General features: G+C 69.9%; 55 protein-coding genes (2 of these 55 only partly in view). 35 read left to right on the forward strand and 20 right to left on the reverse strand.

Annotation, left to right across the window (positions count from 1 at the left end; all coding sequences use genetic code 11):
• The 3 genes from FKO37_RS21045 to FKO37_RS21055 all read left to right on the forward strand — a co-directional run.
• On the forward strand, nt 1–1009 hold the 3' portion of the coding sequence (locus FKO37_RS21045) for a class I adenylate-forming enzyme family protein (protein ID WP_238605510.1). 599 nt of this gene lie to the left of the window's left edge; the window shows 1009 of its 1608 coding nt (coding positions 600–1608); its start codon lies off the left edge, out of view; its stop codon occupies nt 1007–1009.
• 100 nt (nt 1010–1109) lie between these two features.
• Entirely contained in the window at nt 1110–2294 is a 1185-nt protein-coding gene (locus tag FKO37_RS21050) for an acyl-CoA dehydrogenase family protein (protein WP_238605511.1), read from the forward strand.
• Nucleotides 2295–2323: 29 nt separating this feature from the next.
• The gene (locus FKO37_RS21055; protein WP_238605512.1) at nt 2324–3244 is read left to right on the forward strand and encodes a VOC family protein; all 921 of its coding nucleotides are present in this window, start codon (nt 2324–2326) and stop codon (nt 3242–3244) included.
• A gap of 53 nt (nt 3245–3297) precedes the next feature.
• Here FKO37_RS21055 and FKO37_RS21060 read toward each other — a convergent pair whose 3' ends face one another.
• From FKO37_RS21060 to FKO37_RS21075, 4 genes are all read right to left on the reverse strand, one after another.
• A complete protein-coding gene (locus FKO37_RS21060; protein WP_238605513.1) occupies nt 3298–4311 on the reverse strand; it encodes an alpha/beta fold hydrolase in 1014 nt (337 codons plus the stop codon).
• Nucleotides 4311–4661, reverse strand: a complete 351-nt coding sequence (locus tag FKO37_RS21065) for a hypothetical protein (protein WP_043835659.1) — start codon at nt 4659–4661, stop codon at nt 4311–4313. Before FKO37_RS21065 ends, FKO37_RS21060 begins: the two co-directional genes overlap by 1 nt.
• Before the next feature lie 12 nt (nt 4662–4673).
• The gene (locus FKO37_RS21070) at nt 4674–5174 is read right to left on the reverse strand and encodes a TetR/AcrR family transcriptional regulator (protein ID WP_037812265.1); all 501 of its coding nucleotides are present in this window, start codon (nt 5172–5174) and stop codon (nt 4674–4676) included.
• A 69-nt stretch (nt 5175–5243) separates the two neighbouring features.
• A complete protein-coding gene (locus FKO37_RS21075; RefSeq protein ID WP_238605514.1) occupies nt 5244–6737 on the reverse strand; it encodes an FAD-dependent oxidoreductase in 1494 nt (497 codons plus the stop codon).
• A 142-nt stretch (nt 6738–6879) separates the two neighbouring features.
• Here FKO37_RS21075 and FKO37_RS21080 point away from each other — a divergent pair, with 142 nt between their 5' ends.
• From FKO37_RS21080 to FKO37_RS21100, 5 genes are read left to right on the forward strand one after another with little or no spacing between them, the layout of a single operon-like run.
• Nucleotides 6880–7524 (forward strand): TetR/AcrR family transcriptional regulator, encoded by a 645-nt coding sequence (locus FKO37_RS21080; RefSeq protein WP_051728922.1) that lies wholly within the window; start codon nt 6880–6882, stop codon nt 7522–7524.
• 50 nt (nt 7525–7574) lie between these two features.
• Entirely contained in the window at nt 7575–8348 is a 774-nt protein-coding gene (locus FKO37_RS21085; RefSeq protein ID WP_238605515.1) for an SDR family oxidoreductase, read from the forward strand.
• The gene (locus FKO37_RS21090) at nt 8348–8992 is read left to right on the forward strand and encodes a PaaI family thioesterase (RefSeq protein WP_238605516.1); all 645 of its coding nucleotides are present in this window, start codon (nt 8348–8350) and stop codon (nt 8990–8992) included. The genes FKO37_RS21085 and FKO37_RS21090 overlap by 1 nt, the downstream gene beginning before the upstream one ends.
• Nucleotides 8989–9750, forward strand: coding sequence for an SDR family NAD(P)-dependent oxidoreductase (locus FKO37_RS21095; protein WP_238605517.1), 762 nt, complete (start codon nt 8989–8991; stop codon nt 9748–9750). The genes FKO37_RS21090 and FKO37_RS21095 overlap by 4 nt, the downstream gene beginning before the upstream one ends.
• 22 nt (nt 9751–9772) lie before the next feature.
• Nucleotides 9773–11167 (forward strand): amidase, encoded by a 1395-nt coding sequence (locus FKO37_RS21100; RefSeq protein WP_238605518.1) that lies wholly within the window; start codon nt 9773–9775, stop codon nt 11165–11167.
• On the opposite strand, the gene FKO37_RS21105 is transcribed toward FKO37_RS21100, so the two are convergent.
• Entirely contained in the window at nt 11161–11436 is a 276-nt protein-coding gene (locus FKO37_RS21105; protein ID WP_238605519.1) for a hypothetical protein, read from the reverse strand. The two genes, FKO37_RS21100 and FKO37_RS21105, sit on opposite strands and share 7 nt — an antisense overlap.
• A 124-nt stretch (nt 11437–11560) precedes the next feature.
• Here FKO37_RS21105 and FKO37_RS21110 point away from each other — a divergent pair, with 124 nt between their 5' ends.
• Nucleotides 11561–12793 carry an NADH:flavin oxidoreductase gene (locus FKO37_RS21110; protein WP_238605520.1) on the forward strand — a complete coding sequence of 411 codons (1233 nt, stop codon included), beginning with the start codon at nt 11561–11563 and terminating at the stop codon, nt 12791–12793.
• Nucleotides 12794–13311: 518 nt separating this feature from the next.
• On the opposite strand, the gene FKO37_RS21115 is transcribed toward FKO37_RS21110, so the two are convergent.
• Nucleotides 13312–14136: an SDR family NAD(P)-dependent oxidoreductase gene (locus FKO37_RS21115; RefSeq protein WP_238605521.1), complete on the reverse strand. Its 825-nt coding sequence runs from the start codon at nt 14134–14136 to the stop codon at nt 13312–13314.
• 69 nt (nt 14137–14205) lie between these two features.
• Between FKO37_RS21115 and FKO37_RS21120 the strand changes: the two genes are divergently transcribed.
• Genes FKO37_RS21120 through FKO37_RS21130 form a run of 3 tightly spaced genes read left to right on the forward strand, consistent with a single transcriptional unit; the run spans nt 14206 to nt 16872 of the window.
• On the forward strand, nt 14206–14976 hold the full coding sequence (locus FKO37_RS21120) for an SDR family oxidoreductase (RefSeq protein WP_238605522.1): 771 nt from the start codon (nt 14206–14208) through the stop codon (nt 14974–14976).
• A gap of 13 nt (nt 14977–14989) precedes the next feature.
• A complete protein-coding gene (locus FKO37_RS21125) occupies nt 14990–16195 on the forward strand; it encodes an acetyl-CoA C-acetyltransferase (RefSeq protein ID WP_238605523.1) in 1206 nt (401 codons plus the stop codon).
• Between the two features lie 53 nt (nt 16196–16248).
• Nucleotides 16249–16872, forward strand: a complete 624-nt coding sequence (locus FKO37_RS21130; RefSeq protein ID WP_238605524.1) for a flavin reductase family protein — start codon at nt 16249–16251, stop codon at nt 16870–16872.
• A gap of 10 nt (nt 16873–16882) precedes the next feature.
• Here FKO37_RS21130 and FKO37_RS21135 read toward each other — a convergent pair whose 3' ends face one another.
• Nucleotides 16883–18445: an AMP-binding protein gene (locus FKO37_RS21135; RefSeq protein WP_308196538.1), complete on the reverse strand. Its 1563-nt coding sequence runs from the start codon at nt 18443–18445 to the stop codon at nt 16883–16885.
• Nucleotides 18446–18518: 73 nt separating this feature from the next.
• Here FKO37_RS21135 and FKO37_RS21140 point away from each other — a divergent pair, with 73 nt between their 5' ends.
• A complete protein-coding gene (locus FKO37_RS21140) occupies nt 18519–19130 on the forward strand; it encodes a TetR/AcrR family transcriptional regulator (RefSeq protein WP_081685000.1) in 612 nt (203 codons plus the stop codon).
• Between the two features lie 5 nt (nt 19131–19135).
• Here the strand turns inward: FKO37_RS21140 and FKO37_RS21145 are convergent, their stop codons facing one another.
• From FKO37_RS21145 to FKO37_RS21175, 7 genes are read right to left on the reverse strand one after another with little or no spacing between them, the layout of a single operon-like run.
• On the reverse strand, nt 19136–19906 hold the full coding sequence (locus FKO37_RS21145; RefSeq protein ID WP_134667761.1) for a CoA-transferase subunit beta: 771 nt from the start codon (nt 19904–19906) through the stop codon (nt 19136–19138).
• Nucleotides 19903–20775, reverse strand: coding sequence for a CoA transferase subunit A (locus FKO37_RS21150; RefSeq protein WP_134667762.1), 873 nt, complete (start codon nt 20773–20775; stop codon nt 19903–19905). The genes FKO37_RS21145 and FKO37_RS21150 overlap by 4 nt, the downstream gene beginning before the upstream one ends.
• A 26-nt stretch (nt 20776–20801) precedes the next feature.
• Nucleotides 20802–21233, reverse strand: a complete 432-nt coding sequence (locus tag FKO37_RS21155; protein ID WP_134667763.1) for a VOC family protein — start codon at nt 21231–21233, stop codon at nt 20802–20804.
• A complete protein-coding gene (locus FKO37_RS21160; protein ID WP_238605525.1) occupies nt 21230–22288 on the reverse strand; it encodes an acyl-CoA dehydrogenase family protein in 1059 nt (352 codons plus the stop codon). Before FKO37_RS21160 ends, FKO37_RS21155 begins: the two co-directional genes overlap by 4 nt.
• On the reverse strand, nt 22288–23241 hold the full coding sequence (locus tag FKO37_RS21165) for an acyl-CoA dehydrogenase family protein (RefSeq protein ID WP_238605526.1): 954 nt from the start codon (nt 23239–23241) through the stop codon (nt 22288–22290). Before FKO37_RS21165 ends, FKO37_RS21160 begins: the two co-directional genes overlap by 1 nt.
• Nucleotides 23238–24392 (reverse strand): acyl-CoA dehydrogenase family protein, encoded by a 1155-nt coding sequence (locus tag FKO37_RS21170; protein WP_238605527.1) that lies wholly within the window; start codon nt 24390–24392, stop codon nt 23238–23240. The genes FKO37_RS21165 and FKO37_RS21170 overlap by 4 nt, the downstream gene beginning before the upstream one ends.
• On the reverse strand, nt 24389–25267 hold the full coding sequence (locus tag FKO37_RS21175) for an enoyl-CoA hydratase (RefSeq protein WP_037812239.1): 879 nt from the start codon (nt 25265–25267) through the stop codon (nt 24389–24391). The genes FKO37_RS21170 and FKO37_RS21175 overlap by 4 nt, the downstream gene beginning before the upstream one ends.
• Nucleotides 25268–25363: 96 nt before the next feature.
• Between FKO37_RS21175 and FKO37_RS21180 the strand changes: the two genes are divergently transcribed.
• From FKO37_RS21180 to FKO37_RS21190, 3 genes are read left to right on the forward strand one after another with little or no spacing between them, the layout of a single operon-like run.
• Nucleotides 25364–26542: an acyl-CoA dehydrogenase family protein gene (locus tag FKO37_RS21180; RefSeq protein ID WP_238605528.1), complete on the forward strand. Its 1179-nt coding sequence runs from the start codon at nt 25364–25366 to the stop codon at nt 26540–26542.
• Complete coding sequence (locus FKO37_RS21185) at nt 26539–27339, forward strand: SDR family oxidoreductase (protein WP_238605529.1); 801 nt, start codon at nt 26539–26541, stop codon at nt 27337–27339. Before FKO37_RS21180 ends, FKO37_RS21185 begins: the two co-directional genes overlap by 4 nt.
• A gap of 13 nt (nt 27340–27352) precedes the next feature.
• Complete coding sequence (locus FKO37_RS21190) at nt 27353–28504, forward strand: acetyl-CoA C-acetyltransferase (protein ID WP_238605530.1); 1152 nt, start codon at nt 27353–27355, stop codon at nt 28502–28504.
• 506 nt (nt 28505–29010) lie between these two features.
• Here the strand turns inward: FKO37_RS21190 and FKO37_RS21195 are convergent.
• Both FKO37_RS21195 and FKO37_RS21200 read right to left on the reverse strand, forming a co-directional pair.
• Nucleotides 29011–30069, reverse strand: a complete 1059-nt coding sequence (locus tag FKO37_RS21195; RefSeq protein WP_238605531.1) for a nitronate monooxygenase family protein — start codon at nt 30067–30069, stop codon at nt 29011–29013.
• 16 nt (nt 30070–30085) lie between these two features.
• Nucleotides 30086–30844: an enoyl-CoA hydratase family protein gene (locus FKO37_RS21200; RefSeq protein ID WP_238605532.1), complete on the reverse strand. Its 759-nt coding sequence runs from the start codon at nt 30842–30844 to the stop codon at nt 30086–30088.
• A 93-nt stretch (nt 30845–30937) separates the two neighbouring features.
• Between FKO37_RS21200 and FKO37_RS21205 the strand changes: the two genes are divergently transcribed.
• Genes FKO37_RS21205 through FKO37_RS21215 form a run of 3 tightly spaced genes read left to right on the forward strand, consistent with a single transcriptional unit; the run spans nt 30938 to nt 33541 of the window.
• Nucleotides 30938–31846 carry an SDR family oxidoreductase gene (locus FKO37_RS21205; protein WP_238605533.1) on the forward strand — a complete coding sequence of 303 codons (909 nt, stop codon included), beginning with the start codon at nt 30938–30940 and terminating at the stop codon, nt 31844–31846.
• The gene (locus tag FKO37_RS47565) at nt 31843–32628 is read left to right on the forward strand and encodes a MaoC/PaaZ C-terminal domain-containing protein (RefSeq protein WP_238605534.1); all 786 of its coding nucleotides are present in this window, start codon (nt 31843–31845) and stop codon (nt 32626–32628) included. The genes FKO37_RS21205 and FKO37_RS47565 overlap by 4 nt, the downstream gene beginning before the upstream one ends.
• Nucleotides 32629–32638: 10 nt before the next feature.
• On the forward strand, nt 32639–33541 hold the full coding sequence (locus FKO37_RS21215; protein WP_238605535.1) for an NAD(P)-dependent oxidoreductase: 903 nt from the start codon (nt 32639–32641) through the stop codon (nt 33539–33541).
• A gap of 11 nt (nt 33542–33552) precedes the next feature.
• On the opposite strand, the gene FKO37_RS21220 is transcribed toward FKO37_RS21215, so the two are convergent.
• Complete coding sequence (locus FKO37_RS21220) at nt 33553–34479, reverse strand: 3-oxoacyl-ACP reductase (protein ID WP_238605536.1); 927 nt, start codon at nt 34477–34479, stop codon at nt 33553–33555.
• Nucleotides 34480–34913: 434 nt separating this feature from the next.
• Between FKO37_RS21220 and FKO37_RS21225 the strand changes: the two genes are divergently transcribed.
• From FKO37_RS21225 to FKO37_RS21285, 13 genes are all read left to right on the forward strand, one after another.
• On the forward strand, nt 34914–36050 hold the full coding sequence (locus tag FKO37_RS21225) for a steroid 3-ketoacyl-CoA thiolase (RefSeq protein ID WP_238605537.1): 1137 nt from the start codon (nt 34914–34916) through the stop codon (nt 36048–36050).
• 3 nt (nt 36051–36053) lie between these two features.
• Entirely contained in the window at nt 36054–38138 is a 2085-nt protein-coding gene (locus FKO37_RS21230) for an acyl-CoA dehydrogenase (protein ID WP_238605538.1), read from the forward strand.
• A 22-nt stretch (nt 38139–38160) separates the two neighbouring features.
• The gene (locus FKO37_RS21235; protein WP_037812215.1) at nt 38161–39360 is read left to right on the forward strand and encodes an acyl-CoA dehydrogenase family protein; all 1200 of its coding nucleotides are present in this window, start codon (nt 38161–38163) and stop codon (nt 39358–39360) included.
• 1 nt (nt 39361) lies between these two features.
• Entirely contained in the window at nt 39362–40465 is a 1104-nt protein-coding gene (locus tag FKO37_RS21240; protein ID WP_134728662.1) for an acyl-CoA dehydrogenase family protein, read from the forward strand.
• 9 nt (nt 40466–40474) lie between these two features.
• A complete protein-coding gene (locus FKO37_RS47570) occupies nt 40475–41329 on the forward strand; it encodes a MaoC family dehydratase (RefSeq protein WP_238605539.1) in 855 nt (284 codons plus the stop codon).
• On the forward strand, nt 41329–42450 hold the full coding sequence (locus tag FKO37_RS21250) for a steroid 3-ketoacyl-CoA thiolase (RefSeq protein ID WP_037812209.1): 1122 nt from the start codon (nt 41329–41331) through the stop codon (nt 42448–42450). The genes FKO37_RS47570 and FKO37_RS21250 overlap by 1 nt, the downstream gene beginning before the upstream one ends.
• A 1-nt stretch (nt 42451) precedes the next feature.
• Entirely contained in the window at nt 42452–43273 is an 822-nt protein-coding gene (locus FKO37_RS21255; protein WP_134667782.1) for an SDR family NAD(P)-dependent oxidoreductase, read from the forward strand.
• A gap of 19 nt (nt 43274–43292) precedes the next feature.
• Nucleotides 43293–44909 carry a class I adenylate-forming enzyme family protein gene (locus tag FKO37_RS21260; RefSeq protein ID WP_238605540.1) on the forward strand — a complete coding sequence of 539 codons (1617 nt, stop codon included), beginning with the start codon at nt 43293–43295 and terminating at the stop codon, nt 44907–44909.
• A gap of 271 nt (nt 44910–45180) precedes the next feature.
• Nucleotides 45181–45729, forward strand: a complete 549-nt coding sequence (locus FKO37_RS21265) for a MaoC family dehydratase N-terminal domain-containing protein (RefSeq protein WP_238605541.1) — start codon at nt 45181–45183, stop codon at nt 45727–45729.
• A complete protein-coding gene (locus tag FKO37_RS21270) occupies nt 45729–46154 on the forward strand; it encodes a Zn-ribbon domain-containing OB-fold protein (RefSeq protein WP_238605542.1) in 426 nt (141 codons plus the stop codon). The genes FKO37_RS21265 and FKO37_RS21270 overlap by 1 nt, the downstream gene beginning before the upstream one ends.
• Nucleotides 46151–46534 carry a MaoC/PaaZ C-terminal domain-containing protein gene (locus tag FKO37_RS21275; RefSeq protein ID WP_134667786.1) on the forward strand — a complete coding sequence of 128 codons (384 nt, stop codon included), beginning with the start codon at nt 46151–46153 and terminating at the stop codon, nt 46532–46534. Before FKO37_RS21270 ends, FKO37_RS21275 begins: the two co-directional genes overlap by 4 nt.
• The gene (locus tag FKO37_RS21280) at nt 46531–47709 is read left to right on the forward strand and encodes a lipid-transfer protein (RefSeq protein WP_238605543.1); all 1179 of its coding nucleotides are present in this window, start codon (nt 46531–46533) and stop codon (nt 47707–47709) included. The genes FKO37_RS21275 and FKO37_RS21280 overlap by 4 nt, the downstream gene beginning before the upstream one ends.
• Nucleotides 47709–49379: an AMP-binding protein gene (locus FKO37_RS21285; protein WP_238605544.1), complete on the forward strand. Its 1671-nt coding sequence runs from the start codon at nt 47709–47711 to the stop codon at nt 49377–49379. Before FKO37_RS21280 ends, FKO37_RS21285 begins: the two co-directional genes overlap by 1 nt.
• On the opposite strand, the gene FKO37_RS21290 is transcribed toward FKO37_RS21285, so the two are convergent.
• From FKO37_RS21290 to FKO37_RS21300, 3 genes are all read right to left on the reverse strand, one after another.
• Nucleotides 49380–49985, reverse strand: a complete 606-nt coding sequence (locus tag FKO37_RS21290; protein WP_037812723.1) for a TetR/AcrR family transcriptional regulator — start codon at nt 49983–49985, stop codon at nt 49380–49382.
• 335 nt (nt 49986–50320) lie between these two features.
• Nucleotides 50321–51175 (reverse strand): alpha/beta fold hydrolase, encoded by an 855-nt coding sequence (locus FKO37_RS21295; protein WP_238605545.1) that lies wholly within the window; start codon nt 51173–51175, stop codon nt 50321–50323.
• Nucleotides 51176–51257: 82 nt separating this feature from the next.
• Nucleotides 51258–51590, reverse strand: a complete 333-nt coding sequence (locus FKO37_RS21300; protein WP_238605546.1) for a VOC family protein — start codon at nt 51588–51590, stop codon at nt 51258–51260.
• Between the two features lie 287 nt (nt 51591–51877).
• Here FKO37_RS21300 and FKO37_RS21305 point away from each other — a divergent pair, with 287 nt between their 5' ends.
• The 3 genes from FKO37_RS21305 to FKO37_RS21315 all read left to right on the forward strand — a co-directional run.
• Nucleotides 51878–53464, forward strand: a complete 1587-nt coding sequence (locus tag FKO37_RS21305; protein ID WP_238608309.1) for an alkaline phosphatase family protein — start codon at nt 51878–51880, stop codon at nt 53462–53464.
• Nucleotides 53465–53998: 534 nt separating this feature from the next.
• On the forward strand, nt 53999–54193 hold the full coding sequence (locus FKO37_RS21310; RefSeq protein WP_238605547.1) for a hypothetical protein: 195 nt from the start codon (nt 53999–54001) through the stop codon (nt 54191–54193).
• A gap of 314 nt (nt 54194–54507) precedes the next feature.
• Nucleotides 54508–55488 carry the 5' portion of a Re/Si-specific NAD(P)(+) transhydrogenase subunit alpha gene (locus tag FKO37_RS21315; RefSeq protein ID WP_238605548.1) on the forward strand. Its footprint extends 540 nt past the window's final position, so 981 of the gene's 1521 nt are visible here — the first part of the coding sequence; the start codon lies at nt 54508–54510; its stop codon lies off the right edge, out of view.

Here is a 55488-nt window from a genome sequence, read left to right on the forward strand (position 1 = left end):
GCACCGGAACCTGACGTCGGTGATCGAGTTCCACCGCCTGAACAGCGAAATCGCCCGTGCGCTCGGCGATCCGGCGGAGCCGTCCGCGCGGCGGTACCTGCTCGGGGTGCCGCTGTTCCACATCGCCGGACTGCACAACCTGGTGGTGCCTCGGCTCGCCGACGGCAGCGCCGTTGTGGTGCACCAGGGCGGTTTCGACGCGGAGCGGGTGCTGCGATTGGTCGAGGCTGAGCGGGTGACGAACTGGGGCGTCGTGCCGACCATGGCGCACCGGCTGCTGGAACACGGCGACCTCGCGCGGTATGACCTTTCTTCGCTGACTGCGTTCACGCTCGGCGCTGCGCCTTCTTCGCCGGCCTTTCAACAACGGCTGCGTGCGGAACTCCCGATAGCGGCACAGGGATTAGTCGACAGTTACGGGCTGACGGAATCGTCCACGGCTATTTCCGTTGCCAATGCGGATGATCTGGCCGCTTTCCCCGGCACTGTCGGGCGTCCCATCGCGACGGTGGAACTGGAGATCCGGGACGCGTACGGCGAGGTGATGCCGGACGGCAGCGCGGGGGAGATCTGCGTCCGCAGTCCGTTCACGATGCTCGGCTATTGGGAAGACCCCGAGGCCACCGCGGCCGCTGTCGACGCCGATCGGTGGCTGCACACCGGCGACATCGGGGTTCTCTCCGAGGGACAGCTCCGGCTCACCGCACGGCGTTCGGATTTGATCCTGCACGGCGGGGAGAACGTTTATCCGGCCGAGGTGGAGAACGTGCTCGCGGAACATCCGGCGGTGCGGGAATGCATTGTGCTGGGCGTGCCGCATGTCGACCTGGGGCAGGAAGTGGCTGCGGTCGTGGTGGTCTCGGCACCGGTCGACGCGGCGGAGTTGCGGGCGTTTGCGGCCGAGCGGCTGGCGTATTACAAGGTCCCGTCGCGGTGGCGGATCGGAACGGAACCGTTGCCGCGCAACGTGACCGGCAAGGTCGTGCGGAACCAGGTGCCGCGGCCCTGATCCCGTTGACCGGGAGCGCACCCACGCGCTCGCGGGTTCCGCTGGGAGGCTCAGGGCAGCCGGGACCGCACCGTATCCGGACCGGAGAAAGGGAAGCGCCATGACCCATCCCGCTCTTGCCGCCGTCGAGGAACGGTCCGAAGAGATCGCCGCGCTCGGACCGGAAAACGAGCGGCTCGGCCGGCTCGCCGACGAAGCGGCGAAGGTGCTCCGGGAAACCGGCGCGATCAAAATGCTCCAGCCCGCCGATTACGGCGGCGCGGAAGCGCATCCGCGCGAATTCGCGGAAACGGTGATGCGGCTGGCTTCGCTCGACGGTTCGACGGGCTGGGTCGCCGGGATCATCGGCGTGCACCCGTGGGAAATGGCGCTCTGCGACCGTCGCGTGCAGGAAGAAATCTGGGGTGCGGACAACGACACCTGGATCGCTTCGCCGTACGCGCCTATGGGCGTGCTGAAACCGGTCGACGGCGGGTATGTCTTCAATGGACGGTGGCAGTTCTCGTCCGGCACCGATCATTGCGACTGGATTTTCCTCGGCGGTTTTCTCGGCGACGCGGACGGCAATGTGCTGCAGCCGCCCCGGAACTACCACGTGATCCTGCCGCGCGCGGACTACGAAATCGTCGAGGATACCTGGGACGTCGTCGGCCTGCGCGGCACCGGAAGCAAGGACATCGTCGTCAAGGACGCGTTCGTCCCGGAGTACCGTGCGGTGCCGTTCAGCCGGATGACCGACGGAAGCGCGCTGCGGGAATCCGGCCGCACCAACCCGACGTACGGCGTCCCGTTCACGACGATTTTCCCGCTCGGCATCACGTCCGCGGTGATCGGCATCGCGGAAGGTGCGTTGGCGGCGCATCTGGCATATCAACGCACGCGCGTGCAAATCACCGGGACCCGGGTGAAGGACGATCCGTACGTGCTGTACGCGATCAGCGCCGCCGCGGAGGAGATCAAAGCGTCGCGAATCGCCATGCTGGACAACGTTTCCCGGTTCTACGACAAGGCCGCCGCGGGCGAGCCGGTGACGCTCGCCGACCGTGCCGCGTCGCGCCGCACCCAGGTCGCTGCGGCGTGGCGGGCGGTGCGCGCGATGGACGAGGTGGTCGCCCGCAGCGGCGGCAACGGCCTGCGGATGGACAACCCGATCCAGCGGTTCTGGCGGGACGGCCACATGGGCCTGGCGCACGCGATCCACGTGCCCGGTTCGGTGTTCCACGCGTCCGCGCTGACCGACCTCGACGTCGAGCCGCCGCCCGGCCCGATGCTGTCCATGATCTGATTTTTTCCCACCCCGCAAGGAGTTTCGCCATGACCGAGATCCGAGGGCTCGGATACCTCCGAGTCCAGAGCCGGGACGTGCCGCGCTGGCGCGAGCTGACCGTGGAGGCGCTGGGCTTCGCCGAGACGGCCGGCCCGGTCGCCGACGGCCTGTACCTCCGGATGGACGAACGCGAGGCACGGCTGATCGTGCTGCCCGGCGAGGACGACCGGGTGCTCGCGGTCGGCTGGGAGGTGCGCGACCAGTTCGCGCTGGCCGCCGTCGGGCGCGCGGTGGAGGCGTCCGGCACCGCGGTGAAAGTGTTGTCGGAACAGCAATGCCGCGAACGCCGCGTCGATTCGGCGCTCACCTTCGACGACCCGTCCGGCACCCCGGTCGAGGTGTTCTTCGGCCCGGTCCTCGACCACGACCCGGTGCGGACGAAGTGGACGCAGCAGTTCGTGACCGGCGCGCAGGGCATGGGCCACGTCGTGCTGCCGACGACGAGCTTCGCCGAGGTCGAGACGTTCTACACCGAGGTGCTCGGCTTCCTCCCGCGCGGCGCGGTCGCGATGGGCGGCGCGGCCCCGGACCAGAAACCCCGCCGGGTGCGGTTCATGGGCGTCAACCAGCGCCACCACAGCCTGGCGATCTGCCCGGCCCCGCACGGCGAACCGCCCGGCCTGGTGCACCTGATGGTCGAGGTCGACTCCCTCGACGCGGTCGGCCGAGCCCTGGACGAGGTCGGCAAACGCGGATTCTCGGTGTCCTCGACGCTGGGGCGGCACACGAACGACAAGATGGTCTCGTTCTACGTCCGGGCGCCTGGCGGGTGGGACCTGGAGTACGGGACCGAGGGAATGCTGGTGGACGAGCGGTTCTATACGGCGGAGGAGATCACGCGGGACAGTTATTGGGGGCACGACTGGTCCGGGTCGGAGCAGTTGGCGGCGTTCACTTCGCCGCAGTGAGGGTGGGTGTAGTGGCGATCCCGGTTAGCACCGCGATCGCCACTCACGACCCCTCAGCGCCCCGCAAATCGATGCAGGGCGTCGAGCACAGCAGGCGCGGGCGTATCCGGATGGCCGGCGTCGTGCAGCAGGTGGTCCACTCCGGGCAGCCGCACCCGGCCCGGTCCGCCGACGTGCGCGCGGCGCAGGGCGACGGTCAGCGCATCCGTTGTAGCGCAAGGAACTTGCGCGTCATTCGTGCCACAGGTAAGCAGCACCCTGGTCCCCGGCCGCAGCGCCGCGGCGGTGGCAGGCGGGTAGACGGCGTCGTCGCTGTCCACGAACCGGCCGTTCTGCCCTTGGAAGCCCTGGAACAGCTGCGCGACGGCGGGCGGCAGGCCGGTGGCGTCGACCGGCCGGTGTTCGCGCAGGGCGGTGACGGCGGCGTCGATCGCCGCGTCGACAGTCCGCTGCTGCTCCGGATCGAGCTGGCCTTGGCGGGCCGCCTCGGCGATCTGGGCGTGCAGCTGGAGCGCGACCAGGTCCAGCAAGCGGATAGCTTGGGGTTGCAGCAGTACCAGGCTGGCCGGACGGGGACGGACTGAGCCACCGAGCAGCAGCGCGGTCATCGCGCCTTCGCTGTGCCCGACGACAGTCAGCGCGTGCGGTGCTGTCTCCGGCTGTTCGCGCAACGTCTCGTAGGCGGCTTTCGCCTGACGGACGAACGCCGGATAGTCGAGCGTTTCGGGATGGTCGCGGTAGGCGCCGAGCCCAGTGGCGCCGGTTCCGTACTTGTCGAACCGCAGCGTGACGACCCGGTCGCGGTCGAGCGCATCAGCTACCTGCGCCAGGGTGTTCGGGGACATGCGCGGCTGGTTGCCGTCGCGATCGGTGGGGCCGCTGCCGGGCAGCAGGAGCGCGGCGCGCAAACGTTGGCCGGCTCGGTGCGCGGGAACGTGCAGGGTGCCGTACGTCGGCGTCCCCTCGACGGTGAAGACGATTTCGCGGTCGGCAGCGGGCACGAGATCGGGCACCGCCGCGACGGGGGCGGCCGTGGTCAGTGCGACTGCTGCGAGGTGGGAGAGCATCAGCGCAGCGCCTTCTCGACCAGTGCGACGGTCGCGCGCGGGTCGTCGACTTGGAGGACGAGGCGGGCGTAGCGCTCGTCGGCGAGTTCGAGCACGACGGCCTTCGCCGGATCCTTGACGTCCCAGAAGACCTTTTCGCCGTCGAGGTGGAACGTGCCCGCCGTGATCACGCCGGGCACGTGGGCTCCGGGCGCGCGGATCCCCTTGGGGTCGGCGGCGATGCCGGGGTCCGCGGTCGCGCCGCGGACGTTGGCCAGCGGGATGGTCAGGCTGCTCTTGAAGGCCCACAGCTTGTCGAGACCTTCGATCACGACGACGAGGTTGCCGCCGTCGATGGTGACCAATGCCATGTCTTTTCCTTGTCAGTTAAGGGGATCGAGCAGTTGGGCCAGCGCGGTGCCCGGGTCGCCGGGGTCGCCGCGCAAGCGGAGGCCCAGTGCGGCGGACGTGAGGGCGGCGGCCAGTGCGGTGGAAATGCCGAGCGCGTCGGCAATCGCCTGATCGAGCGTGGCCAGCGCCTCGGCGACCTCGGCAGCCGCCTCCTCGTCGGCCGGCGCCCGTTCGACCGCCGCGAGCAGCAGCATGCCGAGGTCAGCCGACGCGACGAGCCGGAGCGCCGTCGCGGCGTCCGGCGCCGCGGCGAGCGCTTCGGCCAGGGGACGGACGTCGTCGGCGAGATGGCGGCGCAGCGCGGCCAGATAGAGGCCGCGCTTGCTGCCGAACGTCTTGTACAAGCTGTTGCGGTGCACGCCGAGGTGCGTGACGAGGTCGTCGACGGACACTCCGTCGTACGCGCGGCCGCCGAACAACCCCACGGCGGCGCGCACCACCTCGTCCTCGTCGAATGCCCTTCGCCTGCCCATGTCCTGACGGTAGCCTTTTGAGGAACGATCAGTCAAGAACGATCGTTCCTTAAAAATTGCGGCTCCGGATCAGCTTCCGGCCCGCGCCACCAGATCGTCGACCGCCCGGGCAGCGAAAGCCATCGCGGTGCCCAACGGAATACCCGGCCCCGGGTAGTAACCGCCGGTCATGGAAGCCGCTGAATTCCCGACCGCGTAAAGGCCTTCCACCGCCGAACCGTCCTCGCGCAGCACCCGGGCGTCCGGATCGGTCACCAGGCCGCCCTTCGTGCCCAGGTCCGACAGCACCAGCCGGGCAGCGCGGAACGGCGGGCGATCTACCGGCACCAGTACCGGATTCGCGAAGTGCCGCGCGTATTCGTCCTCACCCCGGCCGAAATCCGCGTCGTGCCCAGCCTCGGCGAAAGAATTGAAGCGGGCGACCGTCTCCGGCAGCTCCGGAGCATCGATCAGCTTCGCCAGCTCCGCGAGCGTGTCCGCTTCTACCCAGGTGCCGGCCGCCAGATGGTCGTCCGGCCGTCCGCCCGGCAACGCGATCGCGGGCAGCCGTCCGCCCTCGCGGCTGTCGAACACGATGTGCGACGGGATCCGCCGCGCCGGGTCCGCTGCCATCTCACGACCCATCTGGTCGTATGGCAGCGATTCGTTCGCATACCGCCGCCCGTCGCGGTCGACGACGAGTCCGCCGCGGAAGCCGAGCGTGAACGACGCGCCGCCGTCCGGCATCGCGATTCCCGGGCACCACCAGCCCTCGTCCATCAGGTCGACGGCCGCGCCCAGTGCGATCGCCGCCGCCAGGACCTGGCCGCGGTTCGTTTCCGCGGGTGCCATCGACCACGCCGCCGAGCCGGGCACGCCGGACTGTTCCCGCAGGTCCGCGTTCCGCTCGAACCCGCCGGCGCCGATGAGCACGCCGTAGGTCGCCCCGATCCGCCGCGGTCCGACGCCGACGACCCGCCCGTTCTCGACCACCAGCTCGTCGACCGGCGTACTGGTGAAGACGGTGCCGTTGCCGGTCGCGTCGAAGGCCAGCAGCAGCCGGCCGATCAGCGCGCGGCCGCTGTCCAACGGGGCGTCGCGGTGCCCGCGGCCGGCGCGGTCGCGGTCTACCGGCGGACGCACCAGCTCGGCCCGTTCGCCCAGCTCGGACAGCGGCAGGTCGACCGGGACGAACGAGCGTCCGCCAGGGACGCGGCCGGGCCGGTCGAAATAGTCCGGGAACGCCCGCCATTCGAACTCGAGCGCCGGATCCGCCTCCAGCGCCGCGACCAGCTCCGGCGCCTTCGCCAGGAACGCCTCCTGCCGCCCGGTCCGGTCCTCGCCGAGCAGCGCGCGCAGGTACTCGCGCGCGGCGGCGGTGGAATCCGCGACCCCGAACCGCTCCTGGACCTGCGTGCCGGGCAGCCAGCAGGCCGCGCCGGAGTACGCGGAAGTCCCGCCGAGCCGGTCCGCGGCCTCGACCACCGCGGTGCGCAACCCGGCCCGGGCAGCGAGGTACGCGCCGGTCAGCGCGCCCGCGCCGGACCCGACCACCACCACGTCGAACTGGTCGTCGAAAGCCATGAGTCCTCCAAGTCGTCGCGACCCGGCGAGCCAACCGCATCCGCGGCGCGCCGGGGCGCGGTCATCCCACTCACCGGTAGCGGCGGCGCCCGGTGGGAGGATCGTGCGCGAGAATGGCCTGATCACGAGCGGAGGAGTCGCGGTGCCGAGAGTCGCCGAAAACCGGGCGCCGGCCACGCCGAGTTCGCCCGCGCAGCAGGAGCGCTACCGCCGCATCCTGCGAGCGGCCGCGGACCACGGCGCCGAGCACGGCCTCGACCGGATCCAGATGCTCGACGTCGCCCGCGACGCCGGCGTCGCCATCGCCACGCTCTACCGGTACTTCCCGTCCAAGACGGTCCTGTTCACCGCGCTGCTGCACAGCCAGGTCGAGCAGCTGGACCGCAACAGCGTCCCGGTCGAACCCGGCCAGGAACCGGCCGAGGCGGTCGCGCGCGTGCTGGTCGACGCCGCCCGCCGCCTGCTGGAACGGCCGCGGCTCGCGCAGGCGATGCTGCAGTCGAACAACGCGACCGTCGCGGGGGAGTCGCCGAACATGGCCGCGACGGTGGAGTTCGCCGACCTGATCCTGCGCGTCGCCGGGGTGGCCGAGGCGAGCGAGCACGACCGCCGTCTGGTCCGGCTGATCGAGCAGACCTGGTACGGCGTGCTGACGTCCCAGCTGAACGGGCACATCACCGCCGAGGAAGCGGAAGCGGACACGGTGCTGGCTTGCCGGTTGCTGCTGGCGGGGCTGGGCGGGCCGGGTTCTCCCGGTGACCGGGATGGGACCGCCGCGCCGGGCTGAGTCCTCGTAGCGTCGGGGCCGTTCCCGGAACCCCACCTCAGGAGGCCCTCATGCCGCGCACCGTCGTCGTCACCGGAGCGAGTTCGGGGATCGGGGCGGCGCTCAGCGGTCTCCTCGCCGAACGCGGCGACCAGGTCCTCGGCGTCGACCTCGCGGGCAGCGACGTGGACGCGGACCTCTCGACCCCGCACGGCCGCGCCGCTGCCGCCGAGGAGGTCGGCAAGCGCACCGGACAGGTCGACGCCGTGGTGACCTGTGCCGGCACGTCGAACCCCGGCGAAGCCATGGTCACGGTGAACTACTTCGGCAGCACCGAGTTCATCGAAGCCCTGCAGCCGCTCCTCGCGAAATCCGAGGCGCCGCGGGTCGTGCTGGTCGGCTCGATCTCCGGCACCCAGCCGAACGACCCCGCCGTGGTCGACGCCTGCCTGCGCGGCGACGAGCAAGCCGCGCTGACCGCCGCCCGCGCGGCGATCGCGGACAATCGCGCGCTCCAGCTGTACCCGTCCTCGAAGTCCGCGATCGCGCAATGGGCGCGCCGGACGTCGGTTTCGCCAGGCTGGGCCGACGCGGGAATCGCGGTCAACGTGGTCGCGCCCGGCGTGGTCCGGACGCCGATGACCGACGGGCTTTTCGCCGACCCGCAGATGAAAGCCGTGATGGACAAAGCAGTCCCGATGCCGCTGCACGGTTATGCAGCTGCGGAGGATGTCGCGCGCGTCCTCGCGTACTTCGCCGACGCCGCGACCACGCACATCACCGGCCAGGTCGTCTACGTCGACGGCGGCGCCGAGGCGACCCTCCGCCCGGCGGCGCACTACTGATGACGACTTACGCCGAGAACGTCCCGTTGTCGCCCGTTCCGAACGACGACGGCATCGACGCTGCCGTCGCGGCCGCCCGCCGGGTGGTCAGCGCGCTCCTGCACGCGGGTGCGGACAGCGCCGCGCCGATGACCGAGATCGCCCGCGAACTCGACCGGATCGCCGACCAGCTCGAAGAACACGCGCCGGAGCGGCACGACCGGTTCGTCGGAATGTGGGCCGGGCGACCGCGCCACGATCCCGTCACCGGCCCGGAAAACGCGCTCGCGCCGCCGCTGCACCTGCACGGTTTGCCCGACGGCTCGGTCACCGGAACCGTGACGCTCGGCCTGCCATATCAGGGTCCGCCGGGCTGCGTGCACGGCGGGATTTCCGCGCTGTTGCTGGATCACGCGCTCGGCGTCGCCAACAGCTGGGGGCCCGGGCCGGACGGGATGACCGGCACGCTCAGCGTCCGCTACCACCGGACGACCCCGCTGTTCGAGGAACTGACGATTCGCGCGCGGCAGCAATCCAGCGAGGGCCGCCGGATCCACACCACCGGCGAAATTCTCGCCGGCGGCCAGGTTTGCGTTTCCGCCGACGGCATTTTCGTGGCGAAACACGTCGCGCGACCGGTTGCCCCAGACGAAGGAGGCCGATGAACACGCTCGCGGGCCGGGTGGCCCTGGTGACGGGTGCCGGACAAGGCGTCGGGCAAGGAATCGCGCTGGCGCTGGCAGGGGAGGGGGCGTCGGTCGCGGTTCTCGGGCGTACGCGCGGCAAACTCGACGAGACCTGTCGCCTCGTGCGTGAGCGGGGAGGTTCCGCGGAGCCGTTCGAGTGCGATGTCGCGGATACTACGGCTATTCCCGGCGTTGTCGACGAGGTTGTTTCGCGGTTCGGCCGGCTGGACATTCTGGTCAACAATGCGTACTCCGGAGCTTTCGGCCCGTTGCTGAAAATGAGCGACGAGGATTTCGCGCGCGGTTTCGAGACTGGCCCGTTCGCCGCTTTCGCGTTCATGAAAGCTGCCCACCCGCATTTGAAGGCGACCTGTGACGGTTCGATCGTCAACCTGGTCACGTCAGCGATGGTGCGTTGGGATCCCACCACCTACGGTGCTTACGCCGCAGCGAAACAAGCCTTGCGCTCGCTGTCGCGCACTGCCGCGGTGGAGTGGGCGCGCGACGGGATCCGGGTCAACGCGATCGCGCCGCACGCGTTGTCGCCCGGTTTGAAATGGTGGACCGAGCACAATCCCGAAGAGGCCGCCGAATTCGTCGCGACCATTCCGATGGGCCGGATCGGGGAATGCGAAGAGGACATCGGCCGCGCGGTCGTCGCGCTGGTCGGTTCCGATCTGCGCTACCTGACCGGAGCCACCGTGCCGCTCGACGGCGGCCAAGCCTTCTTCGGCTGAGCCCTTCTGAGGAGACCTCGCTGTGTCCACCCTTTCAGCCCTCTACACCGCCGCCGCTATCCGCCGCGGCGACCTGTCCGCCCGGGAAGCCGCCGAACAAGCGATCGCCCGCATCGAGGAAGCGAATCCGCAGCTCAACGCCGTCGTCGGCCGCCGCTCCGAAGCCGCGCTCGCGGAAATCGACGCCGGTCTCCCGAACGGCCCGCTCACCGGAGTCCCGTTCCTGGTCAAGGACCTCGGCACCGAAATCGCCGGTCTCCCCGCGACCCAGGGCAGTGCGCTCTTCGCCGCCGCAGTGTCCACAGTGGACAGCGAACTGATCCGCCGCTACAAACGCGCCGGTCTGGTCATCCTCGGCACCACCAACACCCCGGAATTCGGCCTCAACGCCAGCACCGAACCGCAACTGCACGGCCCCACCCGAAACCCGCACGACCCGTCCCGCTCACCCGGCGGCTCCAGCGGCGGTTCCGCGGCCGCCGTCGCCGCGGGCTTGGTCCCCGCCGCCCACGCAACCGACGGCGGCGGCTCGATCCGCATCCCGTCGGCCATGTGCGGTTTGGTCGGCCTGAAACCGAGTCGCGGCCGCACCACCGGCGCCCCCGACTCCGGCACCCTCGCCGCCCCAGTCTCCGTCGCCCACGCGGTGACCACGACTGTCCGTGACAGCGCCGCCCTGCTGGACGCGATCGCCGGACCACTCCCGGGTGAAGCCTTCGCCGCCCCGACGTCTCCCGGCACCTTCCTCGACGCGACCCGCCGCACCCCCGGCCGCCTCCGCATCGGCCTCGCCACCCAAGCCCGAACCGGCGTCGACCCGCATCCGGTGTGCCTTGCCGCTGTGCAGCAGACGGCGAAACTGTGCGAGGAACTAGGCCATCACGTCGAGGAAACCGTGGCCCCGTTCGATTTCCCGGACGTCCGCACGACCGGCGGAGTGCTGATGGGCGCGGACCTGGTGGTGATCGTCGAAGACCGGCTGGCCGCCCTGGGCCGCGAACTGCGGCCGGGCGATGTCGAGCCGTTCACCGAGCTGCTGCTGGACCACTACCGGGGCCTGACCGCCAACCAACTCCACCGCGCCCTGCGGCGGGCCCAGGAGATCGGGTGGGAGGTCGGGCAGGTCTTCACCTCCTACGACGTGCTGCTCACGCCGACCCTGCCACTCCCGACTCCGCCGCTGGGCTTGCTGGACACGACGGATCCCGCGTCGATTTATGAGCACGCGGCTGGGTTCTCGGCGTGGACGAGCGTTTTCAACGTGACCGGGATGCCTGCGATCTCACTCCCGCTCGGGAGCGACGATGACGGCTTGCCGTTGGGGGTGCAGTTCGCGGCGGACCTGGGGCAGGAGGGGCTGTTGTTGTCGTTGGCAGCGCAGTTGGAAGAAGCGGCTCCCTGGCCGGTCCCTCAGTAGCGGTATGCGGGCGACGCGCTGCTCAGCAGCTGGGCCATGATGACGATGATCCCGATCGAGGTCAGGATCGCCCACATCACGACAATGGTGGCGATGACCAGCGCGTGCCGTCGGATCGCCGCGAGCTGGCCCAGGATCTCCAGGTTGATCCGGTTCGCGTAGTCCGTCGGCCCGTCCGTTTCGGACGCTTCCTTGAGCCGCTCGGCGATCGCGACGGGTCCGGTGAACGCGTCGGGGTGATAGCGGGGGCGCGGCTTGAAATCGGTCATGGGCGGTTTCTCCTCCGCTGAGGCATGAAGCGGCCGCGGCGTTACCGCTCTCAAGAGCCCGCCGCTCTCCCGGTCACCGAGATCGCCGGAGCAGGCCGCACCCTCCGTTTCCTACCGTGACAAGGTGACTTCCACGACCCCCACCCCGCCCGATCCGCTGGCTCCTGCCCGGCTCGGGCCGGTGCAGTTGCGCAATCGCGTTGTCAAGGCGGCGACCTACGAGGGGCTCAGCCATCACGGCCGGGTCACTCGGGATCTGGTCGATTTCCACGTCGGCTACGCGAAGGGCGGCGTCGGGATGACGACGGTCGCCTACTGCGCGGTCGCCAAGGAAGGCCGCACCGACCGGCATCAGATTTACTGGACCGACGAATCGCTGCCCGGGCTGCGCGTGCTCACCGACGCGGTGCACGCCGAGGGCGCGGCGGTTTCGGCACAGATCGGGCACGGCGGGCCGGTCGCGAATCCGAAAGGGAACGGGCTGCCCGCGCTCGCGCCGAGCCGGTACTTCCACAAGACGACGCTCAGTTTCGCCCAGGAAATCGACCACGCCGGCATCGAACGCGTCAAACGCGCCCACGCCGACGCGGCCCTGCGCGCCATCGAGTGCGGCTTCGACGCGATCGAGGTCCACTTAGGACACAACTACCTGATCAGTTCCTTCTTGAGCCCGAAACTCAACCATCGCACCGACGAATACGGCGGCTCGCTGGAAAACCGCGCCCGGCTCGCGCGCGACACAATGCGTGCGGTGCGCGACGCCGTCGGCGACCGGATCGCGGTGATCGTGAAAATGAACATGGACGACGGCGCACCCGGCGGCTTCTGGCTCGACGAAGCCATCCCGGTAACGCAATGGCTCGAAGCCGACGGCACCTGCGACGCGCTCGAAATGACCGCCGGATCGTCGCTGCTCAACCCGATGTACCTCTTCAAAGGGGACGCGCCGGTCCGCGAGTTCGCGGCGGTGATGCCGCAGCCGCTGAAATTGGGCGTGCAGGCGGTCGGGAAGCATTTCATTCGCGAATATCCTTACCGGGACGCGTTTCTGCTCGAGGACGCGCGGCAGATCCGAGCCGCGGTGAAGCTGCCGATGGTGCTGCTCGGCGGGATCACCGACCGCGCGGCGATGGATTTGGCGATGCGGGAAGGGTTCCAGTACGTCGCGATGGGGCGGGCGTTGCTGCGCGAGCCGGATCTGGTGAATCGCATCGCGGCGGAGCCGGAGACGCCGTCGTTGTGCATCCACTGCAACAAGTGCATGCCGACGAACTTCACCGGGACGCGATGCGTGCTGGTGGACCGGACTACGACCCGGGGTGCGGACTGGGGAAAGCCTGCGGGGTACGTGGGCTGAGCGGTTCGTGAGTGTTCATACCGGTTCTAACCGGTATGAACACTCACGAGGCACCGTTCGGGTTGCCGCCCGGCTGGTCGGCTGCGCGTGGGCCGGGCGGGGGTTGGCGGCTCGTGGGAGGGGCCGTGGTGGTGCGCGGGCTGGGCGAGTGTTGGTGGGCGGGCGGAGTCGCGATGCGGCCAAGACGGGGCCGTGGCGGCGCGACGGCAGGGCCGAGGCGGGGCGAGGGACGGATCAGTGGTGCGGCGAGGGCGGGGCTGTGGCGGGGTGAGGACGGCCTGTGACGGGGCGACGGCGGGGCTGTGGCGGGGTGAGGACGGGGCTGTGGGGGAGTGAGGACGGGGCTGTGGGGGAGTGAAGACGGGGCTGTGGGGGAGTGAAGACGGGGCTGTAGTGGGCGAGGACGGGTCGCGGTGAGGTGAAGGCGGGGCCGTGACGGGCCGAGGACGGGCAGCAGTGAGGCGAGGACGGGGCCGTGGGTGGCGTGAGCCGAAGGGAGCCGAACCCGCCTCACCGCCTCACGTTTCCCGTGGAAAGTTCGTGAACCCCTTCCGGTTCGTCCGCAAATACCATCCCGACGCCGCGAGCGTCCCGCCGTCCACCGGGATCGTGTGGCCGGTTACGTAGGAAGCCGCGTCCGTCGTCAGGAACTCGATCACCTTCGCGTACTCGTCCACGTGCCCGAACCGGCCCAGCGGCACCCAGGTTTCGATCGCCGCCGGGTCGTTGTCGCGCAGCATCGCGGCGGCGGGAGTCTGCTGGCTGTCCGCGAGATCCGGCGCGATCGCGTTCACCCGCACGCCATGCCGCCCCACTTCGACGGCCAGGCTCTTCGTGAACGCCGAAACCCCGGCGTTGTAAGCGGAATACACCGCGTGTCCGGGGATGCCGCGAAACGCTTCCACCGTCGAATTGTTCACGATCACGCCGGAGCCCTGCGAGATCATGTGCGGCAGCACCCGGTGCGTGAGCTTGAAGACGTGCAGCAGGTTCAGTTCATGCAAGCGCGCCCACTGGTCCGGCGTGCTGTGCAGGAAATCCCGGGAAGCGGGACGGAAATCGCCGACATTGTTGACCAGGACGTCGATCCGTCCGTCGCCCAGGCGCAGGGCCGCGGCGGTGACGGCCTCGACCACCTCGTCCGTCACGATGTCGCCGATGACCGTTTCGCACTCGCCGCCGGTTTCCTCGATCTCGGCGCGCGCGGCGGCAGCGGCGGGGGCGTCGATGTCGTTCAGCACGACCAGGTCCCCGCGCGCGGCGAGGCGGCGGCTGGTCGCCCCGCCGATCCCCAGCGCGCCCCCGGTGACGATGCTGACTCGCCGGATTGCTTCCTGTGGCATGGAAAACCTCCTCGTCCTCAACCTAGCATTTGTTTGGTAAGCTGAGCGCTCCCGGCGAGAAGGAGCAGCATGCCAGTCAGCTTCGACCTGACCGATCGCGTCGTCCTCGTCACCGGCGGAGCGCGCGGAGTCGGCGACGGCATCGTGGCGACGTTCCTCGAAGCGGGCGCCAAGGTCGAGATCTGCGGACGCACGGAACCCGGGGAGCTGCGCGAGGCGGACGGCCGCAAGCCGCGGTTCACGCAGGTCGATGTGCGGGAGCCGGAGCAGGTCGAGAAGTGGCTGGAGGAGATCGGCGAGCGGCACGGACGGCTCGACGTCGTGGTCAACAACGCGGGCGGCGCGCCGTTCGCGCAGTTCGCCGAGGCGTCGCCGCGGTTTCACCGCAAGATCAACGAGCTCAACTTCCTGTCCGCCGCGTACGTCCTCCAGGCGGCGCATCCGATCCTGCGCGAGACGCCCGGGGCGTCGGCGGTGAACATCACGTCGATTTCGGCACGGCGGCCCAGCCCGGGCACCGCGGTGTACGGCGCGGCGAAGGCGGCGCTGGAAAGTCTCACGACCAGCTTGGCGGTCGAGTGGGCTCCGCGGGTGCGGGTCAACGCGGTCAGCTGCGGATTGGTCGAGACGCCGGGTTCCGAGGACCACTACGGCGATCCGGCGCAGCGCGACGCGGTCGCCCGGACGATCCCGCGCGGACAGTTCGCGTCGCCGGCCGAGGTCGGCCAAGCCTGTTTGCTGCTCGCGTCGCCGCTCGCGAGCCATGTCAGCGGAGCGGTGCTCAATGTGGACGGAGGCGGCGAATGGCCCGCCTTCCTCCAGCACACCCCGAACGCCTGAGGAGGACCTCGCTGTGCCCGAAGCCGTGATCGTCTCCGCCGCCCGCTCGCCGATCGGGCGGGCGTACAAGGGCTCGCTCAAGGACCTGCGGCCGGACGACCTCGCCGCGCAGATGGTCGAAGCCGCGCTGGCCGCGGTCCCGGAGGTCGGCCGGATCGACGACCTGATGCTCGGCTGCGCGCAACCGGCCGGGGAACAGGCGTACAACCTCGGCCGGATGGTCGCGTTGCGGCTCGGCCTCGACGCGGTGCCCGGCACGACTGTGCATCGCTATTGCGCGTCCTCGCTGCAGACCACGCGGATGGCGATGCACGCGATCCGCGCCGGCGAGGGCGACGTGTTCGTGTCGGCGGGCGTCGAGTGCGTTTCGCGGTTCTCCCAAGGGAAAGCCGACGGCATGCCGGACACGAAGAACCCGCGGTACGCCGACGCGATGGCTGTGACGGAGAAGCGGGCCGCCGGCGGTCTGCAATGGACAGACCCGCGGAAAGACGGTGCGCTGCCGGACGTCTACATCGCGATGGGCGAGACCGCGGAGAACGTCGCTGACCATTGTGGAGTGTCCCGGGAGGACCAAGACGCCTTCGCGGTGCGCAGCCAGAATCTCGCCGAGGCGGCGGGGGAGTTCTGGCAGAAGGACATCACGCCGGTGACCTTGCCGGACGGCACTGTGGTGTCCACAGACGACGGTCCGCGCGCGGGCGTGACGCTGGAGAAGGTATCTCAACTGAAGCCGGTGTTCCGTCCAGACGGGACGGTTACCGCGGCGAACTGCTGCCCGCTCAACGACGGGGCCGCCGCGCTCGTGGTGATGAGCGACGTCCGGGCGCGCGAACTGGGGATTCAGCCGCTGGCGCGGATCGTCGCCACCGGGGTGTCGGCGTTGAGCCCGGAGATCATGGGGCTGGGTCCGGTCGAGGCGAGCCAGCAGGCGTTGGGCCGGGCCGGACTGTCCGTTAAGGACGTTGACCTGGTCGAGATGAACGAAGCCTTCGCCGCGCAGGTGCTGCCGTGCGTGGACCAGCTGGGCCTGGACCTCGACCGCGTCAACGTGCACGGCGGGGCCATCGCCCTGGGGCACCCGTTCGGCTCAACCGGCGCGCGGATGGCGACGACGCTGCTGCACGGCCTCCAGGCGAAAGACGCGACGTTCGGTCTGGAGACGATGTGCGCGGCGGGCGGCCAGGGCATGGCGATGGTGCTGGAGCGGCTCGCCTGATCGCGCGGGACGGTTCGGTGCCCGCCGAACCGTCCCGCCGCCAGGATGCGGTCATGGATTCCGTCGTGATCGACCCGCCGGTGCTCTACCCCGGCACGCCCGTCGTGCTGCTGTCCAGTGCGAACGCCGACGGGACGACCAACCTGGCCCCGATGTCGTCGGCCTGGGTGCTCGGCCGCACCGCCGTGCTCGGCTTCGGCAGCACCGGACACACCTTCGCCAACCTGCGCGAGCGGCCGGACTGCGTGCTGAACTACCCGAGCGCCGAACTGTGGCCCGCCGTCGAACGCTTGGCCGGGCTGACCGGCGCTCCCGTGGTGCCGGAGCACAAGGCAGGCCAGTTCCGGACCGAACGCGACAAATTCGGCGCCGCCCGTCTGACCCCGGTCCCGGCCGACCTCGTCGCGGTCGACCGGGCCGCGGAATGCCCGCTCCAGGTCGAATGCCAGGTGACGGCCGTGCGGCATCCCGGCGACCCAGGTCTCGGCATCGTCGAGGCCGAGGTGCTGCGAGTGCACGTCCATCCGGCACTTGCGGAACCGGATCTCCGGCACATTCGCGTGGCTGCTTGGGAGCCGTTGTTTTACGTGTTTCGCCACTACGTCGGCCGGGGGCCAGAGCTGGGGCGGACTTTCCGGGCCACTACGTCGGAGCCCGCTCCGCTGAGTTCCCGGTGAGCCGCGACCGTCAGGCCAGTTCCCGCTTCACGATCTTCCCGCTCGCGTTCCGCGGCAGCTCCGCGATCGCCACGAACTCGCGTGGCACCTTGAAATTCGCCAGCCGCTCCCGGCAGTACTCGCGCAGCCCCTCCGCATCCAGTTCGACCCCCGCCCACAGCGTCACGTAAGCGCGCCCCACCGAACCCATCCGGGCGTCGTCCACGCCGATCACCGCGGCTTCCACGACGTCCGGATGGGTGCTCAGCACGTTTTCCACCTCGGCCGGGTACACGTTGAAGCCGCCCACGGTGAACATGTCCTTGAGCCGTCCGGTGATCTTGACGCAGCCGTGTTCGTCCAGCTGTCCGACGTCGCCGGTGTGCAGCCAGCCGTCGGCGTCGATCGCCGCTGCGGTCGCGTCCGGGTCGTCGAAGTAGCCGAGCATCACGAACTCGCCGCGGATGAGGATTTCGCCGTCCGCGCCGACCGGCACGTCCTTGCCCTCGCTGTCGACCGCGCGGATCTCCAGGCCGGGCACCGCCGGGCCGGTCGTGTGGGCGACGTGGCGGGGGTCCTCGTTCGGCCTCGACTGGGTCGCCACCACGCATTCGGTGAGTCCGTACGCCTGCGCGACCTGCTCGAAGCCGAGGATTTCCAGCATGTCCGAGAACAGGTTCTCCGGCACCGAAGCCGCGCCGGCGATCGCGAAGCGCAGGGACGACAGGTCGAATTCGGTGCGGCGCGGGTGGTTGATCAGCGTGGTGAAGATGGTCGGCGCACCGGGCAGCACTGAGATGCCAACCCGCTCGACTAACTCCATCAACGCGACCGGGTCGAACGTCAGCACCGGGTAGATGGTCGTGCCAGCGGTGATCGCCGCGACCACCCCGGCCTTGTAGCCGAAGGAGTGAAAGAACGGGTTCACGATCGCGTACTTGTCAGCCGGGGTAAGCGAAGCGCCCTTCGCCCAGACATCCGCGACGCCGATCGTCTGGGCGTGCGTGCTCATCACGCCCTTCGGGACGCCGGTGGTACCCGAGGTGTACAGAATGTCCGCCACCGTCGAAGGCGTCACCACGGATTCGTCGACGGCGGGCACCGACTCCGCCCCGGCGAGGAATTCGTTCCACGGCAACGCGACGCCGTCCGATCCGAGGTCGATCACGGTGTGCAGCTGCGGAAGTCCAGGCACCGCACCGGACCCGCCCGGACGGGAGGCGGCCTCGGTCAGCATCCCGAGATAGTCTTTGCCGAGGAATCCGTTGCACAGCACCAGCACCGAAGCACCGGACCGTTCCAGCACCACCCGGGCTTCCTCGCCGCGGTACCGGGTGTTGATCGGCACCAGCGCCGCGCCGAGGCACTGCGCGCCCAGGAACGTCAGGATGAACTCGACCCGGTTCGGCGACCACACCGCGACCCGGTCGCCGGACCGGACGCCGACCGCGGCCAGCGCGCGGGAAACCACCCGCACTTGCTCCCGCAATGCGGTCCAGGACAGCTGTGTCGTACCGTCGACCACAGCCGGGGCGCCGCCGTGGCGGCGGGCGGCTTCGTCGAGCAGGGCGGGCATCGTGCGAGGTGTCGACACGCGGGTCTCCTCACTGAACAAGTGCTTGTTCGGTAGCATAGGGGAAAGCAGCGGGCAGGAAGGGATCCATGCGATGACTCCGCGAACCGGCCGGGCCCCGGTCAAGAACGGCGGCACCCGGCGCGGCGAGCTGCTGGGCATCGCCGCTCAGCTCTTCGCGACCCGGGGCTATTCCCAGACCACCGTCCGCGACATCGCCGACGAGGCGGGCATCCTTTCGGGGAGCCTGTACCACCATTTCGCGTCCAAGGAGGACATGCTCCGCGAGATCCTCAAGGAGTTCATGGACGACCTGCTGGCCGCGTTCACCGAGATCGCCGGGAAGGACGGCACGCCGCGCGAGCAGTTCGACGCGCTGGTGTACACCGCCTTCGCGACGATTCACGAGCGGCCGTTCGCGGTGGCGCTTTACCAGAACGAATCGGCCGTCGTCGGCAGCCTCGCCGATTTCGAATTCGTCGGGAAGACGTCGCTGAAGATCGAAAAACTGTGGCTCGGCGTGCTCCAGGCGGGCCGCGAGACCGGCGAATTCCGCGCCGACCTCGAGGTGAGCCTCGTGTACCGGTTCATCCGGGACACCGTCTGGTCGTCGGTCCGCTGGTACAACCCGCGCGGAAAGCTCCGCCACGACGTCGTGGCGGAGCAGTACCTCGCGATGCTGTACGGCGGTCTGCTCGCCGGCTGAGCGGTTCAGGACCGGGACTCCTTGACCTCCCGGTCCCGGGCGTTCTTCGGGTCGAGCACGGTGCGGATCAGGTCCAGCTCGTGCTCGTCCGGCACCCGCGACACGCCCGCGCCGCTGAAGTCCAGCTCGAAACCGGTGTTCGCGCGCACCTCGTCTTCGGTGACGCCCGGGTGCAGCGAACGCACCTTCAGCCGGCCGTCCTCGTCGTAGTCGAGCACCGCCAGGTCGGTCACCACGACGCCGAGGTCGTGGAACCGCAACGCCGTCGACGCGTGCGCGCGGGCCCGGTCGTTGCCGACCCCGGACACGACGTCCACCCGGTCCACGAACACCCGGCTCGAATGCCGGCTCACCCAGTAGTCGGTGCGGTGGTTGACCGTGTTGCCCGGCGCGCCGCGCATGCCGATGAGCTGGCGTTTCGGCTTCCGCCAGTCGCCGATCAGCGAGATGTTCTGGTTGCCGAACCGGTCGATCTGGCTCGCGCCCATCATCGAATGCCGCCGCCCGGTGTTGAGAATGTCGAAGATCCGCCCGAACGGGGCCCAGCCCTCGACCGTCCCGCCCGCCGCCGCGGTCTTGCCCAGCGGCGGCGGGTCGGCCATGAAGTGGCATTCGCCGTCGGACAGCACCAGCTCGGGGGAGTGGGTGAGCCGGGCCAGCCGCGCGCTGACCGCCGGGACCGTGCCGACCGCGTGGGCCAGCACCTCGCCGGAGCCGCGCCACGCGTCGGAGCACGCGGCGATGCAGACCTCGGCGCGGGTTGCGGGGGCACTCATGCGGACTCCTTCTCGGTCGCGCGGTGGAAAGCGCGCACTGCTTCGTGGTAGCTGGCCTCGTCGCCGGTCAGGAAGGTTTCGCGGAACTGCTTCCACGAGACCTCGTCCTGCGCCGACTGGGCGTAATGCCGCTGGAACGCCTCGTCGCGGCCGTAATCCGGGTCGCACGAGGTGAAGTGCGCGCCGTTCGGGGCCTCGATCACGCCGTTCACGAACATCCGGCTGATCAGCAGCGACGTCGACCGCTCGGTGGCGGTGAGGTCCTCGGTGTCCACGATCTTCTCGACGCTCAGCAGCGTTTTGTCCGACGCCATCGCGAACAGGTCGTCGAAGTACGGGTCCGGGCCGAGGAACTGGCCGTTGCCGAGGGTGTCGCTGCGGTTGAGGTGCAGCAGCGAGACGTCCGGGCGCACCGCGGGCACCGCGATGTAGACGTCGTCGTCATAGGGCGACGCGACGGTCTTCAGCTCCGGGTTCATCAGCAGCACGTCGCTTTCCAGCCCGGCTCGCGTCGGCAGGAACGACAGCCGGTTGGCACCCGCCCGGAGCGCGGCGACGAACATGCCCTCGTCGTATTCCGTCGTCTCGACCCGGCCGCCCTCGCGCGCGGCGCGGAAATGCGGGTCGAGCGGGATCGTGTCGAGCGAGACGAACCCGTAGATCACCCGGCGCACCTTGCCCGCCGCGCACAGCAGCCCGACCTCGGGCCCGCCGAAAGTGACCAGCGTGAGGTCTTCGACGTCGCTGCGCAGCAGTTCGCGCACCATCGCCATCGGCTTGCGCCGCGACCCCCAGCCGCCGATCCCGACGGTCATCCCGGACCGGACGTACTCGGTGACGCCGTCCAGGGTCATGGACTTGCCGCCCATTCGTTCCTCCAGTGTGTTCGTCTAGCTCAGGCGGGCAGTTGCACCAGTTCGACGCGGACCCGGTCCGGATCGAGCACGTACACCGCGCGGCAGCCCGCCATCGGATGGCTCGTGACGATCGGCTCCGAGATCGCGGCGACCCCGCGTCCGCGCAGCCGCTCCAGCGTCGCGTCCAGGTCGGCGACGGTGATCGCGACGTGCGCGGCGCCCGCTTGCCCGTGGTCCGGGTCGATCCGCTTCGGCGACCCGTTTTCGTACTGCAGCAGCTCGACCACCGTGTCGCCGTCGCCGGTCGACACGAAGCTCTGGCGCACGATCACTCCCGGGTATCCGGTGACCTCGTCGATCCGCGGACCGCTGCGCTCGAACGGTCCTTCGACGCTGCCGCGCAGCAGGTCGCGGTAGAACTCGGTCGACGCGGCGAGGTCGTGCACGGTGATTCCGACGTGGTGGATCATGCGTCGCTCCGGAGCCGGGCGCGGTGCTCGCGGGCGTCGCCGAAGAGCTGCGCCAGCGCGTGCGCCCGTTTGAAATACAGCTGGGAATCGTGTTCCCAGGTGATCGCGATCCCGCCGTGCAGCTGGACGGTTTCCGAGGCGACCGCGGTGAAAGCCTCGCTGCACCAAGATTTCGCGTACGCCGCCTGCTGGACGACATCGTCGCCGTTGCTCGCCGCGAACCCGGCCGCCCACGAGATCGAGCGCGCGGTTTCGACCTGCACCAGCATGTCCGCGACCCGGTGCTTCAACGCCTGGAACGAACCGAGCGGGCGGCCGAACTGTTCGCGCTCCTTGAGATGCGCGACGGTACGGTCCAAACAGGACTGTGCACCGCCGACTTGCAGTGCGGTGCAAGCGATCGCGGCGATGGCATGCAGCCGGGGGAGCGCTTCGGCGAAGTCGGCGGCGAGCAGGGTCGCCGGGGTGTCGCGGAACTCCACCTTGGCGAACCTGAGCGTCTGGTCCACCGCCGGGGTCGCTTCAGGCGTCGCGGAGGCTTGGAACAGCGCAGGGCGTCCATCTGCCATGGCAACTACGAGCAGGTGAGATGCCTGCGCACCGTCCAGCACCAACGTCGCGGTGCCGTTCAGCACGCCCGAGGACGCGACCACGTCCGAACCGGCGGTCCGATGCCGTCCGGCGCGATCCGCCCAGGCCAGCGCGACGACCTCGCCCGCCGCGATCCCGGGAAGCAGCTCCGGCGCGTCCGCGGCCAGCAATGCTTGTGCGGCAAGCACTCCCGAGCCCAGCAGCGGCGACGGGGTCAGGCTCGCACCCAGTTCCTCCAGCACGACATGTGTCTCGAAGAGGCTGAACCCGGCCCCGCCGTACTCCTCGGGGATGGCCAGCGCCGCGACGCCGATCTGCTCGCACAACGCGGTCCACAGTTCGGTGTCGTATCCGGAGGGTGAGTCGATCGCCGCCCGCAGATCGGTCTTCGCGGCCCGCCGGGTGACCAGCCCTCGGACGGCGGCGGCGAGTTCCCGCTGCTCGTCGGTCAGCGCGAAGTGCATCAGCGGCCCCTCATCAGGCTCTCCAGCACCCGCGCGCGGTGCACGGCAGGCGTGCCCCAGCAGCCCACGAGCGCCCGGACCCGCAACAGCCACAGGCTCAGGTCGCATTCGAGCGTGTAGCCGATCGCGCCGTGCAACTGCAGTCCGGTGCGCGCGGCGAGCTGGGCCGCGTCCGACGTGGCGACCTTCGCTGCCGAGATCGCCCGGGCGCTGGGTTCGCGGGCCGCGCCGAGCACCAGCGGACGGGCGAAGTCGAGCGCCACGCGGACGTCCGCGGCGGCGTGCTTGAGTGCTTGGTACTCGCCGATCACGCGGCCGAACTGACGGCGCTGACCGAGGTAGGCGACGGTGTCGGCCAGCATTCGCTCGCCGCAGCCCAGCAGCTCCGCGGCGCAGGCGAGGCTGGCGAGGTCGAGCGCCTGTGCGCGGGTTTCCGGGGAAAGCGGCTGAACCTCGGCACCGGCGGTCACCTCGAACAGGTGCCGGGAGGGATCGACCGACTGCAGCGAGCGGCCGATTTCCGCCCGAGCCAGCGAATCGCCGACTACGAAGACGTCCGTCGCGACGTTGGCATCCAGCGCGTACGGAGTGTCCGGCGCGCTCGCGAAGGTCACCACCGCGTCGCCGGAAGCCAGCGAGGACAGCAGCGAAGCGTCGGTGAGCAGCGCGGGCGCGGCGGCGATCGACTCGATCACCGGACCCGGCACGCCGTGGTATCCGAGCCGCTCGAAAGCGACGACGAGATCGACCGCAGTCCCGCCGACGCCGCCGTGTTCCTCGGGCACGCCGAGCGCGGTCACGCCCAGTTCGGCGAGCTGTTTCCACAGCAGCAGCCCGGATTCCGGCCGGTCGGCGGCCCAGGACCGGGTGACGCCGGGGACGTCGGCCGCGCCCAGCAGGGCGTCCAGCGCTTCGGCGAACGCGCGCTGTTCGGCGGACAGCCGGAACTTCATGCTTGTGCCTTCCTGCGGTCGCCGCGGGGGAGGCCGAGCAGCCGTTCCGCGACGATGTTGCGCTGGATTTCGTTGGTGCCGGCGTAGATCGGGCCGCCGAGGGCGAACAGGTAGTCCTCCGTCCACCGTCCGCGCACTTCCTGGCCCGCGCCGAGCAGGTCCAGCGCGGTTTCCTGGATGCCGAGGTCGAGCCCGGTCCAGAAGAGCTTGTTGACGCTGCCCGCCGCGCCGACGTCGCCGCCGTGCTGCACGTGGTCGACGGTGTCCCAGGTGTAGAGCCGGTAGGCCTCGGCCTTGATCCACGCGTCGGCCACGCGGTCGCGCAGGTGCGGCGCTTCGGTTCCGCGCTCGGCCCAGAGATCCAGCAGCCGGTCGGCCGCCGCGAGGAACCGGCCCGGCGAACGCAGCGACAGGCCGCGTTCGTTGCCCGCCGTGCTCATTGCGACGCGCCAGCCGTCGCCGACCCCGCCGAGGACGTCCTGATCAGGCACGAAGACGTCGTCGAAGAAGATCTCGGCGAACCCGCAGTCGCCGTCGAGCTGGGCGATCGGCCGGACGGTGACGCCGTCCGAATCGAGCGGGAACAGGAAGTAGGTGAGCCCGCGGTGCCGTTCGGCTTCCGGATCGGAGCGGAACAGGCCGAAACCCCAGTCCGCGAACGGGGCGCGGGAGCTCCAGATCTTCTGTCCGTTGAGGACCCAGCCGCCGCGGTCGTCATCGCGGACGGCGGTGCTGCGGATCCCGGCGAGGTCGCTGCCCGCTTCCGGCTCGGACCAGGCCTGGGCCCAGATCCGGGTGCCGTTCGCGGTGCGCGGAAGGTGCCGCTCGCGCTGGTCGTCGGTGCCGTGCTCGAAGATGATCGGGGCCAGCAGCGAGATGCCGTTCTGCGCGATCCGGGTCGGCGCGCCGCTGAGGTAGTACTCCTCCTCGAACAGCACCCATTCGGTCAACGTCGCGTCGCGGCCGCCGTACTCGGCCGGCCAGGTGACCACGGACCACCGGCCGTCGGCGAGTTTCGCTTCCCACTCGCGGTGCGCGCGGGCGCCGTCCTCGGTGTCCATCGACGGCAGCGAGCCCGGGCTGTTCTCCTCCAGCCAGGCACGGGCCTCCGCGCGGAATTCCTCTTCCGCGGCGGTGAATTCCGGGCTCATGACTCTCCCGCGGCCTTCTTGTTGGCCTTCGCCATGGAACGCGCGTCGAGCCCGGCGAGCGAATCGGTGTCCAGCTCGGCGTTGTGCGCGTGCGCGGCGTGGTGCAGGCCGAACACCGAGTCCATTCCGGACCGCATGCCCATCAGGTCTTCGGCCTGGTTGACGGCCTTCTTCGTGAGCGCGAGGCCCAGCTGCGGCATCTGCGCGATGCGCTCGGCGATGGCGAACGTCGCCTCTTCCAGTTCGGCGCGCGGCACGACGTGGTTGACCATGCCGAGCGCCTGCGCACGGTCGGCCCCGAACCGGTCGCCGGTGTAGAGGAACTCCTTCGCCGCGCGCGGGTTCATCACCCACGGGTGCGCGAAGTACTCGACGCCCGGGATGCCCATCCGCACCACCGGGTCGGAGAAGAACGCGTCGTCGGAGGCCACGATGAAGTCGCACGACCACGCGAGCATCAGACCGCCCGCGATGCACGCGCCCTGCACCATCGCGATCACCGGCTTCGGGATCTCCCGCCACCGGCGGCACATGCCGAGGTAGACCTCCGACTCGCGGGCGAACCGCGAATCGACGCCCGCCCGGTCGGTGTGGTCCCACCAGATGACCGCTTTGCGCTCGAAGCTCTGGTCGATGTCGCGGCCCGGGGTGCCGATGTCGTGGCCGGCGCAGAAGTGCTTGCCGTTGCCCGCCAGCACGATCGCCTTGACGTCCGGATCGTCCACCGCCTTGGTGAACGCGGCGTCCAGCGCGTAGGTCATCTTCGAGTTCTGGGCGTTGCGGTACTGCGGCCGGTTCAGTGTGACGACCGCGACCGGACCGCGCACCTCGTACGTCACGACCTGCTCGTCGGTGCTTTCTTCGGTTCCGCTCAACGCGCATCACTCCTTCTCGGTTCGGCGGCGATGCTACCAAACAAGTGCTTGGTTTGGTAGCGTGGCGGGACCGGCACCGGCGGACCAGGAGGACGGGTGGATCTTCGCTACACCCCCGAGGACGAGCAGTTCCGCGCCGAGGTGCGCGAGTGGCTCGGCGACCACCTCGCGGGCGAGTTCGCCGCGCTGAAGGGCCTCGGCGGGTCCGGGCGCGAGCACGAAGCGCCGGAGGAACGGCAGGCGTGGAACCAGCATCTGGCGGCGCACGGCTGGACGTGCCTCGGCTGGCCGGTCCAGTACGGCGGGCGCGGGCTGAGCCTGCTGCAGCAGGTGATCTTCCACGAGGAGTACGCGCGGTCGAACGCGCCGGCGCGGGTCAACCACCTCGGCGAGGAACTGCTCGGTCCGACGTTGATCGCGCACGGCACGGACGAGCAGCGGCGGCGGTTCTTGCCGGGGATCGTCGGGGTCACCGAGCTGTGGTGCCAGGGCTATTCCGAGCCGGGCGCCGGGTCGGATCTGGCCGGGGTGCGGACGCGGGCCCGGCTGGAGGGCGGCGAGTGGGTGATCGACGGGCAGAAGATCTGGACGTCGCTCGCTCAGCACGCGCAGTGGTGCTTCGCGGTGGTGCGGACCGAGCCGGGGTCCCGGCGGCACGCCGGGCTGTCGTACTTGCTGGTGCCGATGGACCAGCCCGGGGTCGAGGTCCGGCCGATCCGGCAGCTGACCGGGACCAGCGAGTTCAACGAGGTCTTCTTCGACGGGGCCCGGACCGAAGAGTCGCTGGTCGTCGGCGCGCCAGGGGACGGGTGGCGGGTCGCGATGGCGACGCTCGGGTTCGAGCGCGGGGTGTCGACGATCGGGCAGCAGGTCGGATTCGCCCGGGAATTGGCTGGCGTTGTCGCTGCCGCGCGGGCGAACGGGCGTTATGACGATCCGGTGGTGCGGGATCGGCTGGCGCGGGCCGAGGTCGGCCTCGAGGTGCTGCGGGTGCACGCGTTGCGGACATTGAGTGCGTATGAGGCCGGGTCGCAGGGGCCGGAGGCTTCGGTGTCGAAGCTGTTGTGGGCTCGGTGGCATCGGGAGCTGGGCGAACTGGCGATGGAGGTCCGCGGGGGTTCCGCGTTGACTGCCGCGGGTGCTTACGAGCTTGATGCTCAGCAGACGCTTTTCTTGTTCAGCCGGGCCGACACCATTTACGGCGGTTCGGACGAAATCCAGCGCAATATCATTGCCGAGCGCGTGCTCGGCCTGCCTAGGGAGCCGCGACCGTGAGCGTTAAACCGGAACAGCCCGCGCCTGATTACGTGCCGGGGCATGGGTTGCTTGCCGAACGCGTGGTCGTCGTGACTGCTGCGGCGGGCGCGGGCATCGGGGCGGCGGTTGCCCGGCGGTGCCTGGAGGAAGGCGCGCGGGCGGTCGTGATCGGGGATACCCATGAGCGCCGGCTCGCCGAGGCGGCGGCCAAGCTGGGGGCGGAGTTCGGCGCCGAGCGGGTCGCGTCGGTGGTGTGCGACGTGACCAAGGAGGAGCAGGTCGCGGCTTTGCTGGACGCTGCCGAGCCGTTCGGCGGGGTCGAGGTCATGGTGAACAACGCCGGTCTCGGCGGTACGGCTTCGATCACCGAGATGACGGACGAGCAGTGGTCGTTGGTGCTCGACGTGACGCTTACCGGGACTTTCCGGTGTATCCGGGCGGCTTCCCGGCGGATGATCGCTCGCGGCTGTCGCGGGGTGATCGTGAACAACGCGTCGGTGATCGGCTGGCGGGCCCAGGAAGGGCAGGCGCACTACGCGGCGGCCAAGGCCGGGGTGATGGCGTTGACGCGGTCGGCGGCGATGGATCTGGCTTCGTCGGGGATCCGGGTCAACGCGGTGTCGCCCAGTCTGGCGATGCATCCGTTCCTGGAGAAGGTCACCACTGCCGAATTGCTGACCGAACTGAAGGGGCGCGAGGCGTTCGGGCGGGCGGCGGAACCCTGGGAAGTCGCCAATGTGATGGTGTTCCTCGCTAGTCCTTATTCGTCTTATCTCACCGGTGAAGTCGTCTCGGTGAGCAGTCAGCATCCCTGATTCTGGAGGATTCGTGCCTGAGGCATATGTGGTGGACGCGGTTCGCACTCCGGTCGGGCGGCGCGGCGGTTCGCTCGCGGGGACGCATTCCGCGGATTTGGGGGCGCACGCGATCCGTGCGCTGGTGGAGCGGACCGGGATCGACCCGGGTGCGGTGGACGATGTCGTGTTCGGCTGTTGCGACACGATCGGGTCGCAGGCTGGAGATGTGGCTCGGACCGCTTGGCTGGTGGCCGGGCTGCCGGAGCACGTGCCTGGGGTGACTATCGATCGGCAGTGCGGGTCCAGCCAGCAGGCGGTGCATTTCGCGGCGCAGGGGGTGATGTCGGGGACTGCGGACCTGATTGTTGCCGGGGGAGTGCAGAACATGTCTGCGATTCCGATTTCTTCGGCGATGGTGGTGGGGCAGCAGTTCGGGTTCAGCACGCCCTTTGCGGAGTCGCCTGGGTGGGTGGCTCGGTACGGTGATCAGGAAGTGTCGCAGTTCCGTTCGGCGCGGATGATTGCGGAGAAGTGGGGGCTTTCCCGGCGGTCGCTGGAGGAGTTCGCTTTGGAGAGCCATCGCCGGGCTTCGGCCGCTATCGATTCCGGCCGGTTCTCGCGGGAGATCGCGCCGGTCGGCGAGTTTTCGGTGGATGAAGGTCCTCGGCGGGATACGACGCTGGAGAAGATGGCCGGTCTCAAGCCGTTGGAGGAAGGCAGTCCGATTACGGCTGCGGTGGCGTCGCAGATCAGTGATGGTGCGGGGGCGTTGCTGATCGCTTCCGAGCGAGCGGTTGAGGAGCACGGGTTGGCGCCGCGGGCTCGGGTGCATCACATCAGCGTGTACGGGGCGGATCCGGTGTGGATGTTGACCGCGCCTATTCCGGCTACTCAGCGGGCGTTGGAGAAGACCGGGATGTCGGTGGAGGACATCGATCTGTTCGAGTGCAACGAAGCGTTCGCGCCGGTGGTGTTGGCTTGGATGCAGGAGATCGGCGTGCCGCACGAGAAGGTCAACGTGAATGGCGGCGGGATCGCGCTGGGACACCCGATCGGGGCGACCGGGGCGCGGTTGATGACTACGTTGCTGCACGAGCTGGAGCGGAGTGGCGGGCGGTACGGCCTGCAGGTCATGTGCGAGGGCGGTGGGCAGGCGAACGTGACCGTGTTGGAGCGTCTTTAGGGGTGTGGCTCGTCGCCTGGGGGCGACATCGGCTTTTGGTTGCGTGGGGCACCCCGAAGGTTGATTGTGCTGACGGTTCGGGGGTGCTTGTCAAGGCGGGAAAGATGCCTTGACAAGCACCCCCGAACCGCAGGGGAGCTTCGTATCGGGGTGTGGGGGAGGGGCTGGGTGCCTCGCTCGTCGGGTGCATCGGCTGCGGTAGAGGGGCTGGGTGCCTCGATAGCGGGTGCATCGGCTGCGGGTGGGGTTGGGTGCCTCGATCGAGGGTGCGCTGGTTCCGGTTTGGGCGGTGGGGGTAGCGCCCCAATGTGGCATTGGGTGCGTCCCACGCACCCAATGCCACATTGGGGGCGGCATCCCCGCCGGCGGGCGGGCCGGGCGAGCGGGCGTGAAGGGCTCCTTGAGGGAATCTAGGTCCGTGAAGGGGCCCCTCATGTACTTCGGCTGGTCGTGAGGGGAACCCTGAAGGAATCAGCGTACGTGAGGGTGGCCCTCACGTACCTTGTTCAGTTCAGCAGGGCGGCTGTTGCGGTTAGGCGTTCCTGTGCGGTGTCGACGATTCGAGTCACCAGTTCCGCGCAGCTCGGCAGATCCTCGATCACTCCGACCACCTGCCCGGCCGCTAGCATCCCGGCCTTGGTATCGCCTTCCACCAGGCCGGCTTTGAGCAGCATGGGGGTGTTGGCGGCCAGCATCGTTTGTGTCCACGAGCGGTCGCTGCCGCGCTTCATGCGGAGGCCGTCGCTGATCAGGGAGGGCCAGGATTGGCCGCTCAGGCGTTTGAAATCCTTGGTACGGCGCAGAGTTCGCGCCATGCGTTGCACGAAGCCTTCCTTCGTGAGGCCCTCGATGAACGGGGTGCGCAACAGGCGGTGCGGCATGCCGTCGGCCTTGGTGGTGACGACGGTGCCGTCCAGGCCGAAGCCCAGGTAAGTGCGTTTGATTTCGTCCGGCACTGCGCTGTCGCTGGTGAGCAGAAATCGCGTGCCCATGCCGATTCCTGCTGCGCCGTAAGACAAAGCGGCGGCGAGCCCGCGGCCGTCGAAGAAGCCTCCGGCGGCGACTACTGGGATATCAACTGCGTCCAGTACGGATGGCAGCAGCAGGGTGGTGGCCGTCGGACCGGTGTGGCCGCCGCCTTCGCCGCCTTGCATCATCACCAGGTCGGCACCCCACGAGGCGACCTTTTCGGCATGCCGGGCGGCGCCGACGGTGGGCATGACGACCAAGCCGTGGTCCTTCAGCCGGGCGATCAGGTCTTTTTTGGGTGCCAGGGCGAAAGATGCCACCTTGACGCCGTGCTGTATCAGCAACTCGGCGCGTTCGGCGGCGTCGCCCGCGTCGGCGCGGAGGTTCACGCCGAAGGGCTTGTCCGTGCGTTGCTTGACTTCCTTGATGGCGTGGTCGAGCTCGTCGTAGGTCATCGTCGCGGAGGCGAGGATGCCCAGTGCGCCGGCGTTGGCTGTCGCGGAGACCAGGCGCGGGCCGGCTACCCAGCCCATGCCGGTTTGCACGATCGGGTGGGTCACGCCGGTGAGCTCGGTGAGCGGGGTGCGGAGAGGCACGGGTCTCCTCGAGAGGTCAGTCGTTCATCGGGCGGCCGGTAGCGACGAAGGCGTCGCGGTGTTCGTCGGCGGCTCCGATGAGGTTGAGTTCGAAGGTGTAGCCCTGTTCGTAACGGTAGCTGCGGTTGACGTCGATCGGGTCGATGCCGTTCAGCGCGGCTTTCGCGGCCCGGATGACGCGCGGGTCCTTCGCGGCTACCTCGCCGGCCAGCGCGAGCGCGGCGTCGTGCAGATCGGCGGCGGGCACGGTTTCCAGTACCGAGCCGTGCTGGACCAGGTCTTTCGCCGCGATGGTGCGGCTGGTGAAGTACAGCGTGCGCATCAGGTGCTGCGGGACCAGGCGGGCGAGGTGCGTCGCCGCGCCCAGTGCGCCGCGGTCGACCTCGGGGACGCCGAAGTACGCGTCGTCGGCGGCGATGATCGTGTCGCAGTTGCCGACCAGTCCGACGCCGCCGCCGAGGCAGAAGCCGTTCACCGCGGCGATCACCGGGACCGCGCACTCGTAGATCGCCTTGAATGCCAGGTAACAGCCGCGGTTCGCGCCGACGAGGGCGTCGAAACCGGTGGTGCGCTGCATTTCCTTGATGTCGACGCCCGCGTTGAAGCCGCGTCCCTCGGCCCTGAGCAGGACGACGTGCACCGCCGGGTCCTCGCCCGCCTCCCGGACCGTTTCGGCGAGGCGGAACCATCCGGCGACCGGCAGGGCGTTCACCGGCGGGTAGTCCATGGTGACCACGAAGGTGCCGTTGTCGTGGAGCTGCGTGGAAATCGTCACGTGCGTTCCTAACCTAGCGATTGCTTGGTAGCCTAACACTTGCTTGGTTTACGGGGAACCGCCTCGCCTGCCGGCCGACGAAACGGAGATGATGTGAGCGGGATGTTGCAAGGCCGGGTCGCGATCGTGACCGGGGCGGGCCGCGGGCTCGGGCGCGAGCACGCGCTGGAGCTCGCCCGCCAGGGTGCGAGCATCGTGGTCAACGACCTCGGCACCTCGGGCGCGGGCGAAGGCGCGTCCGACGGTCCGGCCGGCGAAGTGGTCGAGGCGATCCGCGCGCTGGGCGGCGAAGCGGTGGCCAACGGTGCCGACGTCGCGAACTTCGCGGCGACGGAAGCGTTGGTGCAGCAGGCGGTCGACGCGTTCGGCGGGCTGGACATCGTGGTGAACAACGCGGGCTTCGTGCGCGACCGGATGATCGTGACCACCAGTGAGCAGGAGTGGGACGCGGTCGTCGCGGTGCACCTCAAGGGGCACTTCGCGTTGATGCACCACGCCGCGGGTTACTGGCGCGCGGAGGCGAAAGCCGGGCGTACGCGGGCGGCGCGGATCATCAACACCACCTCCGGCGCGGGTCTGCAGGGCAGCGTCGGCCAGGGCAGCTACAGCGCCGCCAAGGCCGGGATCGCCGCGTTGACGCTGGTCGGGGCGGCGGAACTCGGCCGGTACGGCATTACGGTGAATGCTTTGGCCCCGGCCGCGCGCACCCGGATGACCGAGGGTCCGTTCGCGGCGCAGATGGCCGCGCCGGACGACGGCTTCGACGCGATGCACCCGGGCAACGTGTCGCCGATCGTCGCGTGGCTCGCCAGCGAGGAGGCCGCGGACGTGACCGGGCGCGTGATCGAGGTCGAGGGCGGCCGGATCTGCGTGGAGAACGGCTGGAGCCACGGTCCGTCCCGCGAGTTGGACCGCCGCTGGACCGCCGACGAGGTCGGCCCGGCCCTGCGCGAACTGCTGAAGGAAGCGCCCGCGCCCGAACCGGTTTACGGGGCGCAGTGAACAGCCCCGCGGAGTGGAAGGGCCGGGTCCTCGGCGAACGCACCGTCGCGTACACCGACCGCGACCCGATCCTCTACGCGCTCGCCATCGGCGCCCGGCCGGACGAACTCGACTTGGTGTTCGAGGACCGGTTGCGGGTGCTGCCGCCGTTCGCGCTGACGCTCGCCCAATGGGCCCCGGACGTCCTCGGCTCGGCCGGCGCGTTCGAGGTCGGCAACGCGGTGCACGGTTCGCAACGGCTCCAGGTTTTGAAGCCATTGCCGCCTGCGGGCGAGATTTCGATGCGGGCCCGGGTCCCGGAGGTGTGGGACAAAGGCAGCGCGGCGGTCTATGAAGTGGCCGTCGAATCGGACTACTTCGTCGCGACGTGGTCGTTGTTCTGCCCTGGCATCGGCGGGTTCGGCGGCGAACGCGGACCCGGTCGTCCGCCCGCTTTGGACAGTCCGGATTGGACCGCTCCACTGTCCACTGCGGACAACCAAGCCCTGCTCTACCGGTTGCTCGGGGACCGGCACCACATCCACGTCGACCCCGCGGCAGCGGCCGGAATCGGCCAGCCCCGGCCGATTCTGCACGGCTTGGCCACCCTCGGCGCGGGCGCGCTGGTCGCCGCCCGGCAGGTCGGCGCGCATCCGGCGGACCTGACGTTACTGGAAGGCCGGTTCGCCGCGCCGGTGTTCCCCGGCGAGGAATTGCAGGTCGAAGGCTGGTCTGGCGGCGGGCTTCGGATCACGTCGGAACGCGGTCCGGTGGTCGACGGCGGCCGGGTCCACTTCGGATAGAGGAATGCGCATGAAGGTCTTGGTCATCGGCGGCACCGGCATGATCGGCGCGAACACCGCCGCGCACTTGAGCGGTGCCGGGCACGCCGTCACGGTCGCCGGACGCCACGAACCCGACGCCGATTCGCTGGTGGCGGGCCTGCCGGTGCTGCTTGGCGACTACGCCCACGACGGTTTCGACGAGGCCGCGCTGGCCCCGTTCGACGCCGTCGTTTTCGCGGCCGGACAAGACATCCGGCACGTCACCGGCTGGGGCGACGAGGAGTTCTGGCGGACGTACCAAATCGACGGCGTCACCTCGATCGCGGCGCGCGCGAAGCGGGCCGGCGTCGGACGTTTCGTCCAGATCGGCAGCTACTACCACCAGATCCGGCCGGATCTCGCGGAAACGAACCCGTACGTCGACGCGCGCCGCCTCGCCGACGAAGGAGCGCGCGCCCTTGCCGGGGACGGGTTCGCGGTGTGCACGCTGAACCCGCCGTCGATCGTCGGCATGGCACCCGGCCGGTCGACGCGGCAGTTCGCGAAAATGCTGGCCTGGGCCGACGGCGAGCTGGCCGGGAAGGTGCCGGACTTCGCGCCGGTCGGCGGGACGAACTACCTGTCCGTGCGGAGCCTGGCCGAAGCGGTCGAGGGTGCGCTGCTGCGCGGGGAATCCGGTGCGGCGTACCTGGTAGGCGACGAAAACCTCAGCTTCCGGGACTACTTCCAGCTGATCTTCGACGTCTCCGGTTCGGGGCGGACCCTGGAGGAACGCGACGAGGAGCACCCGTTTCTGCCCGACCGGGTCCTGGTGCCCGGCCGCGGCGCGACGATCGCGTACGAACCGGACGCCCGCGAGACGGAACTGCTCGGCTACCGCCGCCGGGACGTCCGGCCGATGCTGGAGGAGATGACCGCGGCCGTGCGGTGACCTCCTGCCACTCACGAGGGATTGGTCGTCTCCGTGTCGTCGAGCCCCGCGATGTCGCCGGCCGCAAACGTTTTCCCCGGGTCGCGCTCCGCGAAGTACGGCGTGATCGTCCGCTCCAGTTCCGCCGGATCGAACGCCCCCTGCCCGGACACGAACCGCTGCTCGACGGTCGGCGGGGCGAGCAGCGCGACCATGTCCCCGTACACGACGAACACCTGCCCGTTCACCGCGTCCGCCGCCGGGGCCGCGAGGTACGCCACGAACGCCGCGACCCGCTCCGGCGCGAGGATGTCCAACCCGCCCGCACTGCGCCCGGCGGCGAAGATCCCGTCGGTCATCGCCGTCCGGGCACGCGGGCAGATCGCATTCGCGCGGACGCCGTAGCGGCTCAACCCGCGCGCGCAGGACAACGTGAGCGCCGCGATCCCAGCCTTGGCCGCCGCGTAGTTCGGCTGCCCCGCGCCGCCGAGCAGGAAGGCCTCCGACGCTGTGTTGATCAGCCGTGCGTAGGTGGGCTCGCCAGTGGTCTTGCTGACCTGTCGCCAATGACGCGCCGCCGCGCGCGAGAGGGCCGCGTGCCCCTTGAGGTGGACGCGGATGACGTCGTCCCAGTCCTTTTCACTGAGGTTGAAGAGCATCGCGTCGCGGGTGATGCCTGCGTTGTTGACGACGATGTCGAGCGACCCGAAGTGCTCGGTCGCCGCGGTGACGAGGTCCTCGGCGTACTGCCAGCCACCGATGTCGCCCCGGACGGCCAGCGCCCGCCCGCCACGCGCCTCGATCTCGGCGACGACCTCGTCCCCGGCCGCGCTCACATCGTTGACGACGACGTTCGCCCCCTGCGCGGCGAGCGCGAGCGCTTCGGCCCGGCCGAGCCCCGCTCCAGCCCCGGTGACGATGGCGGTGCGGCCGGACAGGCTGGTGCTGGGGTGGGACACGGGGCCTCCAATGCGGGGAAGGGATGTCGTCATGGTGCCGAGGGGCGGGGAATCGGCGGGTGGCTGCTCCCGGTGAGTGGCATCGGCGACGGGCAGTGGCGGGGTGGGGATGCCGACGTGGTGCCGAGGCGGGCGTCGGCGGGTGATCGTTCCCGGTGAGTGGCATCGGCGGAGCGAGACGGGGGAGCCGCAGCGCAGGCTGGGCAGATCGTGTCCGCTGGCGAGCGGAGTGGCGCGGGCGCGAGCGGGGTGACGCGAGCCGGTCGGCTTGGCTCGTTCAGGAGCGGGTGCTGACGGGTGGTGCCTCCGGCCGGGCCACTCCCGCTCACCAGTACCTGTGCTTGTCCCGCTCACCGCTCCAGAGCTAACCTCCAACCAAACGCTTGCTCGATTCCCGGGGTCGGTCCCGCCTTCCGCGACAAGGAGATCCGGGCTTGAAAGACACCACGCCAGTCCTCGTCGACGCGGTGCGCACGCCGTTCGGCAAGCGCGACGGCTGGGTTTCCGCCCTGCACGCCGTCCAGTTGCTCAGCCGGGTCCAGTGCAGCGTCCTCGACCGCGCGGGGCTCGAGCCGGACGCGGTCGACCAGGTGATCGGCGGTTGTGTCACGCCGTTGGGCGAGCAGTACGGCCACGTCGTCCGCACTGCCTGGCTGTACGCCGGGCTCCCGGCCGCGACCGGGGCCACCACGATCGACGCCCAGTGCAGCACCTCGATGCAGGCGTCCTTCCTGCTCACCGGGCAGATCGCGAACGGAACGGCCGACGCGGGCGTCGCGTGCGGCGTCGAGTTGATGTCCCGCGTGCCGCTCACCCCGAAGCAGGGGACCGGCGCTGGCAAGCCGCGGCCCGCCGACTGGTCTCTTGAAACTCCCGACCAGTACACCGCTGCGGACCGCATCGCTCGGAAGCGCGGGCTGACCCGGGCGGACCTCGACGCGTTCGGCCTCCGCTCCCAGCACAACGCGCGAAAGGCTTGGGACGCTGGGCTTTTCGACCGGCAAGTCCTCCCGCTGGAAATGCCGGACGGTCAGTTGGTCACGCAAGACCAGGGCCTCCGCGAGACCTCGACGGAAGCGCTCGCCGGGCTCCGCGCCACCGTCCCCGACGGGCTGCACACCGCGGGCACCTCGTCCCAGGTCTCCGACGGCGCGAGTGCCGCGCTGTTCCTGTCCCGCAGCCGCGCCGAGGAGCTGGGGCTTCGCCCGCGGGCGCGGCTTCTCGCGCAGTGCGTCATCGGCGGCGACCTCGAATACCTCCTCGACGGGCCGGTCGCCGCCGCGCAGAAGCTTCTCGACCGCACCGGTCTCACGATCGGCGACATCGATCTTTTCGAGGTCAACGAAGCGTTCGCGGCCGTCCCGCTGTCGTTCGCGCAGGTGCACGGCGTCCCGGAGGACAAGCTCAACGTGCTCGGCGGCGCGATCGCGCTCGGCCATCCGGCGGGCGCGACCGGCATCCGCCTGCTCGCGACGGCCGTCGAGGAACTCGAACGCCGCGACGCCAGTCTCGCGATGATCGCGATCTGCGCCGCGGCCGCCACCAGCTGCGTGCTCGTCGAACGGATCTGACCTATGCCCATCGCCCTGTCCGAGGAACACCGCGACCTGGCCGCGTCTGCCGCCGGATGGGCCGCCCGGCACGCGCCGATCGCCGAGACGCGCGCCGAACCCGGGCGGCCCGAACTCTGGAAAGCCCTGACCGGACAAGGCTGGCACTCGCTGCACCTGCCGGAATCCGTCGGCGGCCAAGGCGGCGGGCTGCTCGAACTCGCCGTGGTCGCCGAGCAGTTCGGCCGGCACCTGGTGCCCGGGCCGTTCCTGCCGACCGTCATGGCCAGCGCCGTCCTCGCCGCTGCCGAACCGACAGAAGCGCTGGCCGCGTTCGCCGCCGGTGCGACCGGGGCTGTCGTACTAGAAGGCCTCACTGCGAGCAGCACCGCCGACGGTTGGCAGGTCAACGGCACGAGTTGTCCGGCGCTCGGGCTCGCGGACGCGGAGCTCGCGGTCGTCCGCGCACAAGAGATCTGGCTCGTGCTGCGACCAGAGCCCGGCCAGCTGATCCCAGTCGAGGCCGTTGATCTGACCAGATCCGCGGCTCGGCTCAAGCTGGAGAACTTCCTGGTATCTCAGGACAACGTCGTTGAGATCGACCCGGAACGGGCGGAGCTGGCCCTCGCGGTCCCCGCGGCGGCGGAGGCAGCCGGACTGTGCAGCTGGACCTTGGACTGCGCCGTCGACCACGTCCGAACCCGCGTCCAGTTCGGTCGTCCGATCGGCTCGTTCCAAGCCGTCCAGCATCAAGCGGCGGGCATCCTCCTGCACCGCGAGATCGCCACGGCTGCCGCTTGGGACGCGGCTCGCGCCGAGCGGCATTCCGTTGCGCAGCAAGCACTTGCCGCCGCGCAGGCGAGGCACGCCGCGCTCCCAGCCGCAGTGGACGCGTCCGTCAGCTGTGTACGCCTGCTCGGCGCGATCGGCTTCACCTGGGAACACGACGCGCACCTGTACTGGCGACGCGCCGTCGCGCTGTCCGGCTCCCTCGGCCGATCCGCCGCCCGCACCCTCGGCGAACGCGCCCGGACCACGACCCGCGACCTGACCCTCGCCAGCCCCGACGACTGCCTCGAACTGCGCCGCCAAATCGCGTCCGTTCTCGACCAGACCGAGCCGTCCGCCCAGGCGCTCGCCGACGCCGGTCTCGCCGCCCCGCACTACCCGAAACCGTACGGCCTGGACGCCGGACCGCTCGAACAAGCCGTCATCGCCGAGGAGTTCGAGCGCCGCGGCATTCCGCAGCCCACCACGGTGATCGGCGAATGGGTGCTGCCGACTCTGCTCGTCCACGGCTCTGCGGAACAGCGCGAGCGGTTCGTCATGCCGACGCTGCGCGGGGAAATCCGCTGGTGTCAGCTGTTCAGCGAACCCGGCGCGGGTTCCGACCTCGCCTCGCTCACGACCCGGGCGGCCAAAGTGGACGGTGGCTGGCGGATCTCCGGGCAGAAGGTCTGGACGTCGCTCGCCCACGAAGCGCACTGGGGCGTCTGCCTCGCCCGGACCGACCCGGACGCGCCGCGGCACCGGGGGATTTCGTACTTCCTCGTCGATCTGGCCGCGGAAGGCGTCACCGTCCGCCCGATCAAGCAGGCCACCGGACGCGCGGAGTTCAACGAGGTCTTCCTGGACGACGTGTTCGTCCCGGACCGCGACCTGGTCGGCGAACCGAACAGCGGCTGGCGGCTCGCGACCACCACGCTCGCCAACGAGCGGCACAACATGGGCGCGACCCTCGCGCACGGCTCCTCCGACCGGATCCGCCAGCTGCTCCGCGACCGTCCGGACGATCCCGACGCGCTGGCCGCGCTCGGCCGGTGCGCGTCGCGGGAACTCACGCTCGCGACGCTCGGCCTCCGCGGTGTGCTGGCCCGGCTCGCCGGAACGGACCTGGGCGCCGAGGTCAGCGTGCAGAAGGTGTTCAGCGCGCTCGCCCAGCAGGAGGGCTCGCGCGAGGTGATCGCCCTGCTCGGCCCCGGCTCGGCGAGCGCGGAGGGCGGGCACGTCCTCGACCACCTCGGGCTGCCCGCCGTGCTGTTCGGCGGCGGAACCGTGGAAATCCAGCTCAACGTCATCGCCCACCGCGTCCTCGGCTTGCCCCGCTGACCCGATCCTGAGGAGAAACCGCATGCATCCGGAGCTGTCGGAGCGCTCGCGAAGGCTCCGCGCCGAGCTGCGCGAGTACTTCGCCCGCATCATCGACGAGGACGACCGCCGCGCGCTGGTCGAGCAGACCGAGGGCGGTCCGGTGTTCGACCGGATCCTCCGCCGGATGGGCGCGGACGGCTGGCTCGGCCTCGGCTGGCCCGAGGAATACGGCGGCCGCGGCGAGGACCCGGAAGCGCTCTTCGTGTTCTACGACGAGGTGTTGCGCGCCGGCGCCCCGCTGTCGCTGGTCACGCTCAACACGGTCGCGCCGGCGTTGATGCACCACGGCACCGAGGAACAGAAGAAGTTCTTCCTGCCGCCCATTCTGCGCGGCGAGCTGATGTTCGCCATCGGCTACACCGAACCCGGCGCGGGCACTGACCTCGCGTCGCTGCAGACGCGGGCGAGGATCGACGGCGACCAGCTCGTGATCAACGGCAGCAAAATCTTCACCAGCGCCGGGATCTTCGCCGACTGGATCTGGCTCGCCGTGCGGACCGATCCGGACGCCCCGCCGCATCGCGGTATCTCGGTGGTGCTCGTGCCGACCGACACTCCGGGATTCTCCGCTACTGAAATCCATACGGTAGGCGGGATCAGCACCTCGGCAACGTACTATGAGGACGTCCGAATTCCACTGTCCAATGTGGTCGGCGAGCTGAACAACGGCTGGCGGCTCATCACCAGCCAGCTCAACCACGAACGCGTCGCCCTCGCCGCGCGCGGCGGCATCGCGAACCAGATGTACGACGCGGTCCTCAAGTGGGCGCGGGAGGAACCGTTCGGCCCGGGCACGGTGTACGACCTGCCGTGGGTCCGGCACACCCTCGCCGAGGTGTATGCGCTGCTCAGCGCCACGGATCTGATCAACCTGCGCTTGGTCGCGGACGTCGCCGCGGGCACCCTCGGCGGCGGGGATTCCGCTGCTGCCAAGGTGTTCGGCACCGAAGCGGTGGTGACCGCGTACAGCAGGCTTCAGGAAGTGCTCGGCGCTCGCGGCCTGCTGCGCCCCGATTCGCCCGGCGCGGCGGTGAACGGACGCGTCGAGACGCTCGCCCGTCGTGCGCAGAACAACACCTTCGGCGGCGGCACGAACGAGGTGCTGCGCGAGATTGTCGCCGCGAAAACCCTCGGCATGACGCTGTCCGCGCGCCGCCGTCCGGAAAAGGCCAGGAGCTGACATGGATTTCGACCTCAACGACGACCTGGGCGCGGTCCGCGAGCTGGCCGCGAAGATCTTCGCCGACCGCGCGACCGTCGAGCGGGTAGCAGCCGTCGAGAAGCAGGGCGGGTTCGACGCTGACCTCTGGCGGGTGCTCGCGGAGGCGGACCTCCTCGGGATCTGCCTGTCCGAAAGGGACGGCGGGGCCGGGCTGGGAATGTCCGGATTGGCGGTGCTGCTCGAGGAAGTGGGGCGGCACGTCGCCCCGGTTCCATTGTGGAATGTCATCGCGGGCGGACTGCTGCCAGTCGCGCAGTTCGGCTCCGACGACCAACGGAACCGGATCCTGCCGCGCGTGCTGGACGGTTCGACGCTGCTGGTCGGCGCGTTCGACGACACGGTTTCGGTGACCGCAACCCGGCGCGGCGATGCCCTTGAACTCACCGGCGAAGTCGTCTCGATTCCCGCAGGCGCGCAGGCCGACCTGGTGCTGGTGCCAGTCAAGGAAGCCGACCAGGTCCACTTAGTACTCGTGCCCACAGCCGACCTCAGCGTGACACCCGTCGAAGTCACCAGCCGCGAAAGCCACGCATCAATCGCGTTCAACGGAGCAGTGGTCGCCCCGCAAGACATCCTGGCTACCGGCGACGACGCTCTGCAATGGACACTCCGGAGGCTCCGGGTCGCACTGGCCGCAGTCAGCGTCGGCGTGTGTGCCGAAGCGTTGGCGACCACCGCGAAATACACCTCGGAACGAGTCCAATTCGGACGTCCACTGTCGACAAATCAAGCTGTCGCCGTACGGGCCGCGGACGCTTACCTCGACACTGAGGCGATCCGCGTTTGCACGCAACGCGCCGCCTGGCTGCTTGACGAGGGCCGCGAGGAGGAAGCGGAGATCGCCGCGGTGGTAGCCAAATGGTGGGCCTCACGCGGCGGACTGCGGGTCGTGCACGCGACCCAGCACCTGCACGGCGGCATCGGCGCGGACGTCGACTATCCGATCCATCGCTACTTCCTCTGGGGCCGTCAGGTCGCCTTCACTCTCGGCACCGCCGACGCACTCGCCGCCGAGCTCGGGGACCGGTTGCCCTCCGCACCCCCGATCGGCGCCCCGGCCTAGGAGGACCCCGTGCCCATCGACGTCGACAAAGCGCTCAACGCCCCGCCGCGCACCCAGCAGATCGCCTGGACCACCCGCGACGTGCTGCTGTACCACCTTTCCCTCGGCTCCGGCACCGACCTCCGGTACAGCTACGAACGGGATCTGGAGGTCCTCCCGACCTTCGCACTCGTTGCCGGACAAGGGATTTCCGCCGGAGACCGTCCCGCAGAAGGGCTGACGCTGCCGGGCGTGGACGTCGAGCTGACCCGGCTGCTGCACGCCGGACAGGTCGTCACGCTCCACCGGGACCGGCTGCCGTCGTCCGGCTCGGCGGAACGAACGACGCGGATCGCGGAGGTGCAGGACAAGGGCAAAGCCGCGGTCATCGTGCTCGCCCACGAGGTCGCGGACGCCGACGGTCCACTGTGGACCTCGAAGATGTCCGTCTGGGCGCGCGGCGAGGGAGGTTTCGGTGGCGACCCAGGCGTCGCAGCCGGACCGAAGCCGCCGGAAGGCGATCCGACCCACGTGCTCGACGTCGCCACCACGCTGGAGCAAGCGCTGCTGTACCGGCTGAACGGGGACCGAAATCCGCTCCACGCAGACCCGGAGGTCGCGGCGAAAGCGGGCTTCGCCGCGCCGATCCTGCACGGGCTCGCGTCCTACGGCCTGGTCGCCAAAGCCGTCGTGGACCACTTACTCGACGGCCAACCCGCACGCCTCCGCGAGCTGGGTGCGCGCTTCGCGGGTCCGGTGATCCCGGGCGAGACGTTAAGAATTTCCGTGTGGCAGCAGGAAAATGAGCTGAGCCTGAAAGTGACCTGCGGCGACGCGGCGGTCTTCACCGACGCCTGGGCCCGCACGACTCCAGGAGGTGCCTGATGGGTACGCCGGTCATTGTGGATGCGATCCGCACCCCGTTCGGCAAGCGGCGCGGTGCGCTGTCCGGCATCCACGCGGTCGAACTGCTCGGCCACGTGCAGCGCGGGATCCTCGACCGCACCGGCCTCGACCCGGCGCTGGTCACCGATGTCGTCGCGGGATGCGTCACGCAGGCGGGGGAGCAGTCGAACAACGTCGGCCGGTTCGCCTGGCTGCACGCCGGGCTCCCGGAAGAGACCGCGACCACCACCATCGACGCGCAATGCGGGTCCGCGCAGCAGGCCGTGCACCTGGTCGCCGCGCAGATCGCGGCCGGGCTGGTGGAAGCCGGGATGGCGTGCGGGGTCGAGTCGATGAGCCGGGTGCCGCTGCTGAGCAACCTCGGCGACGCGGGCCGTCCGCGCCCGGAGTCCTGGAAGGTCGACCTGCCCGCGCAGTACGAGGCGGCCGACCGGATCGCCGCGCGGCGCGGGCTCACCCGCGCGGACCTGGACGCGTTCGGCCTCCGCTCGCAGCACCGCGCCCGCCGTGCCTGGGACGAGGGCCGGTTCGGCCGTTCGATCCTGCCGGTCCCGCTCGACGGCGGCCTGTTCGACCGCGACCAAGGCCTGCGCGACACCAGCACCGAAGCCCTCGCCGGACTAGCTCCGATCAAGGAAGACGGCCTGCACACCGCAGGTACCGCGTCGCAGATTTCCGACGGCGCGTCGGCCGCGCTGCTGGTCGACGCCGATCAGACCTTCGGCCTGCGTCCGCGCGCGAGGCTGGTCGCGCAGGCCATCGTCGGCGCGGAACCGAAGTACCTGCTGGACGGGCCCATCCGCGCGGCCGAGCGCGTCCTCGGCCGGGCCGGGATGACGATCGCCGACATCGATTTGTTCGAGGTCAACGAGGCGTTCGCGTCGGTGCCGCTGTCGTTCGCCCGTACGCTCGGCGTCGACGAGGACCGGCTCAACGTCAACGGCGGCGCCATCGCGATCGGCCATCCGGTCGGCGCGACCGGGATCCGGCTGCTCGCGGAGATCGTCGACGAACTGGAGCGCCGCGACCAGACGCTCGGCCTGGTGGCGATCTGCGCCGGCGGTGCCCAGGCGACCGCGGCGATCGTGGAACGGCTCTGAGATGTATCCGCTGAGCGGGTTCGAGGGCAAGGTCGCGGTGGTGACCGGGGCGGGCCGGATGCGGTCGATCGGCCGGGCGATCGCGGTCGAGCTGGCGAAGGCCGGGTGCGCGGTCGCGGTGACCGGCAGCGGTCGCCCGCGCGAGCAGTTCCCGCCGGAAGAACAGGCCGCGGGCTGGCGAGACATCGAGTCCGTGGCCGACGAGATCCGCGAGTCCGGCGGCCGGGCCTTGCCGGTGGTGAGCGACGTCGCCGACCCGGCGCAGATCGACCGGCTGCTGGCGACCGTTCTCGACGCGTTCGGCCGCGTGGACATCGTCGTCAACAACGCCGCGGCCGCGCGCGGACCGGATCGGCTGCCGGTGCTGGACCTCGACGTCGAGACCTGGGACCGGGTCATCGCGGTCAACCTGCGCGGGCCGTTCCTGATGACGCGCGCGTTCGGGCGGCGGATGGTCGACCAGGGCGACGGCGGGGTGTTCGTGAACATCTCCTCGATCGGCGGGAAGCTGTCCGGAGCGGGATCGGCGGCTTATTCCGCGTCGAAAGCCGCGCTGCAGTCGCTGACCTCCTCGACGGCGAAAGAGCTGGGCCAGCACGGGATCCGGGTGAACGCGCTGTGCCCCGGCGTGGTCGGCACGAGCCGTTTGGACGACGTGGATCCGGCTTCGTGGGCCGAGTACGTTCGCGCGCAGGTGCCCTTGCGGCGGGTGGGCGAGCCGCTCGACATCGCGGCGGCCGCGGTGTTCCTGGCCAGCGCGGAGGCGGGCTGGGTGACCGGACAGTGCTGGAACGTCGACGGCGGGCAGCTGACGATCCGATGATCACTACGGGAGGCGACCGATGACCGATCGGGACGACATCATCGCGCGGCTGACCGCGCCGGGCGCGGAGTTCGAGATCCGGCCGGATCCGGTCGCGGGCCGTCCGGCGAGGGTGTTCGTGCGGCGGCACCGGTGCCTGACCGAACTGCTGGAGGCCTCGCGCGAGTTCGGCGATCGCGAGTATCTGGTCACTGTGGACAGTCGACTCACCTTCGCCCAGCACTACGACCAGGTCGCGGCGCTCGCCTCGGTGCTGCGGACCGAATACGGGGTCGGCCGCGGCGATCGGGTCGCGTTGTGCGCGGCGAACTGTCCGGAGTGGATAGTCGGATTCTGGGCGGCGGTGTCGCTCGGCGCGGTCGCGGTCGGGATGAACTCGATGTGGGCCGCGCCGGAGGTCGCGCACGGCCTCGACCTGACCACGCCGAAGGCCGTGCTGACCGACGCGTCCCGGAAACCGCTGATCGCGGATCGGTACCCGGTGCTGGAATTCGGCAGCCCGGAATACCGGGAACTCCTCGGACAGCACGAAAGCGCGCAGCTGAAACCGGAACCCGTCGATGAGGACGACCCCGCCGTCATCCTTTTCACGAGCGGCACTTCCGGCCACCCCAAGGGCGCGACACACTCGCACCGCAACGTGCTCGCCGCGGTCTGGTTCCACCTGTTCAACGACGCGTTGGCGGCGGAATTCGGCCGTCCGGCGCGGGACCGCCGATTCCTGCTGGCCACCCCGTTGTTCCACATCGCCGCCCTGCACAACCTCGCCGTCGTGCGGCTCGCGGTGGGCGACACCGCCGTGCTGTACCAGGGGAAATTCGACATCCACCGGGTGCTGGAGCTCGTGCAGGCCGAACGGATCACCAACTGGGGCGCGGTCCCGACGATGCTGTCGCGGCTGGTCGAAACCGATCTCTCCGGGTACGACCTCAGCACGCTCAAGACGGTCTCGGTCAGCAGCGCGCCGTCGACCGCCGAGCTGAAAGACCAGCTCCGGGGCGCCTTGCCGGGCGCGGCCGCGTCGCTGAGCACGAACTACGGCCTGACCGAATCGTCCACCGCGGCCACCCTCGCGACCCCCGCCGAACTCCTCGCCGACCCGGACACCGCGGGCAGGCCGGTGCCGAACATGGAAGTGCAGATCCGCGACCCCGAAGGCCGCCCGGTCCCGGACGGTGTCGACGGCGAGATCCACCTCCGCGGCCCGCAGGTGATGCTCGGCTACTTCAACGACCCGGCCGCGACGGCCGCCGCGTTCACCGCCGACGGCTGGTTCCGGACCGGCGACCTCGGCCAACTGCGCGACGGTGCGCTGTTCGTGCTGAGCAGGCGCAGCGACCTGATCCTGCGCGGGGCGGAGAACATCTACCCGGCGGAGGTGGAGGAACAGCTGGCCGGGCATCCCGGGGTAGCCGAGTGCATCGTGGCCGGGCTGCCGGATCCGGATTACGGGCAGATCGTCGCGGCGAAGGTGGTGCTGCGCGCGGAGTCCGAAGTGGACGCGGACGAGCTGCGCGGCTATCTCGCCGACCGGCTGGCCCGGTACAAAGTCCCGACGGCCTGGTTCCTGACCCGGGACCCGCTGCCGCGCAACGCGACGGGAAAGGTGGTGCGGCGGCTGGTGCGGTGGGAGTGAGCCTCGCGGCCCGAGCTGTCCGTGAGGGGAACCCTGCGGGAATCAGATTCCGTCAGGGTTCCCCTCACGGCCCTTCGCAGCACCTACGGAGGCCGCCCGCCGGGGAGAATCACCGCACCGCTGCGGAGAAGGCCGCACCGGGCCGTGGTCAGCCTAGCGAGTGCCCGGCAAGAACCGCGATCACCGGAGCCGTCCGCCCACCGGGACTTTCCCTTGCCCGTCCGGGCGCGCGCTCTTACCGTCCTGCCAAACGCTTGCTCAAGGAGGGGTGATGACCGGTCTCCGGACGGACTTCGCCGAGTTCACCGGCCAGCAGGCCGAGCCGCCGCGGGTGGCGCGGTACGCGGTGAACGAGGCGATGATCCGCAACTGGGTCGAGGCGCTCGACGACCGCAATCCGGTGTACGTCGACGACGCCGCGGCGAAGGCGGCCGGCCGGTCCGGCGTCGTCGCGCCGCCCGCGATGTGCTCGACCTGGATCATGGCCGGGTACCGGCGCTACCGCGAGCTCCAGGAGCTGCGCCGCGAGGGCGCGGTGGAGGATTTCGCGTACTCGCGGCTGATGAACGTGCTCGACGCGGCCGGCTACACCTCGGTGGTGGCCACCGACGTCGAGCAGGAGTACGTCCGTGAGATATCTCCAGGCACGCACGTGACCTGCCATTTCACCATCGAGGCCGTCTCGGGGTGCAAACGCACCGCGCTCGGCTACGGGCATTTCGTCACGCTGCGCAAGCACTACGTGGACGAAGCGGGCGAGCTGCTGGTCGACGAACGCTTCCGGATCCTGCGGTTCCGCCCGGCCGAACGGAGCGAGTGATGGGGGAGCACACCGCGGTCCCGCGGCTCACGATCACCCAGGACAACCAGTTCTTCTTCGCCGCCGCCCGCGAAGGACGCCTGGAAATCCAGCGCTGCACCGGCTGCCGGACCCTCCGGCATCCGCCCGGCCCGGCGTGTCCGGTGTGCCGGAGTTTCGCGTGGGACACGGTTGTCGCCAGCGGCCGCGCGATATTGCACAGCTGGACAGTGCTGTATCACCCGAAGGATCCCGCGTTCGACTACCCGCTCGCGGTCGGGCTCGCCGATCTGGAGGAGGGCGTCCGGCTGGTCGCGGACATCGCCGGGGTCGACCATGACCGGCTCGAGGTCGGTCTGCCGCTTCAGGTCGGTTTCAGCGAGCACGCGCACGGCGAAATCCTCCCGCAACTGCGGCCGCGCGACCCGAAGGAGCACACCCGATGACCTTGGCTCTCGGGGACCGCCTGCCGGAGCTGGCGATCCCCTTCGACCGCACCACGATCGTCGCCACCGCGATCGCGTCCCAGGATTTCGAGGACGTGCACCACGATCCGGGCAAGGCGCGGGAACGCGGGATGCCGGACATCTTCATCAGCATCAACGCCACCAACGGGTTCATCGACCGTTATGTCACCGACGTCTGCGGCCCGGCGACGCGGATCCGCAAAGTCTCGTTGCGGCTCGGGCTGCCGTTGTTTCCCGGGGACACGCTCACTTTCACCGGCGAGGTGATCGAAGCGACTCAGGACGCGGTGACGATCAAGGTCACCGGAAGTCACGAACGCGGCGTGCATGTGTCGGCCCGAGTGACGGTGGCGGCATGAGCGGGTTCGCGCGGCAGGCCGCGATCGCCGGGATCGGCGCGACCGAGTTCAGCAAGAATTCCGGACGCAGCGAATGGCAGCTCGCTTGTGAATGCGTTCTCGCCGCGCTTGCTGACGCGCAGATTCCCGTCGAGGAAGTCGACGGGTTTGCGTTGTTCACCATGGAAACCAATCCGGAGATCGCGGTCGCTCGGGCACTCGGTATTCCGCAGCTCAAGTTCTTCAGCCGCATTCCGCACGGTGGCGGCGGGGCGTGCGCACCGGTGCAGCAGGCCGCGCTCGCGGTCAGCTCTGGGGTCGCGGATGTCGTTGTGGTGTACCGGGCGTTCAACGAACGTTCGGGCCACCGGTTCGGCTCCGGGCCGCCGCCGTTCGCCTACACCGCGAACACTGATCAGGAATATCGGAATTGGATCAATCCGTACGGCCTGCTCACTCCGGCGCAACAGGAAGCTTTTCTGGCGCGGCGGTACATGCACAAATACGGGGCTACGAGCGAGGACTTCGGCCGGGTTTCGGTACTTTCGCGCAAACACGCGGCGGTGAATCCGAAGGCTTGGTTCCACGAACGGCCGATCACGCTCGAAGACCACCAGTCGTCGCGGATGATCGCCGATCCGTTGCGGCTGCTCGATTGCTGCCAGGAAAGCGACGGCGGGCAGGCACTGGTGATCGTGAGCGCGGAACGGGCTCGCGACCTTCCGCATTCGCCCGCGGTGATCGCTGGGGCGGCGCAAGGCGTTGGGCCGCAACAGATATCGATGAGCAGCTATTACCGCGAGGACATCGACGAAATGCCCGAGGTGCAGCTGGTCGCCGAGCAATTGTGGGCTCAAGCGGGCGTGGGGCCGGACGGCATCGACGCCGCGATCCTCTACGACGCCTTCACCCCGATGGTGTTGCTGCAACTGGAAGAATACGGATTCTGCGGTCGCGGCGAAGCGAAGGACTTCATCGCCAGCGGCGCGCTCGAACTCGACGGACGGCTGCCAGTCAACACGCACGGCGGCCAGCTGGGGGAGGGCTACATCCACGGGGTCAACGGAATCGCCGAGGGCGTCCGGCTGATTCGCGGCAGTTCGGTGAACCAACCGGCGAAGGCGCTGGAGCACGTGCTCGTCACCGGCGGTTCTCCGGTGCCGCACTCCGCGATCGTGCTCGCGGCGGACCGCTGATGGAGACCTTCGCGGAAGTCGTCCGGTCCCGGCACGAGGATTCGCACGAGGGACTGCGGTTCGAGGGCCGGAGCTGGACGTGGGCTGAAGTCATCGGCGAGGCCGCGGTCCGAGCGTCGCTGCTGCGCACCTTCGAGCCGGGTCCCGGCCGGGCGCAGCGGCACGTCGGGGTGCTGCTGCAGAACCTGCCGGATTTCGTGTTCTGGATCCTCGCCGCCGCGGTGACCGGGGACGTCCTGGTCGGCGTCAACTCCACCCGGCGCGGCGCGGAGCTGGCGGCGGACATCAACCACACGGACGTCGACGTCCTGCTCACCGAACCGCTCTACCGCGACGAGGTGGCGAGCCTTGAGCTGCCGACCGTCCGCCGGATCCTCGACGTGGAATCGCCGGAGTACCAGGATCTGCTCGCCGCGCACGCGGGCGCGGACCTGCCCGCGCGGCTCCCGGACCCGGCGGCGATCTTCCTGCTGCTGTTCAGCTCCGGTTCGACCGGCACGCCCAAGGCAGTGATCTGCAGCAACGGCCGCCTCGGCCGGTTGACCGACGCGCTGGCCGAACGCGTCTCGCTGCACCGCGATTCGGTCACCTACCTGTGCCTGCCGATGTTCCACGGTCACGCGATCATGATGAACCTCGCCGCCGCGGCGAAGGTCGGCGCGACGATCGTGCTGGTGCGGAAGTTCTCCGCGTCGCAGTTCATTCCGGACCTGCGCGCGCACGGCGTGACCTACTTCAACTACGTCGGCCGGGTGCTGAGCTACGTCGTCGCCCAGCCGGAGCAGCCGACCGACGCCGACAACCGGCTGGAGGTCGCCTTCGGTTCCGAAGCCGCGCCGGGCGAATCCGCCGAATTCCGCCGTCGGTTCGGCTGCGAAGTGCGGGAAGGGTACGGGTCCAGCGAAGGCGGAATCCGCATCGTGCCGGACCCGGACGCGCCGCCGAACGCGCTGGGCCGTCCCGCGCCCGGAATGCGCGCGGAAATCCGCGACCAGGACAACCGGGAATGCCCGCTCGCGGAATTCGACGAGAACGGTCTGCTGCTGAACGGCGAGGAAGCGACCGGCGAGATCGTCGCGGTGGGCCGGGGGAGAACCTTCGAGGGCTACTACCGCAACCCGGCCGCGATGGCCGAACGGCTGAAATTCGGCGGCGAGGACTTCTGGACCGGCGACCTCGGCTATCGCGACCGCGACGGCTACCTGTACTTCGCGGGCCGGGCGGCGGACTGGCTCCGCGTGGACGGCGAGAACTTCGGCACCGCCCCAGTCGAGCGCATCCTGGGCCGCTACCCGGCGTTCGCGGCGGCGCATTGCTACGGCGTGCCCGATCCGCGGACCGGGGACTTGCTCATGGCGTCGGTGATCCTCGCTGCGGATGCCGCATTCGATCCGGTCGAGTTCGATGGATTCCTTGCCGTGCAACCGGATCTGGGGACGAAATGGCGGCCTACGTTTGTCCGGGTCATCGATGAGGCGCCGGTGACGGGCAGCGGCAAGGTGGACAAGGCGCCGTTGCGCGCGCTGGGCTGGGAGGGTGGCGAGGTGTGGTTCGCGCCGAGTCGGACTAGCCCGTATCGGCTGCTCACTGAGGAGGATCGGCAGGTGTTGCGGGCGGAGTTTGTGGCGCATGGCCGGGAGAACTCGCTGCCCGCGGCGTCGCGGGGCTGATCACTGCGGCGGGAGTCCCCGCGAAATCCGCGCGAACACGTCGCGCAGCGTCGCCGGAACCGTCTTTTCCAGGCTTTCGTCCAGGAACCGGTTCAGGACCGTGGTCATCGCCGCGATCGCGACGTCGGACACCAGTTGCGGGTACAGGTCGCCGACCCGGGTGCCGGTGCGTTCGGCGATCGCCTTGACCAGGTCGCCGGTTTGCACGCGCGCCAGCGCGGTGCGCATCTCCGGCGTCGCGCTCCACGCTTGCACCGCGCTGAGCTGCTCGGATGCCGGCTGCCCGTACGGCACTCCGTCGGCGCGCAGCGGTTCGATGAGCGATTCGGCGAGCGCGGTCCACAGCGGTTCGTCCGCCGGGCGGCGGCGCAGCAGTTCCGCGCTGAGCCGGATCCGGTGTTCCTGCCGGTAGGCGACCGCGTCGTATTTCGTGGCGAAGTAGTTGCTGAACGTCCGGAGCGACACCCCGGCCCGCTCGGCGATGTCCTCGCGGACGACGTTGTCTGGACCTCTCTCGTACATCAGCGCCACGGCGGCGTCGCTCAGCGCTTTGCGCGTGTCGAGCTTCTTGCGTTCTCGCAAGCCGAGCGGTCGTTGGTCAGCCATGCCGACCACGGTATCCAATTGTCCGCACTATTCGCTCGGCCCGCCGGTTTCGTCACTGATCCGGCCAACGGCAGGCCGACCCCCGAAGCGGCACACGGCCATTGCAGCGAAGTCATTTGGCCATGGCTGTGGTCGGTTCGGCACAGTGAGGTTTCCCGGTAACCGCGGTGTGCGGTGGGTTCGCGGCAGCGGTGCTTGCGCGGGTGCCGCGGGCCCCGGCCGACGACGCGTGAAGCTGCCCTCGGTCGACGGGCGCGGTGGGGCGGATGCTGATGTCGTGAGGGGAACCCTGACGGAATCTGATTCCCTCAGGGTGCCCTTCACGGCCTGACGCGTTATTCCTCGCCTGTTTCGGCCAGGAACGCGATCAGTTCCTCGGCCAGCCGTTCCGGTTGGTCTTCCGGGATCAGCGTGCCGCTGTCCGGGATTTCGACGAGGCGGCCGTCCGGGAACAATTCGGCGAGCCGCCGTCCGTGCTCGGCGGGCATCATCCGGTCCTTGCCCGCCCACGCGACCAGGACCGGCCGGTCGAACGACCGCAGCCGCTCGGTCCATTCGAGCAGCACTCGCCGCGGCGGGCTCCCGGTGGCGAATTTGACCATGTCCCGGCGGATTTCCTTGTCCCGCAACGCCGGCGCGAACCAGCCCTCGAGAACGTCGTCGGGGATCCGGCTTTCGCACATCCCGCCGTACGCGGCTTTGGCGTGGCGGTAGAACGACGTCCGGGTGGCCTGGGCGTGCAGCCACGGTCCGCCGGGAAGCCGGAGCAGCTTCACGGCCGGTCGCGCGGGCTTGGGCGGGAAGTTGTCGAACGCCTCGCACGCGACGAGCGCGAGCCGGCCGACCCGGGCGACGTGCTCGGCCGGAGCCAGCCCGTCGGCGACGAGGAATTGGCCGCCGCCCCAGTCGTTGAGCACGATTGTCGCGTCGTGGAGGTCGAGTGCGGCGAGGAATTCGCCGAGCAGCCGCGCGATCCCGAACTGGGTCAGGTCCGCGTCGGGCCGCATCGGGGCGAGGTGCGCGCCGAGCGGCAGCGTGGGCAGGACGCAGCGGCAGCCCTCCAGCAGCGGGACGACCTTGCGCCATTGCGTGCCGGACATCGGGAACCCGTGCCCGAACACCAGAACCGGCCCGGTGCCGCCGGTGTCGGTGTAGTCGATCGGCCCGGCGGACAGCTCCACGCGCGGCATCGGACCTCCCTCGGGTCTCCCGACTAGAGCGATCTCTCTAGTCGTGACCCTAGGCCGGTCCGGGCCGGGCGGTCAAGCCGGATCACTTGCCGCTGAACACGACGCGGTTCCCGTCCGGGTCGGCGAGCGGCAGAATGCGCGCACCGCCACCGGGTTGCGGCCCGTCGTGCGCGATACCGGCCTTCGTCGCCTGGGCGGCGACCGCGTCGAGGTCCGTGTCTTCGAAGACGACCGTCGACCGCCCGGCGCGGTCGGGTTCGGACCACACCTGCAGCCCGAAGGCGTCGTCGAGGTGCCATTCCAGCAGGCCAGGCATCGGCCGCGCGTCGGGACCGCGGTCGAACAACGCGGTGTACCACTTCTCGGCGCGCGCGAGCTCGGAGACGGTGCACTGGGCGAGTACTCGGCGGATCATGGCTGCCCCTTCGGAGTGATTGTGATTTGCAAGCGCTTCTAGGAGACCACGAGTGCTAGCGAAATGCAAGCACTCGGGGAAGGGCGGGTGCGCATATCCGCGCCCTTGAACGAATCGGGCGAATTGTGCCCTGTCCGCGCACTGTTTCGCCGCCAGCGTTCATCTGGTGTTTCTGCGGCGGTTTTCCGTCGTCTTTGTGCGCGGCCTGGAATACGCCGGTCGCTGCGTCGGTGGCGGAGACGAGGAGGACACCCGTGTCGAGAATTCGTTGGCGTGCCGTCGTGGCGATGGCCGCGGCCGGCGCCGTCGCGGCGGCCGTTCCCGCGCTGGCCGCGCCGGTGCGCACCGAGCACGTGCTGCTGCTTTCGGTCGACGGTCTGCACCAGTCGGATCTGGAGTGGTACACGCGCACCTTTCCCGGGTCGGCGCTGGCCGCGCTCGCCGCGCACGGCGCCGAGTACACGCACGCCAGCACGCCGGTCCCGTCGGATTCGTTCCCCGGCATGGTCGGCCAGGTGACCGGTGGCAACCCGGCGACCACCGGGATCTACTGCGACGCGACCTACAACCGGGCTCTGCTGCCGCCCGGCACCACGGCGTGCGCGGGCGCGAAGCCGGGGTCCACAGTGGACTACACCGAGGATCTCGACCGGGACAAGGACCGCATCGACGCGGGACAGGGAGTGCCGAACCTGCCCGGCGGCGTGCTCGCGATGACCGGCGACCCGCGCTCGCTGATCGATCCCGCCGGCCTTCCGGTCGACCCGAAGACGTGCGGACCCGTTTACCCGCACCAGTATCTGCGGGTGAACACCGTGTTCGAGGTCGCCCGGCAAGCCGGGTTGCGCACCGCGTGGTCGGACAAGCACCCGGCGTACGAAATGCTCAACGGTCCGTCCGGGACAGGGATCGAGGACCTCTTCACGCCGGAGATCAACAGCAAAGCGCCCGCTTCCGGCGATTGGACCAAGGACAACGCCGCGACCCAGCAGTACGACGGCTACAAGGCCGAGGCCGTCCTGAACGAAATCGACGGCTTCGACCACAGCGGACGCACGCGCACCGGCACGCCCGGGGTGTTCGGGATGAACTTCCAGTCGGTCTCGACCGCGCAGAAGCTGCCGGTTTCCGGCGGACAGCCCGGCGGTTACCAGGCCGACGGCGCGCCGGGCCCGGTGCTGCGGTCCGCTTTGGACTTCGTCGACCGGCAGCTCGGCGCGTTCGCTGCCGAACTGAGGAAACAGCACCTCGACCGCTCCACGGCAGTGGTCCTGTCGGCGAAGCACGGCCAGTCTCCGATCGACCCGGCCGCGCTGACCCGCATCGACGACGCCCCGCTGCTCTCCGGGCTGAACTCCGCCTGGCGGGCCGTGCACCCGGGTGCGCCCGACCTGGTCGCCCAGTCCACCGACGACGACGCGATGCTGCTGTGGTTCACCGACCATTCGCCGGACGCCGGCGCCTTCGCGCGGCAGTACCTGCTGGCCCAGTCCGGTACCGGAAACGGCAGCACCGGCGCGCCGAAGCCGTTCACGCACGCGGGCCTGACCGCGGCGTATGCCGGAGCCGACGCCGCCCGCTACTTCCACGCCGGCCAGGGCGACCCGCGAGTGCCGGACCTGGTCGGCATCGCGCAGCACGGCGTCGTGTACACCGGCGGCCGCTCGAAAATCGCCGAACACGGCGGCACGGCGGACGACGACCGGGCGGTTCCGCTGGTGGTCGGCGGCGGCCACGGAGTGCGGATCCCGGCTCCGGTCGAGACGACCCAGATCGCGCCGACGATCCTGCGGCTGCTGGATCTGGACCCGCGTGCGCTCGAAGCGGTGCGGGCGGAGGGCACGCGCCCGCTGCCGGGTCTCGGCCGCGACTAGCCGCCAGGCTGTCGGATATCCCCTGTTCAGCGGCCTGGTGCGAGCAGGAGCTGGCTCGCGATGCCCGGAACGCGGCTCCGGCCGCGCGAGGGACCCGGCAGATGCGCGGCGAGCCGGCCCGGCAGCGGACCCGCGCGGCCGCTGCCCAGATTTTCGCCGAGCTGGGCTGCGCGGCGCGCACCGCGAACCGCATCGCGGAGCGGGCGCGGGTGTCGATCAGGTCGCGCTGTACCAGCGCTGCCCGCACAAGGACGCCATCCTCGCCGCGCTGGCGGCCCGGCGGCATCCCGCGCCGGCGCGGAAACCCGCGCCGCCACCGGGAAACCGCCGGGCTGCCGGACACGCTCGACGGGGCGCTCCGCCAACTCGTGCACGTGGCGGTCCGGAACCAAGTCGACGATCCGCAGTCGCTGCGGGCGCTGGTCACCCGGTGCGAGGGGAGCGGATCGCTTGCGTGCGCGATCTGCCGGAGCGGTCGCCGGACCCGGGGCGTGTCCAATGTGGACTTAGCGGCGCGGATCGTGGTGAAACACGGTGGAACTGCTCGTGCGCAAGCTGATCGCCAGGCCGGAGCCGCTCGGCCTTCCCACATTCGAGGACGAGCTGACGGCCATGCTGACCCGCTGCGCGACCGGCGGGCTCCGAGCGGAGCAGCGGACTGCGCCGCCCGGTCGGCTGAGCCTGGGCGGCCCGGTTGTCAAGTGGTGGACATCACTGCGGGCCTCGTGATCGATCCGGCGACCGTGCCCCGCAGCCGGACCCGGACCGGACCCGTGAGGCGGTTCAACCGGGTAGTCGGCGGTTTCCGGCTCGCCGCCGCGACCTCGGGAACGGCCTGGTCGGCCCGGCTGCCCGCGCTATGACCGTGATCTCGTCGGACTTGCCGTGGAAAAAGGGGCTTCGGTTGGCTGCCGGAGGCCGGGCGGCATGGGAGTATCCAGCGCATCTGTACCTGAAGCGGGCGAAGTCGGACCAGGTGGCGACCCAAAACGCCGTCAGGCCCGGCCGGCGGATCTTCCGCGAACGAGCGGGAAGGAGACGGCATGCTGATCGGGGTGCTCAAGGAGGCCCAACCGGGGGAGACGCGCGTCGCGGCGACTCCGGAAACGGTGGGCAAGCTGCGCGGGCTGGGTTATGAGGTGGCGGTGGAGCCGGGCGCGGGTCTGTTGTCGGGGTTCTTCGACCAGGCGTATGCGGACGCGGGCGCGACCGTGGGGTCGATCGCCGAGTCGGACATCGTGTTCGGGGTGAACGCGCCGTCGTCCGGGCAGTTGGATGCGGTGAAGCAGGGCGCGACGGTGGTCAGCCTGCTCGCCCCGGCTCTGAAACCGGAGCTGGTGGAGGATCTGGCGAAGCGGCCGATCACGGCGCTCGCGATGGACGCGGTGCCGCGGATCTCCCGGGCGCAGTCGTTGGACGTGTTGTCGTCGATGGCGAATATCGCGGGGTATCGGGCGGTGGTCGAGGCGGCGCACACGTTCGGGCGGTTCTTCACCGGTCAGGTGACCGCCGCGGGCAAGGTCAACCCGGCCAAGGTCCTGGTGGTCGGGGCCGGTGTCGCGGGGTTGGCGGCGATCGGCGCGGCGGGGAGCCTCGGGGCGATCGTGCGGGCGACCGACCCTCGGCCGGAGGTCGCTGATCAGGTGAAAAGCCTCGGTGGTGAGTATTTGTCCATCGAGGACCCGAACGCGGAGGTTTCCGCGACGGGTTACGCGAAAGAGATGGGCGACGACTACAAGGCGCGCGAGAAAGAGCTGTACGCGGCGCAGTGTCGCGAGGTGGACATCATCGTCACGACGGCGTTGATCCCGGGCCGTCCGGCGCCGCGGATCATCACCGGCGAGATGGTGGCGTCGATGAAGGCCGGTTCGGTGATTGTGGACATGGCGGCGGCGAACGGCGGCAACGTCGAAGGCTCCGTCGCGGGCGAGAGCGTCGTGACCGACAACGGCGTCACGATCCTGGGCTACACCGACCTCGCGGGCCGTCTCCCGGCGCAGGCGTCGCAGCTCTACGGCACCAAC

It is taken from the genome of Amycolatopsis sp. Poz14, from assembly GCF_006704225.1.
Lineage (GTDB): Bacteria > Actinomycetota > Actinomycetes > Mycobacteriales > Pseudonocardiaceae > Amycolatopsis > Amycolatopsis nivea.

Coding starts and splice junctions, on each gene's coding strand:
- FKO37_RS21050 (WP_238605511.1), top strand. CDS start 1,110: ATGACCCATCCCGCTCTTGCCGCCGTCGAGGAACGGTCCGAAGAGATC.
- FKO37_RS21055 (WP_238605512.1), top strand. CDS start 2,324: ATGACCGAGATCCGAGGGCTCGGATACCTCCGAGTCCAGAGCCGGGAC.
- FKO37_RS21060 (WP_238605513.1), bottom strand. CDS start 4,311: ATGCTCTCCCACCTCGCAGCAGTCGCACTGACCACGGCCGCCCCCGTC.
- FKO37_RS21065 (WP_043835659.1), bottom strand. CDS start 4,661: ATGGCATTGGTCACCATCGACGGCGGCAACCTCGTCGTCGTGATCGAA.
- FKO37_RS21070 (WP_037812265.1), bottom strand. CDS start 5,174: ATGGGCAGGCGAAGGGCATTCGACGAGGACGAGGTGGTGCGCGCCGCC.
- FKO37_RS21075 (WP_238605514.1), bottom strand. CDS start 6,737: ATGGCTTTCGACGACCAGTTCGACGTGGTGGTGGTCGGGTCCGGCGCG.
- FKO37_RS21085 (WP_238605515.1), top strand. CDS start 7,575: ATGCCGCGCACCGTCGTCGTCACCGGAGCGAGTTCGGGGATCGGGGCG.
- FKO37_RS21090 (WP_238605516.1), top strand. CDS start 8,348: ATGACGACTTACGCCGAGAACGTCCCGTTGTCGCCCGTTCCGAACGAC.
- FKO37_RS21095 (WP_238605517.1), top strand. CDS start 8,989: ATGAACACGCTCGCGGGCCGGGTGGCCCTGGTGACGGGTGCCGGACAA.
- FKO37_RS21105 (WP_238605519.1), bottom strand. CDS start 11,436: ATGACCGATTTCAAGCCGCGCCCCCGCTATCACCCCGACGCGTTCACC.
- FKO37_RS21115 (WP_238605521.1), bottom strand. CDS start 14,136: ATGCCACAGGAAGCAATCCGGCGAGTCAGCATCGTCACCGGGGGCGCG.
- FKO37_RS21120 (WP_238605522.1), top strand. CDS start 14,206: ATGCCAGTCAGCTTCGACCTGACCGATCGCGTCGTCCTCGTCACCGGC.
- FKO37_RS21130 (WP_238605524.1), top strand. CDS start 16,249: ATGGATTCCGTCGTGATCGACCCGCCGGTGCTCTACCCCGGCACGCCC.
- FKO37_RS21140 (WP_081685000.1), top strand. CDS start 18,519: ATGACTCCGCGAACCGGCCGGGCCCCGGTCAAGAACGGCGGCACCCGG.
- FKO37_RS21145 (WP_134667761.1), bottom strand. CDS start 19,906: ATGAGTGCCCCCGCAACCCGCGCCGAGGTCTGCATCGCCGCGTGCTCC.
- FKO37_RS21150 (WP_134667762.1), bottom strand. CDS start 20,775: ATGGGCGGCAAGTCCATGACCCTGGACGGCGTCACCGAGTACGTCCGG.
- FKO37_RS21155 (WP_134667763.1), bottom strand. CDS start 21,233: ATGATCCACCACGTCGGAATCACCGTGCACGACCTCGCCGCGTCGACC.
- FKO37_RS21160 (WP_238605525.1), bottom strand. CDS start 22,288: ATGCACTTCGCGCTGACCGACGAGCAGCGGGAACTCGCCGCCGCCGTC.
- FKO37_RS21165 (WP_238605526.1), bottom strand. CDS start 23,241: ATGAAGTTCCGGCTGTCCGCCGAACAGCGCGCGTTCGCCGAAGCGCTG.
- FKO37_RS21170 (WP_238605527.1), bottom strand. CDS start 24,392: ATGAGCCCGGAATTCACCGCCGCGGAAGAGGAATTCCGCGCGGAGGCC.
- FKO37_RS21215 (WP_238605535.1), top strand. CDS start 32,639: ATGAAGGTCTTGGTCATCGGCGGCACCGGCATGATCGGCGCGAACACC.
- FKO37_RS21230 (WP_238605538.1), top strand. CDS start 36,054: ATGCCCATCGCCCTGTCCGAGGAACACCGCGACCTGGCCGCGTCTGCC.
- FKO37_RS21235 (WP_037812215.1), top strand. CDS start 38,161: ATGCATCCGGAGCTGTCGGAGCGCTCGCGAAGGCTCCGCGCCGAGCTG.
- FKO37_RS21240 (WP_134728662.1), top strand. CDS start 39,362: ATGGATTTCGACCTCAACGACGACCTGGGCGCGGTCCGCGAGCTGGCC.
- FKO37_RS21250 (WP_037812209.1), top strand. CDS start 41,329: ATGGGTACGCCGGTCATTGTGGATGCGATCCGCACCCCGTTCGGCAAG.
- FKO37_RS21255 (WP_134667782.1), top strand. CDS start 42,452: ATGTATCCGCTGAGCGGGTTCGAGGGCAAGGTCGCGGTGGTGACCGGG.
- FKO37_RS21260 (WP_238605540.1), top strand. CDS start 43,293: ATGACCGATCGGGACGACATCATCGCGCGGCTGACCGCGCCGGGCGCG.
- FKO37_RS21265 (WP_238605541.1), top strand. CDS start 45,181: ATGACCGGTCTCCGGACGGACTTCGCCGAGTTCACCGGCCAGCAGGCC.
- FKO37_RS21270 (WP_238605542.1), top strand. CDS start 45,729: ATGGGGGAGCACACCGCGGTCCCGCGGCTCACGATCACCCAGGACAAC.
- FKO37_RS21275 (WP_134667786.1), top strand. CDS start 46,151: ATGACCTTGGCTCTCGGGGACCGCCTGCCGGAGCTGGCGATCCCCTTC.
- FKO37_RS21280 (WP_238605543.1), top strand. CDS start 46,531: ATGAGCGGGTTCGCGCGGCAGGCCGCGATCGCCGGGATCGGCGCGACC.
- FKO37_RS21285 (WP_238605544.1), top strand. CDS start 47,709: ATGGAGACCTTCGCGGAAGTCGTCCGGTCCCGGCACGAGGATTCGCAC.
- FKO37_RS21290 (WP_037812723.1), bottom strand. CDS start 49,985: ATGGCTGACCAACGACCGCTCGGCTTGCGAGAACGCAAGAAGCTCGAC.
- FKO37_RS21295 (WP_238605545.1), bottom strand. CDS start 51,175: ATGCCGCGCGTGGAGCTGTCCGCCGGGCCGATCGACTACACCGACACC.
- FKO37_RS21300 (WP_238605546.1), bottom strand. CDS start 51,590: ATGATCCGCCGAGTACTCGCCCAGTGCACCGTCTCCGAGCTCGCGCGC.
- FKO37_RS21305 (WP_238608309.1), top strand. CDS start 51,878: ATGGCCGCGGCCGGCGCCGTCGCGGCGGCCGTTCCCGCGCTGGCCGCG.